Origin of the sequence: Acinetobacter sp. BMW17 (assembly GCF_001592855.1) — a bacterium.
GTDB classification, from domain to species: Bacteria; Pseudomonadota; Gammaproteobacteria; order Pseudomonadales; family Moraxellaceae; genus Acinetobacter; species Acinetobacter johnsonii.
Window position 1 is genome coordinate 1 of record NZ_LSOD01000045.1, and the last position, 57,270, is coordinate 57,270.

General features: G+C 39.8%; 44 protein-coding genes and 1 pseudogene. 21 read left to right on the top strand and 24 right to left on the bottom strand.

Annotated features, from left to right (window positions below; genetic code table 11):
• Nucleotides 1-109: 109 nt before the first annotated feature.
• The 4 genes and pseudogenes from AXW61_RS13910 to AXW61_RS17345 form a co-directional block, all read left to right on the top strand.
• A complete protein-coding gene (locus AXW61_RS13910) occupies nt 110-1,039 on the top strand; it encodes a ThiF family adenylyltransferase (protein ID WP_240487474.1) in 930 nt (309 codons plus the stop codon).
• Nucleotides 1,024-1,524, top strand: coding sequence for a Mov34/MPN/PAD-1 family protein (locus AXW61_RS13915; RefSeq protein ID WP_035270585.1), 501 nt, complete (start codon nt 1,024-1,026; stop codon nt 1,522-1,524). The genes AXW61_RS13910 and AXW61_RS13915 overlap by 16 nt, the downstream gene beginning before the upstream one ends.
• 2 nt (nt 1,525-1,526) lie before the next feature.
• A complete protein-coding gene (locus tag AXW61_RS13920; RefSeq protein WP_035270587.1) occupies nt 1,527-3,152 on the top strand; it encodes an SAVED domain-containing protein in 1,626 nt (541 codons plus the stop codon).
• Nucleotides 3,153-3,339: 187 nt separating this feature from the next.
• A pseudogene (locus tag AXW61_RS17345) lies at nt 3,340-3,576 on the top strand (IS982 family transposase); the annotation flags it as partial.
• Nucleotides 3,577-4,082: 506 nt separating this feature from the next.
• On the opposite strand, the gene AXW61_RS13925 reads toward AXW61_RS17345, so the two are convergent.
• Nucleotides 4,083-6,689, bottom strand: coding sequence for a DUF2357 domain-containing protein (locus tag AXW61_RS13925; RefSeq protein ID WP_240487475.1), 2,607 nt, complete (start codon nt 6,687-6,689; stop codon nt 4,083-4,085).
• 2 nt (nt 6,690-6,691) lie between these two features.
• Nucleotides 6,692-8,875 carry an AAA family ATPase gene (locus AXW61_RS13930; protein ID WP_062034775.1) on the bottom strand — a complete coding sequence of 728 codons (2,184 nt, stop codon included), beginning with the start codon at nt 8,873-8,875 and terminating at the stop codon, nt 6,692-6,694.
• A gap of 637 nt (nt 8,876-9,512) precedes the next feature.
• On the opposite strand from AXW61_RS13930, the gene AXW61_RS13935 reads away from it, so the two are divergent.
• On the top strand, nt 9,513-9,749 hold the full coding sequence (locus AXW61_RS13935; RefSeq protein ID WP_003651786.1) for a VF530 family protein: 237 nt from the start codon (nt 9,513-9,515) through the stop codon (nt 9,747-9,749).
• Between the two features lie 310 nt (nt 9,750-10,059).
• Here AXW61_RS13935 and AXW61_RS13940 read toward each other — a convergent pair whose 3' ends face one another.
• The 6 genes from AXW61_RS13940 to AXW61_RS13965 are packed head-to-tail and all read right to left on the bottom strand — an operon-like array spanning nt 10,060 to nt 16,883.
• Nucleotides 10,060-11,118, bottom strand: coding sequence for a 2,3-butanediol dehydrogenase (locus tag AXW61_RS13940; RefSeq protein WP_062034776.1), 1,059 nt, complete (start codon nt 11,116-11,118; stop codon nt 10,060-10,062).
• Between the two features lie 21 nt (nt 11,119-11,139).
• Nucleotides 11,140-11,925, bottom strand: a complete 786-nt coding sequence (locus AXW61_RS13945; protein ID WP_062034777.1) for an acetoin reductase — start codon at nt 11,923-11,925, stop codon at nt 11,140-11,142.
• An 11-nt stretch (nt 11,926-11,936) separates the two neighbouring features.
• Complete coding sequence (gene lpdA, locus AXW61_RS13950; RefSeq protein WP_062034778.1) at nt 11,937-13,337, bottom strand: dihydrolipoyl dehydrogenase; 1,401 nt, start codon at nt 13,335-13,337, stop codon at nt 11,937-11,939.
• An 11-nt stretch (nt 13,338-13,348) separates the two neighbouring features.
• Entirely contained in the window at nt 13,349-14,884 is a 1,536-nt protein-coding gene (locus tag AXW61_RS13955) for a 2-oxo acid dehydrogenase subunit E2 (protein WP_062034779.1), read from the bottom strand.
• Nucleotide 14,885: 1 nt separating this feature from the next.
• Nucleotides 14,886-15,905 (bottom strand): alpha-ketoacid dehydrogenase subunit beta, encoded by a 1,020-nt coding sequence (locus AXW61_RS13960; protein ID WP_004979604.1) that lies wholly within the window; start codon nt 15,903-15,905, stop codon nt 14,886-14,888.
• Nucleotides 15,906-15,920: 15 nt separating this feature from the next.
• The gene (locus AXW61_RS13965) at nt 15,921-16,883 is read right to left on the bottom strand and encodes a thiamine pyrophosphate-dependent dehydrogenase E1 component subunit alpha (RefSeq protein ID WP_004979607.1); all 963 of its coding nucleotides are present in this window, start codon (nt 16,881-16,883) and stop codon (nt 15,921-15,923) included.
• Nucleotides 16,884-17,224: 341 nt separating this feature from the next.
• Between AXW61_RS13965 and lipA the strand changes: the two genes are divergently transcribed.
• Entirely contained in the window at nt 17,225-18,199 is a 975-nt protein-coding gene (gene lipA, locus AXW61_RS13970) for a lipoyl synthase (protein WP_062034780.1), read from the top strand.
• A 233-nt stretch (nt 18,200-18,432) separates the two neighbouring features.
• On the top strand, nt 18,433-19,524 hold the full coding sequence (locus tag AXW61_RS13975; RefSeq protein ID WP_062034781.1) for a helix-turn-helix domain-containing protein: 1,092 nt from the start codon (nt 18,433-18,435) through the stop codon (nt 19,522-19,524).
• Between the two features lie 562 nt (nt 19,525-20,086).
• On the opposite strand, the gene AXW61_RS13980 is transcribed toward AXW61_RS13975, so the two are convergent.
• The gene (locus AXW61_RS13980; protein ID WP_062034782.1) at nt 20,087-21,025 is read right to left on the bottom strand and encodes a LysR family transcriptional regulator; all 939 of its coding nucleotides are present in this window, start codon (nt 21,023-21,025) and stop codon (nt 20,087-20,089) included.
• A 203-nt stretch (nt 21,026-21,228) separates the two neighbouring features.
• Here AXW61_RS13980 and AXW61_RS13985 point away from each other — a divergent pair, with 203 nt between their 5' ends.
• Nucleotides 21,229-24,708, top strand: a complete 3,480-nt coding sequence (locus tag AXW61_RS13985) for an indolepyruvate ferredoxin oxidoreductase family protein (protein ID WP_062034783.1) — start codon at nt 21,229-21,231, stop codon at nt 24,706-24,708.
• A gap of 178 nt (nt 24,709-24,886) precedes the next feature.
• On the opposite strand, the gene AXW61_RS13990 is transcribed toward AXW61_RS13985, so the two are convergent.
• Entirely contained in the window at nt 24,887-25,660 is a 774-nt protein-coding gene (locus AXW61_RS13990; protein ID WP_062034784.1) for a DUF4145 domain-containing protein, read from the bottom strand.
• 262 nt (nt 25,661-25,922) lie between these two features.
• On the opposite strand from AXW61_RS13990, the gene AXW61_RS13995 reads away from it, so the two are divergent.
• Nucleotides 25,923-26,621, top strand: coding sequence for a DUF1826 domain-containing protein (locus tag AXW61_RS13995; RefSeq protein ID WP_062034785.1), 699 nt, complete (start codon nt 25,923-25,925; stop codon nt 26,619-26,621).
• A gap of 119 nt (nt 26,622-26,740) precedes the next feature.
• Here the strand turns inward: AXW61_RS13995 and AXW61_RS14000 are convergent, their stop codons facing one another.
• The 3 genes from AXW61_RS14000 to AXW61_RS14010 form a co-directional block, all read right to left on the bottom strand.
• Nucleotides 26,741-27,799, bottom strand: a complete 1,059-nt coding sequence (locus AXW61_RS14000) for an asparaginase (protein ID WP_062034786.1) — start codon at nt 27,797-27,799, stop codon at nt 26,741-26,743.
• 331 nt (nt 27,800-28,130) lie between these two features.
• Complete coding sequence (locus AXW61_RS14005; RefSeq protein ID WP_062034787.1) at nt 28,131-28,838, bottom strand: SDR family oxidoreductase; 708 nt, start codon at nt 28,836-28,838, stop codon at nt 28,131-28,133.
• Nucleotides 28,839-29,113: 275 nt separating this feature from the next.
• The gene (locus tag AXW61_RS14010) at nt 29,114-31,270 is read right to left on the bottom strand and encodes a TonB-dependent siderophore receptor (RefSeq protein WP_062034788.1); all 2,157 of its coding nucleotides are present in this window, start codon (nt 31,268-31,270) and stop codon (nt 29,114-29,116) included.
• Nucleotides 31,271-31,677: 407 nt separating this feature from the next.
• Here AXW61_RS14010 and AXW61_RS14015 point away from each other — a divergent pair, with 407 nt between their 5' ends.
• Nucleotides 31,678-33,771 (top strand): TonB-dependent siderophore receptor, encoded by a 2,094-nt coding sequence (locus AXW61_RS14015; protein ID WP_062034789.1) that lies wholly within the window; start codon nt 31,678-31,680, stop codon nt 33,769-33,771.
• Nucleotides 33,772-33,886: 115 nt separating this feature from the next.
• On the opposite strand, the gene AXW61_RS17550 is transcribed toward AXW61_RS14015, so the two are convergent.
• From AXW61_RS17550 to AXW61_RS14045, 7 genes are all read right to left on the bottom strand, one after another.
• On the bottom strand, nt 33,887-34,000 hold the full coding sequence (locus AXW61_RS17550) for a hypothetical protein (protein WP_010326689.1): 114 nt from the start codon (nt 33,998-34,000) through the stop codon (nt 33,887-33,889).
• 205 nt (nt 34,001-34,205) lie between these two features.
• The gene (locus AXW61_RS14020; RefSeq protein WP_062034790.1) at nt 34,206-37,352 is read right to left on the bottom strand and encodes a CusA/CzcA family heavy metal efflux RND transporter; all 3,147 of its coding nucleotides are present in this window, start codon (nt 37,350-37,352) and stop codon (nt 34,206-34,208) included.
• On the bottom strand, nt 37,342-38,577 hold the full coding sequence (locus AXW61_RS14025) for an efflux RND transporter periplasmic adaptor subunit (RefSeq protein ID WP_062034791.1): 1,236 nt from the start codon (nt 38,575-38,577) through the stop codon (nt 37,342-37,344). Before AXW61_RS14025 ends, AXW61_RS14020 begins: the two co-directional genes overlap by 11 nt.
• A 1-nt stretch (nt 38,578) precedes the next feature.
• On the bottom strand, nt 38,579-39,901 hold the full coding sequence (locus AXW61_RS14030; protein ID WP_062034792.1) for a TolC family protein: 1,323 nt from the start codon (nt 39,899-39,901) through the stop codon (nt 38,579-38,581).
• A 47-nt stretch (nt 39,902-39,948) separates the two neighbouring features.
• Complete coding sequence (locus AXW61_RS14035; RefSeq protein ID WP_062034793.1) at nt 39,949-40,368, bottom strand: cation efflux protein, CzcI-like; 420 nt, start codon at nt 40,366-40,368, stop codon at nt 39,949-39,951.
• Between the two features lie 64 nt (nt 40,369-40,432).
• Complete coding sequence (locus tag AXW61_RS14040; RefSeq protein WP_062034794.1) at nt 40,433-41,341, bottom strand: cation diffusion facilitator family transporter; 909 nt, start codon at nt 41,339-41,341, stop codon at nt 40,433-40,435.
• A gap of 130 nt (nt 41,342-41,471) precedes the next feature.
• On the bottom strand, nt 41,472-42,308 hold the full coding sequence (locus AXW61_RS14045) for an SDR family NAD(P)-dependent oxidoreductase (protein ID WP_062034795.1): 837 nt from the start codon (nt 42,306-42,308) through the stop codon (nt 41,472-41,474).
• A 390-nt stretch (nt 42,309-42,698) separates the two neighbouring features.
• On the opposite strand from AXW61_RS14045, the gene AXW61_RS17635 reads away from it, so the two are divergent.
• The gene (locus AXW61_RS17635) at nt 42,699-42,860 is read left to right on the top strand and encodes a hypothetical protein (protein WP_004979714.1); all 162 of its coding nucleotides are present in this window, start codon (nt 42,699-42,701) and stop codon (nt 42,858-42,860) included.
• Between the two features lie 209 nt (nt 42,861-43,069).
• Here the strand turns inward: AXW61_RS17635 and AXW61_RS14050 are convergent, their stop codons facing one another.
• The 4 genes from AXW61_RS14050 to AXW61_RS14065 all read right to left on the bottom strand — a co-directional run bounded on the left by AXW61_RS14050 (nt 43,070) and on the right by AXW61_RS14065 (nt 48,316).
• Entirely contained in the window at nt 43,070-43,957 is an 888-nt protein-coding gene (locus AXW61_RS14050) for a DMT family transporter (RefSeq protein ID WP_062034796.1), read from the bottom strand.
• Nucleotides 43,958-44,234: 277 nt separating this feature from the next.
• Nucleotides 44,235-45,512: a DcaP family trimeric outer membrane transporter gene (locus AXW61_RS14055; protein ID WP_062034797.1), complete on the bottom strand. Its 1,278-nt coding sequence runs from the start codon at nt 45,510-45,512 to the stop codon at nt 44,235-44,237.
• Nucleotides 45,513-45,753: 241 nt separating this feature from the next.
• On the bottom strand, nt 45,754-47,121 hold the full coding sequence (locus AXW61_RS14060) for an MFS transporter (RefSeq protein ID WP_062034798.1): 1,368 nt from the start codon (nt 47,119-47,121) through the stop codon (nt 45,754-45,756).
• A gap of 280 nt (nt 47,122-47,401) precedes the next feature.
• A complete protein-coding gene (locus AXW61_RS14065) occupies nt 47,402-48,316 on the bottom strand; it encodes a LysR family transcriptional regulator (protein WP_004979722.1) in 915 nt (304 codons plus the stop codon).
• A 115-nt stretch (nt 48,317-48,431) separates the two neighbouring features.
• Between AXW61_RS14065 and AXW61_RS14070 the strand changes: the two genes are divergently transcribed.
• From AXW61_RS14070 to AXW61_RS14115, 10 genes are all read left to right on the top strand, one after another.
• Nucleotides 48,432-49,541 carry a muconate/chloromuconate family cycloisomerase gene (locus AXW61_RS14070; protein WP_010326681.1) on the top strand — a complete coding sequence of 370 codons (1,110 nt, stop codon included), beginning with the start codon at nt 48,432-48,434 and terminating at the stop codon, nt 49,539-49,541.
• A gap of 29 nt (nt 49,542-49,570) precedes the next feature.
• Nucleotides 49,571-49,861: a muconolactone Delta-isomerase gene (catC, locus tag AXW61_RS14075; RefSeq protein WP_005399484.1), complete on the top strand. Its 291-nt coding sequence runs from the start codon at nt 49,571-49,573 to the stop codon at nt 49,859-49,861.
• Nucleotides 49,862-50,006: 145 nt separating this feature from the next.
• Nucleotides 50,007-50,927, top strand: coding sequence for a catechol 1,2-dioxygenase (catA, locus tag AXW61_RS14080; RefSeq protein ID WP_062034799.1), 921 nt, complete (start codon nt 50,007-50,009; stop codon nt 50,925-50,927).
• A gap of 79 nt (nt 50,928-51,006) precedes the next feature.
• A complete protein-coding gene (gene benA, locus AXW61_RS14085) occupies nt 51,007-52,404 on the top strand; it encodes a benzoate 1,2-dioxygenase large subunit (RefSeq protein ID WP_062034800.1) in 1,398 nt (465 codons plus the stop codon).
• Complete coding sequence (gene benB / locus AXW61_RS14090; protein ID WP_010326678.1) at nt 52,401-52,910, top strand: benzoate 1,2-dioxygenase small subunit; 510 nt, start codon at nt 52,401-52,403, stop codon at nt 52,908-52,910. Before benA ends, benB begins: the two co-directional genes overlap by 4 nt.
• 88 nt (nt 52,911-52,998) lie before the next feature.
• Nucleotides 52,999-54,015, top strand: coding sequence for a benzoate 1,2-dioxygenase electron transfer component BenC (gene benC / locus AXW61_RS14095; protein WP_062034801.1), 1,017 nt, complete (start codon nt 52,999-53,001; stop codon nt 54,013-54,015).
• A 319-nt stretch (nt 54,016-54,334) separates the two neighbouring features.
• Nucleotides 54,335-55,120, top strand: coding sequence for a benzoate diol dehydrogenase BenD (gene benD, locus AXW61_RS14100; RefSeq protein WP_062034802.1), 786 nt, complete (start codon nt 54,335-54,337; stop codon nt 55,118-55,120).
• 54 nt (nt 55,121-55,174) lie between these two features.
• A complete protein-coding gene (gene benE / locus AXW61_RS14105; protein WP_062034803.1) occupies nt 55,175-56,407 on the top strand; it encodes a benzoate/H(+) symporter BenE in 1,233 nt (410 codons plus the stop codon).
• Nucleotides 56,408-56,434: 27 nt separating this feature from the next.
• Nucleotides 56,435-57,115, top strand: a complete 681-nt coding sequence (locus AXW61_RS14110) for a 3-oxoacid CoA-transferase subunit A (RefSeq protein WP_062034804.1) — start codon at nt 56,435-56,437, stop codon at nt 57,113-57,115.
• A 13-nt stretch (nt 57,116-57,128) separates the two neighbouring features.
• A partial coding sequence (locus AXW61_RS14115; protein WP_276204015.1) for a CoA-transferase occupies nt 57,129-57,270 on the top strand: 142 nt, incomplete at its 3' end.

Genomic DNA, 57,270 nt, shown 5'->3' on the forward strand with positions numbered 1-57,270 from the left:
GCCCCAGGTTGAAACTTAATACGAGATCAAAGGGGTCAATTTTACTTTGCCATTTGTAAGGTAAAAGGGGTCAATTTTAGAATGCCGTTGACACAATCATTATGCCCTAGTGGGAATTCCAAATGAACATGGATTTGCTTATGTGATTTTTTATTATGCCATTTGGTATTCTTTCAAAGAAAAAGTATCCTTCAAAGGCTTTAAAGTCTCTTTAACACAAAGAGCGTGGATAGATTATTTATTAAATAGAACGGGGCAAGAGAAAAAAACAAGACATATAGCGATTATCGGATGTGGGGCTTTAGGCTCAAAGATTGCAGAGATATTAGCTCAAACAGGCGTAAATAAATTTTCTTTCATAGATCCAGAGCTTTTAAAAACAGATAATATTTATCGTCATTCTTTAGGTTTGCAGTATGTTAATACCTATAAATCTACTTCTTTAGCTAATAAGTTTTTAATAGAAAGGCCCGGATTAACTATTTTTCCATTCGTAAGCCATGGTGAAAGCTGGATAAAATCAAAAATTACTGAAGATATTGATACTATCATCATAGCAATTGGCCATACTCCTACTGAGATTTCTCTCGTAAAAACTATTTATGAAATAAGTGCAAACATTCAAGTAATAATAGGCTGGTTAGAACCTTATGATTTAGGTGGACATTTTATTTCTTTCAATAATAAATATGTAGGATGTTTAAACTGCTTATATTTTGATGAAAAATCAAATAAAAGTCTTACCCCTATGTATAAATATGTACAATCTGGACAGCTAATTGCTAAAAATATTACAGGGTGTGCTGGTGCATTTACCCCCTTCTCTTCTTTAAATTGCATGAAGCTAGCAAGCTATATTTCTGAATATGTCCTGAATCAACAATTAGGATTTGTTTCTATTTCTGGCGACAATCAGAATGCAAATAAAAATGGAATAATTACTACCCCTTTTTATAATTCAGTAAATAATTCAAATGGAATTAATATATTGAATTTAAAAGAAATTTATAAAGAAGTATGCCCATGTTGCAATACATAACTCAATGGAGGATTAAATGTGACACACCTACAGGCCAAGTCTTTATTATTCAAGCAAATGTTTTAAAGAGTTTAAAGCAATTTATACAATTAGAATCAGATTCTCCAGAATCGGGTGGCATTCTAATTGGAAGAACAGACATAGAAACTAAAGCTAAAATCATTGAAAGCTTTACCTCTCCTATGGAAGGAGACTGTCAAACACGTATGTCTTTCTTTAGGTCAAAGTCCCACCAATATGCTTTAATACAAGCTTGGAACGAATCTAAAAAATTCTATAATTTTCAAGGCCTATGGCATACACATCCTGAAGATGTACCAACACCCTCTCCAACCGATTTAAGGGATATAGATACTGTTCTAAATGGCATTACCAATCTTAATGACCCAGTTTTATATTTAATAATCGGAAGAGTAAAAACTGGAATCTGGATTGGTAGAAAAAATTTTAAAATCAAACTGTTAGGTTATATTGAGTTAAATTGAAAATGCAACTAGACCCATCCCTAAGTTTACAGACTTCTTTATCAGCAATAGATGATTTATCAAATGCAAATAAATATATAGAAGAAATTTTAAAGCATATTTGTATAGATTCATTAGGTGTATTAGTTGATGAAGAACGTAAAAATATAATTTTTGTCTTATTGAAAAATAAAAGCCCTGAAAGTTTTTTCCGTATAATTCTCAATTATGATGATACTTTAACTTTTGTCCGAAGATTGCTTGCCAAAAAAATTTCCATTTATGCACGCTTTCTTCAAGGTCACATAATTGATGCCCACACTCTACATGATTTTGAAAAGTTAAAAGAAACATGGAATTTAACCTCCTCTCAAGAGAGCGAAGTTAAAGATGTAGATTTTGTTCCTAGAAAGATTCCTAAACAAAAACCAAACCCTGTAAACCAATTAGAATATTTCATAAAAAGAATTTTTGATTTTGAGCATCTTACAGGTAGGGGTAACGATTTATCTGAAAAAGATAAAAACCAGATTTATCTCTCAAGTCATGGCCGATGTATGTTTAAAGGATGTGGTGCAAAATTAAACATAGATGAAATAACTGGATTTGAAGGTACATATGGCGTTTTAGCTCATAATGTTGCAGCATCAGAAAATTCTACTCGCGGTATCCCCTTCTTCTCATATCAACTATCAGATGATCCAACGAATATTTTATTATTATGTGAAAAACATCATAGGTTAATTGATAAAGTTGCTGGCGCAGAATATACAGCTTCAAGACTCTCGCAAATGAGAAGTAATTTCATAGCACAATGCGAAGATTTATTAGATTCTTTAAGCTTTACTCCTATGCCAGTGTATTTATTTTTCTGGCCCGTGAATCGCAATATTCCTCAGTCTCCTTCACGACGTGATATTGCAAGCTGCCTTCTCCCATTAAAATCTATTTTGCATAAAGATAAGACACTAATTCATGAACCATTACCAGCTCATTTAAGAGCTTCAGCTGATGAGTTCTATAAAAAGTATTTTTTAGAAGAATTTGAAGTTCAAACAGAACAATTACTTAGGGAAACTAAATTTGATGATAAGAGAGTAGCTATTTTTGGCTTCGGCCCTATGCCATGCCTAATAGCATTAGGAAGTAAATTAGGAAATAAAGGGAAATTTATACCTATGCTTATGTATAGGGATGGAAGTTGTTGGATGTGGCCTGATCTTATATGTACAACCAAAGCGTATGAAATTAATAATTTCAGTGAAATAGAAGATTGTACTGAAATTACTATTAGATTGAATCTCACTGCTGATCCAGAAACCTCTAAAAATAAGGCTGTTGAATTAGGACATCCGGTAATTAATATTACTGCTAAACCAGAATATATGGGGAATGGAGCAATAAGAAATCCTGAACGAGGACTAAGTTTCATGCAAGATATTCATGCGTTATTTCATAGTCTAACAGATAAAGGAATTACCAAAATTCATGTCTTACCATGTGCATCCAATGCTGCTTGTATATGGTTTGGACAAGCATTTGATCTGCATCATCCTGAAATGGTTATTTATGATTACTTAAATAATTCAATGGTTCCAAGACTTCAAATTCGAAATAATGGAAGCAAGAATGAAATCGCTGTAATTTAAACAGTATATTTGATAGTACTTTCATACCATTAGATTTAAATATGACATTAGTAAATGGAGTTTAGCTCTAATGGGGCTTTGTTGCATAAATATCTAAGACTATGATTTTGTTTAATTTATTTTTGGATTAAAATTTAAACAAATCCTTAAAAATCAGTATCTTGAAGAATGTTTATACAACAAAGCCACTTATCATCGGAAGAATATGCAGGCTATTCAACTCTGTGCATCAGATGAATATCACCTAAGACAACGCAATAAAATAGAAACATTATTCAGCTTATTGAAGGGGCAATACAATTTAGTGACGAGTAAAGCACGTAGTCTTCATGGATTTCTGAGTGGAATTTACGCCTCACTATGTGCATATCAATTAACCCATCGAAATAAGCCAACAATTCAAATTAAGGAATCATCGGCTTAAGCAGGATTCGGGTTACTTAAATACTTGTTCTTATATTGCTCATATGGTTAGTGAGAATGAAATCAAGACAATTTATAAGAGCTTATTAGTACTACAATTATCAAAATGATTAAGTCCATCCCTAAAATTTATAGAACAACTATTTATTATCCTCACATCTAGCCCTGATCAATCGAAGAAATATCACGATTTAGTGCTGATACCCATTCGCTGGCTTTCTACAAAGTCTAATCGAACTATGTGAATTTTGAGGAAGCACTTCTACTCGTTATTTTGCAAAAATTGAAATTTTCCAATAGGTTCATGAACCTATTTTTCAATGAAAATTAAAATGTTTTATAAATTATTAAATTTTATAGATATATCTTGTGTTTTATTTATGAACTAGACTTTTGGTGAACATAAGTTAAATAAATAACACCTGTCATTTTATTCATTAATATTGATATAGAATAAGTTTGATCCTATATCGGGTCAAGTTTAATCAGAATATAATGCTGAAAATCTTACCATCCTCCCCATTCACCACATTCTGGACACTTCATATTAAATAGCTCTAATGCTCTTGCAGAGTGATAAGACCAATAAAGCCCATTCTTAATTAACCGACGATTATGTTTTTTACTTGAGCAATGATTATAAACTTGCATTTGTTCACAATCTACACATTGCATCCAAACTGATCGTGGTGTTCTTTTTCTCCAAGCACCATCTTTATCACGATAGCCTTCTGATTTTTGAATACTTACTATATGATTTGAACCACAACGAATACATATAGGTACAGCAAACGTTTTATCACTATTTGGATCAGTTTCACTATTTTCTAATTTATATTGAATAAACATTCCTAATAAGCGTTGTAGCTCATCGTTATAAAGATTTCGATCAATTGGATTTAAAAAAACAGCACCTTTATCGTATGAATCCATTTCACCTAAATAACTATATTTACCCCATTCTTGCGCAGTTACTCGTTGATCTATAAGATTGTCACATGGGTGAATTAGAAATACTGGATTCTGACCATCTTCACTATAGTTCTTTAATTCATATAATTCATTAATTTTAGACATCATACCGCCTTCTCTAATGAAGGTTTGCTTGTCATAAAACTTTGCATCCAATACAAATCTGTTAGATTTTTTATTGAGATTATGAAAGTCACGTTCTTCATACCAAACTAAATCGAGCATAAAATCTGGTTTTCGATTGTTCGGTAATTTTTTTTCATACCATATTGTTAGAGAACGCTTCGCTTGTTCATTTACTAAATATATCGCTATTCCTTCTCTATTTGTTTTTATTACATCAATAATTTTATATTTCCAATCATCTAGTGGGACAAATCGAAATACATCCTTAAGAACTAGAATAATTTGAATAAGAGTCCATCTTTCATAAAGTAATGGCATATTAATCAAACCAATTTCATCAATTTCTTCTAAGCTAATTAAAAGATTCTCATCTTGTAAATTCATAACATTACGAAGAACTTTATAATTATTATGCACTCCCTGATAATTTGGGTTTTGTACAAAAGTCATCGAATTAGGGAAATACGAGGAGGACTTAATTCCTAATATTTTCATTTGGTTAATTATAGATTTAAGTAATCGAAATTTGGGTTCGACCTTTTCAAAAACAAACGAACATAGCTCTTGATTTTGATTGTAAAAATTGATTCGGTTTCGTAAAGCAACTTTCTCTTTTTCTTGCTCTTCTAATTCATTTTTTGATAAAGGTTTTGACCAATCATTAGCAGCTAGGTTAATACCTATTTGCTTTTCCTCTTCATAAGACTTTAAAGCCTTATGTATCTCATGACAATCATATAGTTCTATTTTATGAATTTTAGATAATGTAAAGTTAATGGATTTGGGAGTTTCACGCCATAGAATATCTCCGTTTATTCTTACTTGCATTCCAAATTTAAAAATATTTATGAGATGTTTAAGCTCATTAGAGAATTTTAAAATTCCACTTTTATTATTAGGTTTTACCCAATTATTTCCATCCCATTTTAATACAAAAAAACCATCTATTTCGTTGGTATTCTGATCTTTAGTATATCCTTGAATTTCAAAGAAATGATCATAGTCGTAAGCTCTATCCTGTAAATCAAATTGACTATGTCTAATCTTTTCATCTATTTCTTGTTGCCAAAAATTTAACTGCGTTCTTTTTTTTATTTTTCTTAAATCTGAAACTACTAAATCCCGATCAACCTTTGTAAAGTTTTTGAGAGCATCATGTTGAGACTGTAATTTTTCAACCGTATGGTGGAAACGTTGCTTCTTATTATTAGCTAGTATCACAATTTGTTTAATGATCCGATAGCATCTTTCTAATGCAAAAAGAACATAGCGATTTTCAGAGACATTATAGGAAGGCTCTGTTGCACGACTCGTTAAAAACTTTTGATTAGACTTAGTTGATAACTCCATAAAAGTTCGATTGACAGGCTTCACTTCTTTTCGTGGTTTCAACGTCTGAATTTCACGAAGTTCTACTTTAGGATTTCTTAAAACTTTTTGAGCATGATCAACAAGATGTGAAATACAGTCTATAGCATCTTCGCCAATCCCTATGGTTTGACCACCTTTGGCTTTTGCCTGTACTGCACTACTCTCATCTAAAATGAGTTCCCAAAGGTCATCTTTGAATGTTCTTAAATATTGATCTAACTGCTCTACTGTAAAGTCAGATCCGTTAATTGCTATTTCACAAAGTTTTCCTTGTAAGATAAAACGAACAGTTCCAACTATATTAGGGGCGATACTAGCCCATTGTTTGTGTTCTTTTATCCAGTGATCTTTGACGATCCACCAAGTTAAGTTTGTTTCAGGATCAATAATAGATGTAAGATGATTTTTTTCTCCATTTGGCATTTCAATATATGGAGTATCTGACTTTTGATTAATAAAGTGAATACCTAAGAGACCTTTTTTCACGCCCTCAACTTTTGGATAAATAGTTGTTTCAGCCCGAAATAGGTCATGCTCTTCATCATATTCGATATCTAAAGATATTAAAGACTCTGTGACTTTAGTAAGTGTTTTTTGGTCATACCAATTAAGTTCTAAATATTTAATTTCAAAAAATGGATTCATCATTATGACCAGAAATTAACAATTCCATCATTTGCTTTCGCATCTTTTACAACATTTTCGAGAGCGTTAATTGCTGAAAATATGTCGCCGTACTGTTCATAGTTTGGTAATAGTTGCTTGATTCGCTCTACGAATACACGTTCTATAAGTTCAAGCTTTGTCTGCTCGTTAACATGTTTATTCCCATCAAAAGTTAGTTTTGGCAAAACTTTATGTAATAAAAAGTTATTAATTGCTAACTCATCATCAGTATTTACATCTTTAAATAAATTAAGATAGTTCAATCCCTGACGAATTGTTCTCATCCCAAACTCAACACCTAACTTATGAAAAAATTCTTTATTAAGTTCAATAAAAAGCTTACAGAAAGGATTATCACGATCGAATTTAGGATAATTTGCACGATATCCTAAAGCATCAATATCAAAAAGAAGAGGTTTAGAAACATCATCAAATGCATATTCTGCAACTTCTTCTAGAATTTCATCCCAATTAGATAATAGAGGTGATTCAAACCGCATAATATGCGCTCTGTCTAAAATTTTTGGAGATAGATAATGTGTGGTTTCATCAATATTTATTGCACCAATAATATGTACATTTGCTGGCATTTTTATGCTTGATGGCATTGTCATTACAGCAGAAAGCATGCGACGGATTTCGCTGTGATATTTTATGAGTGAATCTTTATCACTAAACCCAAACGCTAATCTTAGTTGCCCATTCAGTTGTTCATCTTTTAATAATTCAATGAAATTTACGACACCATCTTGGCTGTATTTATCTTTAGTTGATTGAATAATATCAACAACCGCTTTCAACTCTGATAGTACGTGTGATGATTCATCCTCTGCATAAAGAGAAATTTCAGGATCCTCATCACGTGTTTCAAGCAGTGATAAAAAATCAGCAAAATAGTATTCAACACGCGCAAGATTCATTTCGTCTAAGCAAATGAAATATGGAATTTCTGGATTTTGTTGTGCCTCTATTAATGCCTCTAAAAACGGTGTCGCTAAATATTTTTTTTCAAGAGGATTGTAATAACCAAGTAGGTCTTCAGAACTTGTCCAGTTTGGCTTCACTGGAACAATAATAGATTTTCCACCCACTGCCTTTGCAAAAGATTTAACTAAATTAGTTTTACCTGATCCCGAGTCTCCAGCCAAAATAATAAGGTCTTTTGTTCTAAGAAGAGTTAGGTAGTTTTCAATGATATGGCGAGGATACAAAATATCTTTTCCCACCAAATACGCTTGAATGTAAGACACAGCTTTTTGATAATCTCCATTTAGTATTTCACTAAATGAAACTCCATCAATATGCTGCGACTGAGATTTAGACTCAAGTAAAAAGAGGTCTAGATCATCTTCGTCAACAAACTCAAACGTCTTAAGAAAAAGTGCTTTGTCTGCCACATAACTTTTTAGTCGTTGAATTTTATTGTTCATCTCATCCTCGATCTGTTCGAATCTTTTAGTTAGCATCTGTATTTCTTGATGCTTAACGTCCTTATCTTGAGTTAATTTTTCGGTAATTTCCTCAAGGTCTTTTTGTCTAGCATTTAATGTATCGACAAGTCTTTTGACGACTTCACTTTTTTCTTCAGTTTTCTCTAAAACTTTTTCTTGTTGAATTAGTTTTTTCTCTAATTCAATTTCTCTTTGTCTAATCTCATCATGCATATCTCCTATTGCTTTTTCATAATAGAAATCATAAATTGATTTAGAAATAAATTGGTTGCGCTCTGAATTCAAACTTGGGTTAATCAAAATATCCTGAGGCATTTCTTTAGGGAGAGAATGCAGACTTTCACCTGTTCCTCTTTTAACACTCAACCTAAAAGGATTTTTATGCCTTATTCTTTCAGATTCTGGGGAAAGCTCTACCTCAAAACGAACGAACCGACTCTTACTTTTTGAGCCTAAACGCAAAGCATCTTGCGAAGACACAAAAATCCTACAGACGCTTCGCTCAAGTCCCCTTAATGGGTAATAAAGCCGTTCACCTGTTTTGGTTGAATAAGGATAATCAATAAATCCGTGTTTTGACTCCCCTAAAGCTGGCAACTCCCCACAAACTTCAAATTTTCCATCATCAATACCCCAAAATTTAGCCAATATAGCTAAAAGCTCTTGATCAGAAGAATCTTTCAGCTCATCCTCTGTATAAATTATTTCATTCATAAATTAAAAAAATCTACTTGTAGAGTTAAGATGAAAATCTAATTATTAGATTGGTCAATCAGTGAATCGGATAATTTTATTTTACTATATAAATTAGCTGTTTATATCATATTTATTCAAATTTTATTCTTAAATTAGACACCTGACGTATAAAAATCACTAAGAAGGAACAAAATTATTTAAATTTTCGTGGTAAGTTCATGAACTGATAAAATAGTGAATATAAAATCAACTATTATAACTATCTAATTTTATGATTAATTTTTATATTTAAAATTATGAAGTCAATTTTAGGTGAACATAAGTTAAATAAATAACACCTGCTAATTTGTTCATTATTTCTGATATAGATTAAATCAGGTTTTATTATCTGTCAAATTAGTAATGCACTTTTATGTTTGCTTCAGTTAAATAGGTTTTCTTTAAGGTCTTATTCTATAAAAAGAAAGGTCTACATTTTAAGACACCAAATCAAATGGCAGAAGATTTTTACAAGTCGGCTGCCTAGAATCTCACAAGTGAATGTCTCCTGCTATTTCAGCACACATCAATGTTAATTATGTTTAAATTTCAACCCTCCCATTTTTCAACTAGCTCAGGTTATAATAATGGCCTCCAAAAATATGGTTTATTTATTATGAATGCCTCCAATGACCCTCTACACGGCAAAAAACTTGCTGACATTTTGGATGAGTTATTGGATTACTATGGTGGCTTTGAAGGCTTAAGTCGTAAAATTGAAATTAGATGTTTTTGTATAGATCCAAGTGTTAAGTCATCATTACGGTTTTTACGTACCACACCATGGGCACGTGAAAAAGTTGAAAGCTTATATTTGTATGTCTTACGTCAAAAAGCCAAACAAAAATCGTAGCTATCAAAACTCAGCATAATATTTTATACCAAACAGTAAACTAAAATTATTGAATAGCCAATGATTTTGTAGACACCTTTTAATTAGTGGTGGACTGCCATCACTCTCCTGGCAAAATTTAGTCTATATCCCTATGGTTTATTTAAAAACTTATTTTCTATCTTTACTAGGCTGTATGATCAAAATCATACTGGCACTCAACACTGTAAATTTGAGAATGAATCTGTACGTACAGACTCATTCCCTATCGATAAAGATATTAGAAATAGCTACATAGAGTTTATTTCTAGCTTATTCAAATTAGGCTTTACTATGGATGAACAATAATTTTTACAGCAGACTCATTATTATGAATCAGCGTTTCAAAGCCTTTAGAAACAAGATCATCTAATGCAATACGTTGGGTAATAAAAGGTTCTAGATTAATCTTACCTTGCTCGACTAAACGGATGGTTTCCTGATGGTCATTGACATAAGCAATCGTTCCACGAATATCTAGCTCTTTCATGACCACACTATGTACATTAATTGTGGCAGGATGGCTCCAAATCGAAACGATAACGACTACACCAGTTGGTTTCATTGCTGCAACGAGTGTATCCATGACTTTATTGACACTACTACATTCAAAAGCGACATCTACACCGCGGTCTTCTGTAATTTTCATTACCTCAGCAACTACATCAACCTTAGATGGGTCTAGTACATAATCAGCAACACCCGCTTCTATCGCTTTTTCTTTACGTTTTGCACTCAGTTCAGTAATGATGACCGTGAGACCTTTAGCCTTTAAAATAGCAGATAAAAGTAAGCCTATTGGGCCTGCTCCACCAACCAGTGCGATATCGCCAGCTTTTGCGCCGCTTCTTACATAGGCATGATGACCGACAGATAAAGGTTCTATCAATGCTGCTTGGTCTAAAGGAATATCATTTGAAATAGGATGTACCCAACGCCGCTGAACTGCAATTTTTTCAGAAAGACCACCACCGCGTCCGCCTAAACCAATAAAGTTCATATTTTTTGATAAATGATACTTATCATTGGGGCCAGTCGGGACATCATCCGCAATAATGTAGGGTTCAACTACGACATGTTGCCCAATTTGGATATCATCTACACCCTCTCCAACTGCATAAACCACGCCTGAAAATTCATGTCCCATTGTTATAGGTGCAGATTCTCCCGAAATTGGGTGTGGGTGACCACAAGGTGGAATAAAAATAGGACCTTCCATGAATTCATGTAAATCTGTACCGCAAATACCACACCACGCAACTTGAATTCCAACTGTGCCTGGAAGTACTTTCGGTTCAGGGATATCTTCAATTCGAATATCCCCTCGGTCATAAAAACGAGCTGCTTTCATTTTGTATTCCTTATATTGATGTTAACGGTAAACCATTCCACCATCTGTCAAAATAGACTGACCTGTAATGTAGTTTGCATCCTCACTGGCTAAAAATGCAACTAATGCAGCCACGTCATCTGGTGTTTCAGAACGTCCTAAAGCAATACTATCTACATATTTTTTATACGTTTGACCAATTTGTGCACCTGTAATTTCAGAGAACCGCTGATCTATTTCGACCCACATGTCTGTACCCACAACACCCGGACAATAACTATTTACAGTAATTTTAGCACTGGCATATTCTTTAGCCGCAGCTTGCGTCAATGCACGAACTGCAAATTTAGTTGCCGAATAAACACCGAGCAAAGCAAAACCTTCATGACCTGCTATTGAGCATGCATTAATAATTTTTCCAGCCTGTTGGCGTTGTTTAAATTTATTTGCTGCGGCTTGAATCCCCCAAAGTACACCACCGACATTGATGTTCATAATTTGGGTAAATTCACTCGGCGTTACTTCTGCCAAAGCTTTGACTTGTGCAATACCTGCATTATTAATCATGATATCAAAACCATTAAGTGTCGATTCTGCATGATTAATAGCGTCACTGATTTGTATTGGATCTGAAATATCCGCAATAAATGTGGTGGCTTTTACGCCAAAGGCTTCAACCTCTTGTTGAACAGTATTTAACTTTTCTTGGTGAAGATCGACCAATCCAATATGAACACCTTCTTGTGCTAAACGTAAGGCAATACCACGTCCAATGCCTTGTGCCGCACCCGTAATTAAAGCAACTTTGTTGTTTAAACCTCTAGGCATGTTGCGACTCCTTAAATATGGATTGCACGTTGCATCGCCGACAAGACCGACTCATGCATCGCCTCAGACAAAGTAGGATGAGGGAAAATGACCTGCGCTAAGCTTTCATCTGTAGCTTCTAGGTATTTCGCGATGGCAAAACCTTGAATGTGTTCGGTGACTTCATGTCCAACCATGTGAGCACCCAACAATTCACCCGTTTCCTGACTAAAAATGGTTTTAATAAATCCTGCGCTATCGCCCAAAGCCAATGCTTTACCATTCGCTTGCAAAGGAAACTTACCCACATTGATATTCAAGCCCGAAGCTTTCGCTTTCTGTTCTGTCAAACCAATACTGGCCACTTGCGGATGGGTAAAAATACAGCCCGGAATTTGTGTACGATCTAAAGCATGTACATGATCTAAACCTGCAATTTTCTCCACACAAAGAATAGCCTCGTGACTGGCCTTGTGTGCCAAACACGGTGCGCCTGCAACATCGCCAATTGCATATACGCCCACAATATTAGTTTTGCACCATGAGTCGACTTTAATAAAACCATTCTCTAATTCGACACCTAAAGCTTCTAGGCCAAGATTTTCAGCATTTGGTTTCACGCCAATAGCTGAAAGCACCTTTTCAACAGTAATGATTTGTACACCTGTGGCAGTTTCAATATGACAATGTACTTGAGCCTGATCAGTTTCTATTTTTTTTACAGTCGCTTCGGTTAAAACCTGGATACCCTGATGTTCAAATTGCTTTTGTACATACTTCGCAACTTCAATGTCTTCGCTAGGAAGAATCTGCTTTGCAATATCAACCAAGATGACTTGGCAGCCTAAGTCTTGGTATAGGCTTGCAAACTCACTGCCTATAGCACCCGAACCAATGACCAGTAAAGATTTTGGTAATTGTTCTGGAACTAAAGCCTCTTTATAACTCCAGACCTGACGACCATCTACAGGAATATGAGGCAAATTGGCTGCACGTGCACCTGTTGCGACAATAATATGTGGTGCAGAAATCTGCTGTTTTTGACCATTCGTATCTGTAAGCTCTAATTGCTCTTTGGCAATAAACTGGGCTGCTGCGTTAAAAACAGTGATTTGATTTTTTTTCAATAATTGACCGATACCTTGCACGAGTTGCTCAGAAACCTGTCTGCTATGATGGACCAGTTTTTGAATGTCAAAATCAATCGCGTTAAGCGTAAAACCAAACTGTTCTGCATGTTTGAACTGCTGCGCAAGCGCAGCCCCGCTCAATAATGCCTTGGTTGGAATGCATCCCCAATTAAGACACACTCCGCCTAAGTGTTGTTTTTCAACGATTGCAGTTTTTAATCCCAGTTGCGCTGCGCGAATCGCAGCGACATACCCTCCAGGACCAGCACCAATAACCACAAGATCAAATTGTGTATCTGACATGGCTGTTCCTCCTACACCAAAATTAATGCAGGATTTTCGACAAACTGCTTAAATGCCGAAAGGAATTGAGCACCCAACGCACCATCAATCACACGATGATCACAAGACAATGTTGCTGTCACCATTTGACGAACAACAATCTCATCATTTTCGACAACAGCACGTTTCTCTGCTGCACCTAAGGCCAAAATCGCACCTTGAGGTGGGTTAATAATGGCATCAAACTGCTGAATACCGAGCATTCCCAAATTGGAAATACTGAAACTGCCGCCTTGAAACTCATCAGGTGCTAATTTTCCAGTTTTGGCACGTGTCGCCAAATCACGCATATCATTGGAAATTTGCGCCAAAGATTTACGGTTCGCTGCTTTGATAATTGGCGTGATCAGTCCGTTTTCGATGGCCACAGCAACCGAAATATCAGCCTGTTCAAATTGTAAAATCTGCTGATTTTCTTCATCAAACTGAACATTGACCTGTGGAACTTTGATTAGTGCGGCGGCAGCAGCTTTAATCAGCATATCGTTAATGGACAGTTTGACTTGCGGTACGGTACTGTTAATTTGCTGACGCAAAGCCTGAACTGACTCAACATTTAAGTCTATTGTTAAGCGAAAATGTGGTGCATTGCGTTTTGCCACTTGTAGCCGTGCAGCAATTGCTTTACGCATACCATTCATAGCCACGGTGGTGAATTTTGCCGACGCTGTTGGATGCGCATGCTCAGCATGTTGAGCTTGTACAGGGTTTTCACGTTGATATACAGCTTCAACATCCTCCTTACAGACTCGTCCACGTGAACCAGATGCACGACAATCATGCAAATTAATGCCCCATTGTCTTGCCAAACGGCGGGCAACAGGTGTCGCTAGAACATCACTATCATCTGCTTTAGATTTCACGGCTTTGGTACTGGCTTGATGACGCACATCTGGCCAAGAACCACCAGCAGCTTGAACTGCGGTCTGAATATCTTGAACACTAATACGACCTTCACGTCCAGAACCCGTAATCTGAGACAAGTTTACATTATGCTTTTCAGCCAATTTCAAGGCATGTGGCGTTGCAAAAATATCATCGCTTTGTTGGTAGCCTTGTAACGCAGCAGGAATAGAATATCCGCCCTGAGTCACCGCTTTTGATCCATTACCAACACTGTTCTGTTTAGGAACAGCTTGCACTTTGGTTTCAACTTGAGCTACAGCTACTTTTTCAGGAACCGCTGCTACCGCTTTATTTTCTGTTACAGCAGGTGTTCCACCTAAGGACTGTGCAAATGCTTCAACTTCTGTATCTGAAACTTGAGCGTCTGCACAAATTGCAATAACTCCACCTACAACCAGAGTGTCACCATCTTTAGCAATAATTTTGCGTAGCAAGCCATCAAAAGGTGCTTCAAGAACATTGACGATTTTTGTGGTTTCAATTTCACAAATTTCCTGTCCTTTACTAAATTGCGTACCTTCCTCAATCAGCCATTGGGCAATCGTACCCTCTTCCATGGACAAACCCCATTTTGGGATTTCTAAAGTTTTAATTTCGCTCATCCTAAGCCTCCAACGTCTTACGTACAGCCTGTTCGATGCGTTCTACACTGGGTAGCCATTCTTTTTCTAATACTGGTGAAAATGGTACGGGTGAATGTGGTGGAGTGACTAACTCGATTGGTGCTTTAAGATAATGAAAGCCTTTCTGTGCAATGAGTGCAGCCACATCATGTCCGAAACCGCAACGCGCCGCAGATTCATCTACAATCACTACGCGACCTGTTGACGCCACTGATTCTAAAATGCCATCTTCGTCTAATGGAGAAATGGTTCGAGGGTCAACCACTTCAACCGAAATGCCTTCTTTTGCGAGCTTATCCGCAACTTCATTGGCACGATGCACCATCAAGCTTAAGGCAATAATGGTAATATCAGTGCCTTCACGGGTGTAATTTGCGACACCAAAAGGAATAGTGTAGGCTTCATCTGGCACTTCGCCCTTAATGTCATACAACAATTTGTGCTCACAAAATACTACTGGGTCATCATCTCGAATGGCTTGAATCAACAACCCTTTCACATCATAGGCACTTGAAGGCACCACCACTTTTAAACCAGGCACTGAGGCAAACACGTTATATGGCGACTGAGAATGCTGCGCTGCTGCGGAAAAACCTGCACCGATCATGCCTCGTACAACGAGTGGCGCTTTGGCTTTGCCACCAAACATATAGCGGAATTTAGCCGCTTGGTTATACAGCATGTCATAACACACGCCGTAAAAATCCATGAACATTAAATCTGCCACAGGTCTTAAACCCGTTGCAGCAGCACCTGCCGCCATACCAATAATCGCCGATTCTGTAATCGGGGTGTCAATGACTCGCTCAGAACCAAATTCAGTCCATAAGCCTTTGGTTACACCAAGTACACCGCCAAAACCTTCCAGTTTATTGTCATCGGTATTTTTGCCACCATGCCCACCACGAACATCTTCACCGACCACAATGACACTCGGATCTCGGCGCATTTCTAATTCAATTGCTTCTTTAATCGCGTTTCGATAACTTTTATTTGGCATTTTTCTACTATTCCTTTAGTAAGAGACGTAAACATCAGTAAGTAACTGAGAGACTTCTGGGTACTTAGCTGCGCGTGCTTTTGCAACGGCATCGTCTACATTGGCTTTAGACTGGGCATCAATCGCATCCAGTTTGGCTTCGTCAATTTTATCCTTGACTTTTTCACGGAATATTTTCAATGGGTCTTTATGTTCTTTGACATAATCCAGTTCTTCTTTGGAACGAATAAGCCCCGGATCACCTTCAAAATGTCCATAAAAACGGTTGGTTACCGTTTCAATCACACTCGGACCTTCACCACAGCGGGCACGTTCAATGGCTTTTTGTGCAACTTCATACACAGCAAAAAAGTCTGTTCCATCTACTTTTTCAGCAGGTAAGCCAAAACCTGCCGCTCGACCTGCAATGTCTTTACTGCCTACGGCATAGTCATGTGCAGTACCTTCACCAAAACCGTTATTTTCAAAAACAAAAATGACAGGGAGCTTTAACACGACAGCCATATTAATGGCTTCAAAAGTTAAGCCCTGATTTGACCCGCCATCACCGGTAAATGATAGACCAATCCCACCATTTTTCAGTGTTTTAGCACTTAAAGCTGCCCCAATAGCCAAAGGTGGACCACCACCCACAATACCGTTTGCACCGAGCATGCCTTTATCTAAGTCCGCAATGTGCATTGAGCCGCCTTTACCACGACACAAACCATCATCTTTGCCAAAAATTTCTAACATCATGGCGTGAATGTCACAGCCCTTAGCAATACAATGTCCATGACCACGATGCGTTGATGTAATGAAGTCCTTGTCTGTTAAATTTTCACAGATCCCTACGGCAATAGCTTCCTCACCGCTATATAAATGGATGAAACCGGGAATATCACCTGTATTATTTTCATCGTGAAGTCGATCCTCAAATTCACGAATGTCGCGCATTCTTTTGTATGCTGCTAGCAATTGCTCTTCCGTTAATTGCATATCTTTGTTCCTTATTAACTACGCTTAAAAGAAAATCCAAAAATTAATGGTTGGATTTTTAAACCGTATATTTATATAAATATATTTTTATTTAATTTCATATTAGACTAAAAAAATATAATGCGTTAAGAGATGGGAAAAATATTAAAAACAGAAGGTTATGAACTTAAAAATTTTTTAAAATTTTACAATGGTTCAATCACATATGAAAACAAACCTTTAACCAACCTTTATTTTATATGATAAGTTTTTTGCACTGTTTTAATATTATTAAAGCACCTAAAAGAGCTTATTTAATATCGGGATCTATATTAATTATTTTAAACGATGGAGTGTTTGTAATGGATTTAAATAACACAGTATTAACTGGAAAAAAGCTACGTGGCGCTGAAAAAATGGCGCGTATTCCAATTAAAGTTGTTCCAACAGAAACGACACCGAAAAAGCCAGAATGGATTCGGACTAAAATTAGTCAACCTGAGGAAGTTCAAATCATTAAGGATTTATTACGACAACAGAAACTACATACGGTTTGTGAAGAAGCGGCCTGCCCCAATTTGCCACAATGCTTTAGCGGAGGGACTGCAACGTTTATGATCATGGGAGATATTTGTACTCGCCGCTGTCCATTCTGTGATGTCGCACATGGTCGTCCTAATATCCTAGATCCTAATGAGCCAAAGCATCTGGCTGAAACAGTCAAGAATCTAAACTTAAAGTATGTCGTGATTACTTCTGTTGATCGAGACGACTTAAAAGATGGTGGCGCACAGCATTTTGCAGATTGCATTCGAGAAATTCGTCAAACCAGTCCAGAAACTCTGATAGAAATTTTGGTTCCTGATTTTCGTGGTCGTGCAGATATTGCCCTGAAGATTCTGAGCCAAAACCCACCCGATGTTTTTAATCATAATATTGAAACCGTTCCACGTCTGTATAAAGCCATGCGACCAGGCGCTGACTATAAGCACTCATTGGATTTACTCAAAAAATTTAAACACTACTGTTCTGAAATTCCAACGAAATGTGGTTTGATGGTCGGTTTAGGAGAAGTCGAGGCTGAGGTTATTGTGTTATTAAATGATTTGAAAGATTATCAAGTGGACTATGTCACAATCGGTCAATACTTACAGCCATCTAAATCTCATGCGCCAATTCATCGTTTTGTTACGTTGCAAGAGTTTAAGCATTATCAAACACATGGAGAGCGCTTAGCGTTTAAAAATATTTGGAGTGCGCCATTAGTACGATCAAGTTATTTTGCAGACCGTCAGTATCATGGTAAAGCTGTGCCTAGCCCTTACATGAGCGAATGAATTTTCATCCTATTTACGTTTATTAACATTTCAGATGGAAATAGCCATTTTCAGCTCATAAGAACACTTTTAAAGTAACTCAAGGACTGGTAAAGCCAAAAGATATGATTTAACCAAGCAAAGATAAAAGCATTTAAAATTGAAGCAAGAAGAAATGACGTAAATGACTATAAATTTGGAAACTCATTTCTAAAATTTAAAAATATTACAGTCTGATCATAAAGGAATATGATATGAACCTGTTCAATACCGCATCTGCAAAAAATCTGCAAACAACCCATTTAATTAATCAACATACTGTTCATGCCGCTCCTGTTTTAGCCTTACCTCCAGAAGATAAAACTTCTTTATTTCGCCGCTCTATCCAACATAATTATGCCGACTTACTCAAAATAGCTGATGATTCAGATATGGCGATTGGTCTCACAGATCATCAAGGTACTCTCTTATGGACATGGAGTAGTTCTGTAATGCTTTCTTCTGCCGAACAGGTGCATTTTATTGAGGGTGGGCATTGGTCTACACAGGCTGTTGGGACCAATGCGATAGGTATGACTTTAAACAGCCAAATATCAAGTTGTGTCTATTCTCATGAAAACCAAATGGACAGTGTTCGAGATTGGGTTTGTTATGCCGCGCCGATCTGGGATCCAGCATCAGGTCAATTTCATGGCATTATTAACCTTTCCACAAAATATAAAAAACATACGCCTTTAGGGCTGCTTGCAGTTGAACGCTGTGCAGATTTAATACAACGCGCCATAAAACTTGAACAGCAAAATTTTTTATACATTAAGGCACTAGGCTCGCCTTGGGTTCAATTTAATGGGCATACATTGAACTTGACTCACCGTCAAATTGAAATACTATGCATTTTAGCTTTGTATCCCCATGGCATTTGTTTAGAAGAGTTACACTATGCCCTTTATGGTGAGCGTAATGTCAGCCTAAAAACCCTAAAGGCTGAGCTTTCACAACTTCGTAGCTTATTACCCCATTCAATTGAGGCTCGCATTTATAGGCTTAGCTGTGAAGTTCAATGTGATTTTTTACGTGCTGAACAATCATTAAATGCAAATCTTATATCCAGTACATTCTCGCTATATAAAGGTAGCTTTTTATCTAAATCAGAAAGCCCATTACTCAGCACATGGAGACATTGTTTTGATGCCCGTTTAAGCCAGTTGATCTATCAAATAAAGGATATCGATCAATTATTACGAATTATTGGGCAAACACATGATCGAATTGATGCAATACAACGCTTATTAGAACTCTTACCACAAGATAGCGCCCACCGTAATTATTTTTCAAACCTAATTTAAATATTATTTTTGGCTTCAACTCTAAAGTTTTATTGTGTAGAAGATTGAAAAGGAAGTATGACTTTCATACTTCCTTTAATAAAATTTAAAATTGAGAACTAACTACAGTGAAGTCTAGTAATTCACTTACCTAGCTTTGACACCCAGTTTGTCGCTGGATGGTGTACCCATGCCATTACTACAGCTTTAATAGTTAAAGCCACCAAATCTTCTAAGTCTAAGTTATGTAAGTGTGACTTACCATAAGCGCACGTCTATGCCGTGATGGTGACGATAAATATTTAAGAATGCTGACAAGCTTCATCCACCGTTGGTGATATAGAGGATCGGCATCCCCTTTCTTAAAGGGGTTTCAATGAGGTGTGAATAGCCCCCACTCTCCTAGACAAATTTAGTCTATTCTTAAGACCTTTTTAGTAGGAAAATATGTATTCATAGCTAGGTTCATGAACCAAATATTTTACATGAATCTTTACCGGCATCTTATCTATGGACTGTAGTTCGTGGTAAATCTACTTTATATTTAATGTTTTGCTTAAAGATTTGAATCGCGAATTTAGAATTATAAAAAATAGTCTGTATCACTCTGAATTTTAGGTGAAATATGCTGCTCAACCCAGGTTAACCATGCCCTTGTTTTCGCATCAATAAAATGACGCGATGGCAGTAAGGTATAAACACCTATATCCGGTGATCTCCAATCTGCTAAAACACGGCGCAATCGCCCAGTACGTATAGCCTCAATCACAGCAAAAGTTGGAAGTAATGCGATACCCATATCTTGTTGCACCATGTCTAATAATAGTTCTGGTGTGTCTGCAATCAACTGCCCTGTAATATCGATTTGATACGAACAACTATTTTCACTGACTAGATGCCATTGCGGTGTAATAGATGGATTCACCAATCTTAAACATGCATGTTTTTGTAGGTCATCTAATGATTTTGGTTCGCCATATTTTTCTAAATAGGCTGGCGATGCGCAGAGTAATGAAAATATTGTTCCAATTCGGCGAGCAACAAATCTTGAGTCGGCCAAAGATTCAGTGAGATATAAACTGACATCAATTCCTTTGGCTAAAAGGTCTGGTACATTCTGCGAAGTACGGTATTCAACCGTAAGCTCTGGATAGGTTTGACAGAACTCGGCCAGCATCGGAGACACATAATGATGACCAAAACTAGCCATACTCAAAACACGTAACCTGCCCTGCGGTTTGCTTGCCATTCCCATGGCTTGAGCTTCTGCTTCTTCCACCATTGCAAGCACTTGACGGCATTGCTCTGCATAAGCTGCACCAATATCGGTCAATGCATGCTGTCTGGTCGATCGTTGTAGTAATTTTGTACCTAAACGCCCTTCTAACTCGCTTATGAGTCGAGACACTTGCGCTGTTGTCAGTTCCATCTGCTCTGCAGCAGCCGTAAAGCTTCCACTATCAATGACTTTTAGGAAAGCATGCATTGCATGGAGTAATCCACCATCAAGATTTTTGCGCATAACGTAAATATGTTTTTCTTAATTACGCATTGTTGCACCAGTCTGGATCACCCACAATGACATTAATGTACATACATTGAACAGTTTCATTGTCTTAAGTTGAACTGATTAATCTTTTTCCGAGTATGTCATTTACTCCAAATATTCAACGGGATGTTGAGAAAAGAAAGTAGTTCGATCTACAAAATTCAAAGGAGATATAAATGAATATAGCGACAAAATTTACTCCAAATAAAATTCCAACCAAGGATGTATCACTTGAAGATAAATATCTCAGTGATGACGGTACTGCTTATATGACAGGTATTCAGGCCATGGTGCGTTTACCACTCGCACAAACACGGCGGGATACTATAAACGGTTATCATACTGCTGGTTTTATTTCAGGTTATCGTGGTTCCCCTGTCGGAAATTATGATAATTTTCTCTGGCAAGTTGAAGGCATACTCAAGGACCATCATGTTGTTTTTCAACCTGGCGTAAATGAAGATCTCGCTGCTACTGCAATTTGGGGTACCCAACAAGCCAATCTCGCAGGTCAAGGTAAATATGATGGCGTGACCGCATGGTGGTATGGCAAAGGCCCGGGGGTAGATCGTTCTGGAGATGTTCTCCGTCATGCCAATCTTGCAGGAACAGCAGAACGAGGTGGTGTGGTTGCCTTCTTTGGCGATGATCATTCTTGTAAATCTTCGAGTATCCCTCACCAATCAGAACACGTGATGATCGGTTGTGGCATTCCAATTTTTTACCCGACTTCAATACAGCAAATTCTTGATTTAGGTGCTCATGCGGTTACCATGTCACGCTTTGCGGGTGTATGGACATCAATGAAGTTGGTCAGTGAAATCGTCGAAACCTCTGCTTCTGTTCATGTGGATTTAGATCGAGTTACTCCTGTTTTACCCCAAAATATTCAAATGCCTGAAGATGGTGTCAATATACGTTGGCCTGATCACGGCATTCAACAAGAAGAACGTCTTTATAAATATCGCTTACCCGCTGTATTGGCTTATGCACGTGAAAATCAACTAAATCAGGTGACATGGCATTGTCCTGATGCGCGTATTGGCATTGCAGCAAGTGGTAAAGGTTATTTAGATACGATTGAAGCGTTACGTATTCTCGGAATTGAAGGTGAAACGGCCCAACAGCTCGGATTGAGAGTGTATCAAGTTGCTTTAATTTGGCCTTTAGAACCGCAAGGTCTGCGTGAATTTGCCGAAGGTTTAGAAGAACTGATTGTTGTAGAAGAAAAACGCCCTATTCTTGAAGCACAAATTAAAGATGAACTCTATGTGCTTCCAGATGGCAAACGCCCGCGTATCATCGGTAAAGCGAGTGATGGAAAAGGTGAATGGAGTACATCGATTGATGAAGCGCCTTTGATTGGTCATTATGAGTTCCAACCTGAACCGATTGCAAAAATGTTGGCTGCTCGATTCTTAAAATTAGATCTTCCAGAAAGCTTAAAAACGCAAATTCAAAATAGACTTGAGCTGTTACAAAAAGCAGAGCACGAGTCACGGCGTGTTTTAGATATTGCAGAACGTAAACCTTTCTTTTGTAGCGGCTGCCCTCACAACTCATCAACTAAGTTACCCGAAGGCAGTCGTGCACTGGGCGGGATCGGTTGTCATTATATTGCCGTGTTACAAGATCATGATACAGAAACGTTCACGCAAATGGGTGGCGAAGGCGTAAGTTGGGCGGGTGCTTCTCATTTCACCAATGAAAAGCATATTTTTGCCAATCTAGGAGATGGAACCTATTTCCATTCAGGCTATCTGGCTATCCGCCAAGCAATCGCTGCAAAACTCAATATGACCTACAAAATTCTCTATAACGACGCAGTCGCAATGACGGGAGGACAGCATGTCGATGGTCATCTCAGCGTGGCACAATTAACACGACAGCTTGATGCTGAAGGTATCACAAAACAAGTCATCGTCACGGATGAACCTGAGCTGATTCATGCCGAAGAAGGTATTGCTGCTCATGTCGAGATTTACCACAGAAATGAGCTAGATGATGTACAACGCAAATTACGTGAAATTTCTGGGGTTACGGCGTTAATTTATGTTCAAACCTGTGCCAGTGAAAAACGTCGTCGTCGTAAACGCAATGCTTATCCTGATGTTGCTGAACGCGTTTTTATCAATAGTGAGATTTGTGAAGGTTGCGGTGACTGTTCTAAACAATCGAACTGTTTATCAATTGAACCTGTTGAAACAGCGTTAGGAACCAAACGTCAAATTAATCAAAGCAGTTGTAACAAAGACTTTTCTTGTGTCGAAGGTTTCTGTCCAAGTTTTGTCACAGTCCATACTCGTGATATGAAACGCCCAGAAGTATTTAAAAGTATAGAAGCTGGCTGGCCAGAAAAGCCAATCCTTCCTGAACTTGATCAAAAGCCCATCCGTATATTGGTCGGCGGTGTTGGTGGTACAGGTGTAGTTACAGCGGGTGCTTTATTGGGAATGGCTGCTCATTTGGAAGGTAAAGCTACACGTATCATGGATATGGCTGGATTGGCTCAAAAAGGGGGTGCGGTTTATTCCTACATACAACTCGCGACAGAGGATGAGCAAATCTCCGCAACCAAAATCCCTGCGGGTCAATGTGATGTTTTAATTGGTGCAGATGCGATTGTTGCAGGCAGTAATGCGGCACTTTCTCGTCTAAAATCTGATGCTGTTATCATCGTCAATGAAGATGGTTCCCCTACTTCTGATTTTCTTCAATCTCGTGATTGGTATGCGCCAATTACAGATTTGATTCACCGACTTCGTGGTCGAACGACTCAAGGAAAACTCACATCTTTACCTGTAACACGTATTGCCACACAGGTTTTAGGTGATGCAATCTTTGCAAATCAAATCTTACTTGGCATGGCTTGGCAAGCAGGTCAGATTCCGTTGAAACGAGAAAGTATTGAGAAAGCCATCCATTTGAATGGTACGGCTACTGAAAAAAACCTTGAAGCTTTCCGCATCGGTTGCCATCTGATGAGTGATCCTGACTTAGCCAAACGCATTATTGCAACCATACCTACAATGCGTAAACCAACCACGTTAGCTGAACTCGTTGACGATCGTTCTGCGCGTCTGGTCGAGTATTGGAATCAAGATTATGCAACTCAATATCGAACACTTGTCGAACAAGCTGCCAAAGTATTACCCGAAGAACTCGCTGGAACCATTGCGACACAGCTCTATCGAGTCATGGCGTATAAAGATGAATATGAAGTTGCACGTTTACTCAGAGGAAAAAGCTTTAAACAATCGATTGAAACCCAGTTTGGTCAAGGTTTACGTTTAACCTATCACTTAGCACCACCAGCTTTGGGTGCTCATGGTGTCATACGCAAACGTGCTTTTAGATATTGGATGCGTATTCCGATGATGATTCTTGCTCGCCTACAGTGGCTTAGAGAGACTTTCCTTGATCCATTTGCTTTACAGCAAGAACGTCAAAAAGAACATGCTTGGCGTGATCGTTATATCGCATTTGTTAAAGCCATTAGTGCTGCACCTGAAAGTTATGACTTATCAGTTGCTGAAAAAATCGCACAATTACCAGCAGATGTACGAGGTTTTGGTCATGTCAAAATGCAAGCGATGGATGCAGCGATACAACGTTGGGATGAGCTTTCATTGAGTCTTCGTAAAGAACATGAATAAAGGAAAGAGCTTTATATAAATAAGTAGCTGATACAGGATCTTAGGTTGTATCAGCTACTTATCATTTGGCGATGTTTCAAAATGCATGTTGATCATTTTAACACCGCAGAATTTTGACTAAAGAGTCTTAGATTTGAGCCTAGAGTCCATCATTAGATAATGTGAGCTCTTTTGCAAATTATTTTTTGATAGGTCCTTTTTTCTTTCTAATAGCTTTTGCTAGTTTATTTATATCAGCTTTAGAATGATATAATTCACTCAATAAATGACTCATTAACTCATAGGCATCAAAGACATCATCCTGTAATATTTCAGAATTAGCATGACTTCCTGCATTACCAAGCCATTTAATGGCATATAGAATATTTTCAAGCTCACCTAAAACTACATTTTTATCCTTTGCTTTCGCAATTCTAGAATCTAAAGTTAACCTGTTATTTTTCCCATTTTTTCTAGAATATCTAGGAACACCATATTCTGTTAGAAGATTTTCAATGGCGGCTCTAACTTTATTTGCTGCTGAGCCTGGGGATTGAAGTGTCAAGGAAAAAGCTTCAATTAATAATGATTTAACGTTATCAGGGCATTTTTCTGGAATATTGAAAAAATGTATTGTAGGGATAAATATTTTTGGAAGATAGTACGAATAGTATTGTTGTTCCATTTCGCCATGTTCATTAGGTTCTGGCTCCCAATCCACGGATCCAATACCAGAACATATAACTGATTCAGCACAATCTGAATTATTGCAAATAAGTACAGTAGTAAAAACAGAAGTTAACCATTCCGGTTCCCAATAGTCATCATCTGCCTTCATTTTTTTTGACGATGCAGTATCTTCTGCAAAAAATTTATCCTTATTTAATTTTAAACTTAGATTAGTGCAACTAGGGCAAGGAAAAGTAACGTTATCTGTCTGTTTAAAATATCTTTTATAAAGCTGTCTATCCATATTAATTTAATTTCAAAATTCATTCTGAAGTCGCATAACTTCATTTTATGTTAAATAGAATATCTGAGACTGTGTAGCCTACACGACACTGCGTTGCCACAGCTCAGCAACGTTAATCTCTACGATCATAATTCACGTTGCTGAGTATTCCAAGTAACATAATATTAGTTTTGAAAAATCTATCTTTGTCGTGAATTATTCAGCATTTCTATGATCAAACTAAACGTATAATATTGAACATGCTTTAATACTTACATCTGCTATGAAAAATCCATTTTCTGACAACGCCCAAATTAGTGTAGTTTCTTCTTTCTCTGAACTTGTAAACTCCAAATTTCAAGGAAAAATGAATGCACTTTGCTGGCATAGAGATTTGGTTGGCGATTTTAAAGAAATTGTGGCTAAACTTGAGTTAAAAGAAAATATTACAGAAGTTTCTATTAAAGATCTTTTAGCTCTACAACTTTCAGAAAAAGGGAATCTCGCAAGGGAAATCATTTTAAAAGATATACAGCTTTTAACTGATTGTGGCGCATCCCCTACGCTTAATTTACTTAAAAGTTATGAGCGTGATGACGAGCTTGATTTTATTTCAACAGATGTATATTCGTTTCATATAGATCGTTCACCCATAGAAACAGATACTTTCTTATGTACCTACCACGGCGCTGCAAGTGATATCGTGCCCAATGATCAGGTCGAGCAAAAAATTTTGATTCCAGAACTCAGAGAAAAGCTTAAAAAACTACATGATGGGCCAGAAGCTGAATTTGAAACTTTCCTAGAAGAGTATTTCTTTGATCTACATTATAAGCCTAAACCCATTGCAAAACCTGTGAATTTAGGCTTGGGACATCTTTGGCGACTTGCAGTAGATCATCCAACACAACAGGTCTTACCTTGTGTGCATAGAGCACCTGTTGAAAAGGATGGTGAATATAGATTGCTATTGATTTGTTAAATATTTATTCAATATAGAGTCGATGAATTTAATCTATTTAATAGACGCTAAAAAAGCACCTTAAATTTTTAAGGTGCTTAGCTGAAAAGCATTACTATGCGAGTTCACAGTTATTGGGTTTAGTAATCCCAAAAAATGCGTTGGATTTCCTTTGCATCTTTTGTTTTTGTTAAAGCAAGTGCAGCAAGTAATTTAGCTTTTTGCGGGTTAAGATCATGTGCGACGACCCAACCATATTTGTCATCTGGTTGTTCTGCATTTCTAAGAATAAAACCTTGAGGTACGCGAGATGAACGAATAATTTGCACACCTTCTTTTTGTAAGTCAGTTAATGTTGGGACAATATAATTGGCTACCGATCCATTCCCTGTACCTGCATGAATAATAGCTTTTGCCCCTGCTTTAGCATAAGCCGTGTATGCATCCGGCAACATATTGCCTGAACCATAAACAATTTGTACCAGCGGTAAGCTATCACCTTTAATATTTTCAATATTAAATTCTGAGCTCTTATTATGACGTTTTGCTGTATTTCTGAACCAGTAAGGTTTTCCTTCGACTAAGGTCCCGAGTGCACCCCATTGGCTCATAAATGCATTGGTATGGATATTAATTGTTTTTGAAACATCTCGTGCTGCAAAAATGTCGTCATTCATGAGCACAAAAGTTCCTTTACCTTTTGCACTATCGTCGGCAGCAAGTGCAACCGCACTATAAAGGTTCAACGGGCCATCAGCAGAAAGTGCAGTACTTGGACGCATTGACCCGACCAATACAATCGGCTTGTCTGAATGAATCACTAAATTTAAAAAGAAAGCTGTTTCTTCTAGGGTGTCTGTTCCATGTGTAATCACGACACCATTCACATCAGGCTTTTTCAGTAAGTCATTGACTTGACGTGCAAGGGATAATAATTCTTTATCCGTAATACTTTCTGATGCAACTTGCATTGCCTGCACACCAGTCACATTGGCAAGGTTTTGAATCTGAGGAACCGCATTTAATAATGCATCTACAGGAACTTTTGCCGCAGTATAGGTTGCACTGTTGGTAGAGCTTGCACCTGCACCTGCAATCGTTCCGCCAGTAGCGACAACAACAACATTATTTTTGGCAAATGCTGCACATGGGAGTAATAGGCTTAAACTGAGTGTTAAAGCTGAAATCGTTTTTTTCATAGGTCATCCTTTTTTGAGTCATTTTATTCTTAGCATTTTTCATACCATAGTAAAATTACTGGAAAAAGATAGGATTGTATAGATCTAGAAATTGTGTTTTGTGTCGATCACATTTCTTAAATACGATTAATCATGGTTCATCTCTTGTAGTTTTGAGATGAGTCCTATTTACCCAATACAGAACAGTTGCAAGAAAATATTCAAAATACGGTACGACTATTTTTAAATGGTTATCGCACTTTTTAGCAAGTTGTTATTTTATTTAGGATGAAAGTAATATGCAGTCCCTCAAAGAATGAGAAACTGCATCGCATTATTTAAGCTGTGGTTATCACCACGTTATTTCATAACCTTGAAAGTCGACAAACTGTTGTTCATTTTTACCAATAAAATCTTCAACCACACGTACAATGCCCGTTGTGCTTTCTTTTACACTGATGGGTGCATGGCTTCCGCCCATTTCAGTTTGCACCCAGCCTGGATGTAAGTTCAGCACGCCTATTTGGGCAGGAATTGCCTCATTTATCGCAAAGCCACGTGTGATACTGTTGAGAGCAGCCTTGCTTGCACGATACAGCTCCATACTTCCATCATCGTTTAAAGCAACGCTTCCCATGCGAGAACTCATAAATGCAATGACACTCTTTTCTTTCATCAAAGGAAGAAGTTTTCTCGCAATCGTCACGGGTGCAATACTATTTACCCAAAACAGATTGGCAATCTCATTGGGCGTGCACTGCTCAACGCGTTGATGTTCTGGCCCAAGAATACCCGCAGAAACCAACAGTAGATCGATGGATCTTTCATGATATTTACTAAGTAAACGGTCAGCTTTTTGTACATGATTTAAATCTAATTCGGTTAATTCAAGTCGGTCAGGATACTCAGAAAGCAGTTGATTCAATCCTGTAGAGACTTGGTCTATGTCTCGGATGGTCGCGATAACATGCCAGTGCTGATTGAGCAGCTCACGAACTAGACCTAGGCCAATCCCTCTAGAAGCTCCAACCACGATTGCCCGTTTATTCTTATCAAACATAAAATGTTCCTATATCACGATAATTCAAGGTGTTAAAAACGCTTGAGCTCAAACCTTCAAAGTTTGCTTTGGGATATTGATTCACAAGCTTATAAATTCGCTTTGATCATAGTGCAGTAAGAATTTTTTATACAAACCTATTTCTGTAGACTTATTTAACCTTCATCATTCATTCAATGAATAAGCCCACATCTAACATCAATCGTACCAGTAATAGGTTTTCCGACGACCCAACATTGGAGAATTTAGAAAACCTAAAACCTAGCGATTTCTGTCTAGAAGTTCACAGTCCATGAAAATTGTGCTGTACGTGGTGTGCCCAGAAATAAATAATCATCCCCGAAAAAGCTTCCTGCATCTCGCCAATATTTTTTATTGAACAAATTATCAACATTCAGACGAAGCATATTGTCATAACCATAAGCACGGAAGTTATAGGCTGCACCTGCATCGAATACGGTATAGCCTGAAACTTTAACCGTACCCGTTTTGTTAGCGTATTTACTGCTGCTATATTGCATACCTGCGAGTAAACGTAAACCTTCTACTTGAGGCATTTGATAAGACACATGATTGGCAAAACGAACCGTCGGTACATTTTGAGTTTGATGCCCTTCATAAGCATCTACCTGTATATCTTCCAAACGTGAACGGGTCAGTGCCAAACTTGATGTCATATCCAGATTTTCAGCAACACGACCTTGCAAGCCCAATTCCAAACCTAGATTATGCTGTTCACCATCGCTGACATAGTAATTGTCTAAGTTGGTATATTGATAATCTTGTGTTAAGTCAAACAATGCGGCAGTAAACAGTAGCTCTTGCCATTGCTGTTTAAGACCTAACTCATATTGAGTTGAGCGTCTTGGTGCTAAAGTTTCAAAGGCATTTCCTACGATGCCTTTATCCGGATTACCATAGGCAGACCACGGCGCTTGACTGCCATCGCTTATCCCTTTGGCATAAGAAGCATACAGATGAGTGTTCTGCCAAGGCTGATACATCAATGCAAGCTGTGGCAAGAAGCGATTGAAGTCGGTGTCACGAATACTATTGCCATCCGCAGCATAGGCACTTTCATTTAAATGTAAAAGCTTACCGCCTAGCAAAACTGACCAAGCATCATTAAATTCGATTTGATCCGACACATTAAGGGCTGTTTGTTGACTATCCAATGATTTGTAATGATTACCTAAGGCTTTATCCGTAGGCGTATAGCTAATAGGATCATTATAAATATTTCCTGAACCTATCCATTCATTGATTGCATCATACTGAGTGTGGCTTTTGTAGGCATGTGACAACTCTAAACTCAGGTTATGTTGCCATGCTCCAGTGTTGAATTTTCCGTTTAAGCCCGTTTTAAATTGATTGGTTAGATAACTGTCATCTGGGCTGCGGAAATCATAAATATCGTAGTTACCATCAGTGTCAAAGGTGTAGGCAAAGGCTGAGTAATCATCTACGATCACACGACTTTGCGAAGCAGATAGATTGCTGCTCCAGTTATCATTGATTTGATAGCTATATTTCAGACTCGTATTTAGACTTTCATTGGTGATTGGCTTGCTCCAGTTTTGATAGCCCAGCAAACGATCCCATTCCACTCCTGTCGGTACAGTTTGACCACCAAGTAGCTGATAACCGGGTACCGAACGCTGTTTTTGACGCTGTGATTCAAGATCAAATTCAAGTTTTGAACGATCTGAAATTTTCCAGTCTAAAGCCAAGGAACCAAACCAACGTTTTCCATCGGCATGTTCAACATAGGGGTGAATATCTTCATAAGCTGCATTCACGCGATAACCAAACTGTTGATTGTCCCCAAACCATCCCCCAAGGTCAGTTGCCACACGACTACCGCCATGACTGTCTGCTTCAAGGGTTAAAGATTGGACATCTTGGGGGCGTTTGCTCACATAGTTCACCACACCGCCCGGGGTTGACATCCCACTTTGAATCGCACTCATGCCTTTTAGGATTTCAACTTGCTCTTTATTTTCAAGCGCTATATTTTGCTCACCGCGTAGCAAATTGCCGTTCAGTAAATAACTTGATCCGGCATTTAAGCTAAATCCACGCATCACAAAGTTTGCATAGTAACCAATGGGTGCATAACCATCCCCAACGGACGCATCGTTCTTTACCACATCGCTCAGTGTTTTCGCATGTTGATCTGCGATCAATTCAGCAGTAACGGTGTGAATAGATGCTGGGATTGCTGCAAGGTTTTGCTGGCCAAACCCAGACAAATTAACTTTGGGTTGATAATAAGCCAATTGTTCAGCTTGAGCAGTGGTTGTAATGGTTGCGAGTTGCTCCACATCACTCTCTTCTGCCGCATGTACCCATACCGAGTTCAGCCCTAGACATGAAAATGAACCAACCGCCAATAATGCTTTTTGTAAACGAGAAAATGGATACGTTTTCACTGTCGTTGCTAACCCCAAAAGATAAATTTACAGCCTGAATTTTGCGGCATGAGTATTCACAATTTTCTTAGAATGAACAAGCACATTCTTCAACTTATCTCAGCTTTTTTTTAATTATCTGGCGATAGTTTTGAGTGTGAAGATTTAGAAATTGAGTTTATAGTTTAACCACCTGCTTTTAAATTATAACGTTGATCTATGTTCCATATCTTCAGTCGTATTTGATACAGCATATGGTATTGGGACTTTAGCTGACTTGAAACAGTGTATGGTGGATTGTAACCTAAAAGCTTAGGTTGATTTATTTAAATGTTTTAAACCATTTTTTGAATTTAGAGCGATTTTTTAACTACAAACCCATTAAAATGTTATAACATAACAATACAAAATCTAAACTACTCTCCTTCATGATGAATAAATTCTCTCTTTTTTCCTCAAGCATATATTTAAGTCTGCTGAGTTCTTTCACTTGGGCCGAAACTTCAACAGAAGTACTCCAGACCATCCAATTACAAGCCGAAACTGAGGGTGAAAACCTTCAACAAAGCACAGCAATGACTAAGTTTTCACATGACATTTTAGACGTGCCATTTAGTCGAAGTGTGTTATCCAAAGCGTTAATTCAACAACAAGATGTGCAACGTATTGACGATGCACTCACGCAAGTGAGCGGGGTCTATAATCAAACCAATTATGGTGGCGGCTTTTGGGATAACTATTCATTTAGAGGCTTTAGTACAGACCCCAATATTGGGGCACAAATCATCAGAAATGGCCTGAGTGTTAACCGTGGACTCAGTGCTCCGCGAGATATGGTGAATATTGAATCTCTCGACTTTTTAAAAGGCCCAATGGCTGCGCTCTATGGCCGTGGGGAAGCTGGCGGTCTACTGAATATCAACACTAAAAAGCCTGAATGGGAAAGTTCTTCAGAAGTGAATTTACGTGCCAATAGTTTAGAAAAATACCGTGCTAGTTTTGAACATACTGCCCCAATCAGTGATGCTGTGGCTTATCGTATTGCGGTCGCACATGAAGATAATCAAAGTTTTCGTGATCATGTGCAGAGTGAGCGTTGGTTTTTCTCCCCTCAACTCACATGGAAAATTTCAGATTCAACCCAGTTAGATTTTGACAGTGAATTTACTCGACAAGATGGAACCTTCGACCGTGGTGTAAGTAGTTATCAAAAACAATTTGTGATGGATCCTAAAACATTTACAGGCGAACCTGATGATGGTGATCATATTCAAAAAGATCATTTCTATCAGCTTCGACTTGCACATCAGTTTAATGATGACTGGAAAATGAATAATGCCCTCAGTGTGAAAGATACTCAGCTCAAAGGCTTTTCCAGTGAACCTCGTCGTATTCAAAGTGATGGACAGACATTAGAGCGCCAGCGTCGCTACCGTGACAATAAAAGTGATGACATTCTTTTTCAAACTGAAGTTCTTGGGACGATCCAACAAGACTGGGCCCGTCATGAAGTACTTTTGAGCACTGAACTTGGGCAGATGAAGTACCGTCAATTACAACTGCGTCGAAACCACAGCAGTAGCGTGCCAAATAGCATTGATATCTATACTCCTATTTATGGACAATACTTACCCGAGCTGCCACTTTTCATTAACACCGAAGAACAGCAACGCTATTTTGCACTGAATCTACAAGATCAAATTTTCCTGAATGATCAATGGAGTGTGCTGTTTGGAGCGCGCTTTGATCACGTCACCCAAGACTTTCAAAATAAACTTGCAGGTACATCCAATAAAAAGGATTTACAACAAACCAGTCCACGCTTGGGTTTAAACTACCGACTGAATGATCGTTGGTCATGGTACGCCAACTATGGAGAATCGTTTGCACTCAACAGTGGCATGGACCGAAACGGTGATGTGTTTAACCCTGAAAAAGGCAAAAGCTATGAAATTGGTGGGAAATATCGGATTAACCCACAGAGTTTGCTGAGCTTAGCCCTCTTCAAAATGGATAAAGAGAATGTTTTAACCACAGATCCAGCAGATAGTAACTATCAAATTACCGCTGGAGAAGTCTCAAGTAAGGGGCTAGAGCTCGATTTAGAAACACAGCTCAATGATCAATTCGCTATACGTGCCAATTATAGCTACACAGACGCTCAAGTGGAAAAAGACCAAAGTCTTGCTAAAGGTTCACGACTCAGCAATGTGCCGAAGCACAGCGGCTCAATCAGTAGCAACTATGAATGGACCCTTGCTAATGCAGACAAAGTTGGGCTCGGTGCAACTGCAATCTATGTGGGCAAACGTAGTGGACACAGTACAGATAACGGATTCAACTTACCTGAGTACATGTTGTTGAATCTAAATGCTTATTATGCGCCAACAGATCAGCTACGTTATCAGTTCAATGTACACAATCTCTTAGACGAAACGTACTATGTTGCAAGCTATAGCGATATGTGGATTCAACCCGGCGACCCTTTAAATGCATCTGTCTCGGTGCAATGGAAGTTTTAAGGTTATAAACACCAGACTTGTCTCGTTAGGAGTCGAGTCTGGTGTTAGCAAAGTAAGATTCTGATTAGTTTTTGAAGTATTAGCTGCTTTAGTTTTCTTTAGCGTTACTATGTACTTACTTCAAAAAATATTCCCAAATGATAAATCCAAGAAAAAATCCAAGAAACGAATATAAAGTAATGATAAAGAATACAAACCAAGCTCTATTTTTCTTCAGTAAAAAGTTCATTTCCAATACCTCAACGCTCTATCTATATTCATTATTCTAAGGTTTCCTATACGAAAGGACAGATACAGTTCTTTGTGAATAAAATATAACAGACTATAACAGTTTTGCCATTTTAACTCCCAAAAGCGATCAGATTGACATCAAGTAGCATACAAAAAGCATGGGGAGGCTATTTTGCCTCCCCATGCTTCAATTGATTAAAGGGTTAAATTTTCGTTTCTTTCTTTGCATTCATCCAACGATACAACACTGGCAATAGCACCAAGGTCAATAACGTCGAAGAGATAATTCCACCAATCACTACAGTCGCCAGTGGTCGTTGAACCTCTGCCCCTGTGCCCGTGGCAAGCGCCATGGGAACAAAACCTAAGGACGCCACACAAGCGGTCATTAAAACAGGCCTTAAGCGCAATATTGCTCCTTGCCAAACGGCTTCATGCAGCTGATATTGCTCTCTTAACTCTTTAATGAAGGTCAGCATGACCAAACCATTTAAGACGGCAACGCCGGACAAGGCAATGAAACCAATGCCCGCCGACATCGACAAGGGAATGTCTCTTAACCACAAGAAAAGCACACCACCAGTTAGGGCAAATGGAACACCCGTGAACACCAGCAAGCTTTCTTTGATGTTATGGAAAACAGCCATCAGCAAAATAAAGATCGTCAATAATGCCAGTGGAATCACAATCTGCATTCGAGCCTGTGCCGAGGCCAAATTTTCAAACTGACCACCATATTCAATCCAGTAGCCACTTGGAAGTGGGTATTGTTTAAGCTGACTTTGTACTTCTGTGACAAAAGAACCCAAATCGCGCCCTTCCACATTCGCCGTGACAATCACACGACGTTTGCCATTTTCACGGCTGACCTGGTTGATACCATCCATCATTTTTACAGTGGCAATATCGGTGAGTAAAATGCTGCCACCATTTGGAAGCTGTATTGGCAGTTGCGCAATCCCATTGACACTACGATCTTGCTCACTGAGTCGAATCACAAAGTCAAAACGGCGGTCGCCCTGTAAAATTTCACCGACATTTTGTCCGCCAATGCTTGCTGACACATAGTCTTGTATGGTTTTGACACTTAGGCCGTATTGAGCCGCCAAGCTTTTATCAATTTCCACATTGAGCAAAGGTAAACCCGACGTTTGTTCAACTTTAACGGCGGTACTGCCTGAAACCTGTTGAATCAATTTACTGATTTTTTCAGCTTCCGCATTTAACACTTGCATGTCATCGCCAAAGATTTTGACACCGACATCACTACGTACACCCGATATTAACTCATTGAAACGCAGTTCAATTGGCTGAGAAAACTCACTGTTGTTACCAGGCAATGTCGCTAAATACGCCTGCATACGGCTACGCAGTTCATCCAATGTTTCTTTCGAGTTTGGCCACGCATCACGGGGTTTTAACATGATATAACCATCTGAAATATTCGGTGGCATCACATCGGTCGCCACTTCAGCCGTGCCTGTTCGCGCAAAAATAGCGTGTATTTCAGGGAATTTTTTCAGAAGTAGCTTTTCCGTATTTTCCTGAATACGAAGTGATTCTTCTAAGCCTGTGCTTGGAGAGCGCAGTTGCTGTACAGCAAAGTCACCTTCACTCAGTTGCGGTGCAAACTCACTGCCGATACGGGTTGCAAGTAATACTGTCAACATCAACAAGCACAGTGCAAAGGTTAAAACCACTGCTTTATAGTGATAGGCACAGTCCAATACCTGCTGATAACGATTTTTTAGCCACAGCATCCAACGGCTTTCAGTTTCTTTGATGTCACCTTTTACAAAAAGTGCGACAGCCGCAGGTACAAAGCTGATCGACAAAATAATGGCTGCAACGAGTGCAAGCACAACAGTCAACGCCATTGGGTGGAACATTTTTGCTTCTACACCAGTCAGTGCAAAAATCGGTAAATACACCACTAAAATAATCAATTGACCAAAAATGAGTGGGCGACGGGCTTGGCGCGCTGCCAAAAACACTTCTTTAAAACGTTCCGACTGAGTTAACGGTCGTTTGAGCAGTTGTTGCGCATGGGCTAAACGGCGAATACAGTTTTCAACAATCACCACTGCACCATCGACAATAATCCCGAAATCCAATGCCCCTAAACTCATCAGGTTGGCACTGATGTTCTGCTGTGCCATACCCGTTAAAGTAAACAGCATAGACAGTGGAATCACACAGGCTGTAATTAACGCCGCACGAATATTACCTAAGAATAAAAACAGGATCACAATCACCAAGATTGCGCCTTCGACCAAGTTCTTTTGCACCGTTTTAATGGCTTTTTCCACCAAAGTCGTGCGGTCATAAACCGTTTCTATTGTGACACCTTGCGGTAAACTGCTTTGCACCTCCTGAATTTTGGCATCTACAGCTTTAGACACCGTTCGACTATTTTCCCCCATCATCATCATAGCGATGCCGAGTACAGTTTCTTCGCCGTTATAGGTTGCTCCTCCAGTTCGGAGGTCATGGTCAATGGAAACCTGCGCAATATCCGCGACACGAATGGGGTTCCCATTTGGGCTGGCAACCGTTGTATTTTCAATGTCTGCAAGACTGTTGAGTGTCCCCGGAACACGCACTGTGAGTTGCTGACCATTTTCCTCAATATAACCCGCTCCACGGTTTTCATTATTTTCCTGTAAAGCGGTTTGCAGTTGGATTAATGAAATATTTAACTGTTGCATACGGTTTAAGTCGGGAGCAACCACATAGTTTTTGTTAAACCCGCCAATACTGTTGACCTCGGCCACCCCCGCAACACGTTGTAATTGTGGACGAACGATCCAGTCTTGAATCTCCCGTAAGTCCATCGCACTATAAGCTGTACCATCGGCTTTTTTGGCATTCGGTTCTGCTTTAATGACCCATTGATAAATTTCCCCTAAACCTGTCGAAACTGGTGACATGGTTGGAGAAACATCACTGGGTAAATCCGCTTTGGCTTCTTGTACCCGCTGATTAATCTGCTGGCGTGCCCAATAGATGTCTGTACCATCCTTAAATACGATGGTGACTTGGGACAAACCATAGCGTGAAATAGAACGAGTCAACTGTAAATCGGGAATACCCGCCATTGCATTTTCAATTGGATAGGTAATCCGCTGCTCAACCTCTAGTGCGGTAAAACCGTTGGCTTGGGTATTAATTTGTACTTGCGTGTTGGTAATATCGGGCACTGCATCGATCGGCAGCTTTTGATAGCTGTATACCCCAACCGCAATCCACGTGCATACAAAGAGCATGACCCAAATTGCATTTTGAATAGAGAACTGAATAATTCGTTCAAACAAACCCTCAGGCTTGGGTAAATCATGATTAGTGTGCATGATCAGCCTCGCCTTTTTCGAGTTCAGACTTAAGGACAAAGCTGCCTTGACTGACATAGCGTTGTCCTGCTGTTAGGCCTGAAATCACTTCTACCCATTGAGCGTCATTTGAAGCTTGCCCAAGTTGAACGGGCTGCGCTTTCAAATGCACTTGTCCTTTTTGTTCAGCGTCGACCACAAATACCGAAGTTTGACCTTCTATGTTTTGAATAGCACTTTTATGGACGCGAAGTGCTGTTTTGGAACTGGTATTGTCTAAAAAGATATTCACCAAAACATTTGGACGTAGTTCAGCCGCTTGGCTTTTTAATTTAGCACGTACCACCAAACGTCCTGTTTGTGCATCGGCTTGAGAAGTTAAGCTTTGAATGACGGCTTCATATTTTTGCTCAGAAGCATTTGGCTTAAATGTCAGACTCTGATTGGCTTGTAACTGACCTGAGTACTGAGCAGGCAGATTAAACTCAAGCCATAACTCTTTAAATTGTTCAATCACAAAAAGTTGATCAGCCAATTGTACGTTTTCACCCACTACGATATCTTTTTGGCTAATCACACCAGAAATGGGTGCTTTAATGGCAAAACGACCATTTACCCCACCTGCTGCACCCAATGCATTTAAACGGCTTTGCACCGATTGCACAGTAATCTGCGCTTGTCGGTAAGCATTTTCTGCTCGTTGGTAATCTTGCTTGGCAGAAATGCCCTGTGACCATAACTGCTGTTCACGTTGATAATCTTGACGTGCCAAATCCAAACTGGCTTGTGCCATCCGCAAATTGGCTTGTTGATCAATCAGCTCGGGTACAGACAGTACAGCTAAGGTTTGTCCTTTTTGTACGTTTTGACCAAGCTCAACATTCACCTGTTCCACATGCCCACCAAAGTTTGGCGAAATATGAACTTGCTGATCGGTATTAACCACAAGCTTTCCGGGTAGAACGGTGACTTGAGACACCACACCTTGTTGAGCTGAAGCGATTTGAATGCCTTGCTCTGTCAGTTGCTGTGCCGTCAGTTGAATTTCACCTTCCTCGGCATGTCCTTTTTCTGCCTCGGGTTCATCAGCATGTTCAGATTCTTCATGTTCTGCATGCGCATGTTCATCAGTGGTTTTATCTTTCGAGCTAAACCAAATTCCAACAGCGATGAGAAATGTAATGAGGAGCAAAAGCCCAATCATCAATGGCTGTGATATTTTTCCAAATTGGTTTTTTAGTTGCATATTATTGTGCTCCGCCAAGGATGAGGTCTTGTATTTGTGCGATTGAATTTTTACTGATTTGACTATAAGCATCTGAACTACTGATTTGTTCATAGCTGGTACCGAGGCTGAGTGCTTCTGCGCTCAATGCAGTCTGCCAAGCTTGACGTAATAACTGCAACTGCCCAAGGCGTATGCTTTGCAGTTGTAAGTTGGCTTGTTGAATGTCAGTAATCGACAGTTTTCCCGCTTTAAAACCTTGCAGCGTGCGAACTTGCACTTGTTCTGCCAAAGTGGTTTGTTGACTGATCGCACTGAACTGCTGTTTTAGTCCTTTGAGCTCATGCATGGCATTGGCGATATCTAAAATCTGCTGTTTTAACTCGCGCTGTTGCTGCTGATTCAACAGGCTTTGCTGGCGCTGGGCCATCGGAATGCTGTATTGCTGACGGTTAAAAATATTCAGTGGAATATCCACGCCGACAGCTAATGTGGTATCGCTACTTTCATTCGGTGCTTGACTCCGTTTCATGCCGACATTTAAGGTCGGATTGGGACGCGCCTGCACTTTTAAACTTTCAATGTTTAAATTGGATTGTTGAATGTTCAGTGCATACAGCTTTTCCAACCAACCTTCAGCAATATAGCGCTGTACTGTGGCATCGCTTTGATCTGGCCATGGCATTGAGGTCGCATTGAGTTGAATATCGGCTTTGGTTTCGCCCCAAAGGTTTGAGAGTTGACGCTGTGCTACTTGTTCTGACAGTACCGCTTGTTGGTATAAGCGCTGCATATCCAAACTTTCGATTTGCGCACGTTCATAGTCAACCAAAGCAATACTGCCCGCCTGATAGCGTTTTTTGGCACTGTCTAAATTGTTTTGACTCACTTTGAGTTGTGCGGCGTACAGCGATTTTTCAACTTGTGCCAAAGCCAACTGAGACCATGCAAATTTCACCACCAATTGACTTTGTGCTGTCCACAGTTGTTGCTGTAACTGTCCTTGTTGCTGCGCTGTTTCTGCGAGTTTTTGATTGAGCTTACGCTGTCCAAAAACATCTAAGGGCTGACTGATGGCAATACTGAGCTCACGATCAGTATTTGAACCAAAACCATCTTGATTGATATTTAAGCTAGGGTTTTGCCATAGACCACTATTTTTGATGTTCAGCTCTGTAATCCTTTGTCGCTGTTGCCCAATGTCACTTTGGTTTTGATAGCGCTCTACTTTTGCTAAAGCTTCATCCAAAGTCTTGATCGGTTCGGCAAAACTCCATTGCATCGCAGCTGTTGTTATGCCTACAGCAAGGGCTTGGCGCATAAACGCCTTAAATTGATTTGACATACTTTTTCCCACTAATTTTTAGAAGAAGTGGTGGGAAATGTTTTAGGCTACCCCACCATTAGCGGGGAATGTTCAGGAGGAGGATGTTGCCCCAATAAATCAGGGGCTTGATAGGCATTGTGCCAAAAAAACTGCGGACGCTCACGAAGTTCAAGCGCGAGTGGCAGTTGATAGTTTTTTTCTTTCGGAATAATCAAATGTGCCATTGAGGGCAAATGATCTTGATGGTCTTCACCCAATTCAAACTGATCATTTGCCGTTTGAGTATGGTCATCAACACTGCTTTGCTGGTGTGCCTTATCATCAGACACACACAAGGTGGTTTGATGGTGGCCAAAATGAAAACTTTGTTGAGTCACGACTTGAGCTTTTTGTTCTTCATGGACGCAAAAAGCTGCCGCCACGTTCCAAAGACTTTGGAACATGAATAAAGCAACTAAGACGCTAATCCACGTGGTAGAACGCATAATGTCGTACTGAAATAAAGTGATGCTATTGTAAAGCCTAGACTAAGTCTAAGGTCAAGTCTTTTTAATGACTATGTTCATGTTGGTGTGGATGGCATTCATCTTCTTCAATCTGCAAAGTCACTTGCGTAATCCCATGCTCATGCCCCAATAACTCCACAGCTTGGTGGTATAAAGCTCTCTGATCTACATCGGGTGCAATCAAATGCGCTGTTAAATGCACATTTTTAGAGGTAATGGCCCAAACTTTAAGCTGGTGAATGCCTTGCACTCCATCTAAAGCCAGCAAGTCATTGCGTAAAGATTCGATATCAATTTCACTTGGCACACCTTCGAGCAAAATATTGATACTTTGTTTCAGTAGGACCCAAGTTCGAGGTAAGACCCAAAAGCCGATCAACACCGCAATAACAGTATCTACCCACATCCAACCTGTGAAATAAATCACCAGTGCGCCAATGATCACACCCACAGAGCCTAAGGCATCACTGAGCACCTCAAGATAAGCCCCTTTCACATTTAAGCTGTCTTGGCTGCTCGACACCAAAATTTTCATTGAAATCAGATTGATGATTAAACCCAAAGCCGCAACAATCAGCATGCCCAAGCTTTGAATTTCAGGTGGCTGACTAAAACGCTGATAGGCTTCATATAAAATGTAAATCGCCACCACAAACAACATCATGGCATTAAACAAAGCTGCCAAAATTTCAAACCGTTGATAGCCAAAAGTACGTTTATCATCGGCAGGCTTTTGCCCAATTTTGATGGCTGCTAAAGCAATCGCTAAAGCAGCGGCATCGGTAAACATATGTGCTGCATCGGACAGTAAGGCCAAGCTTTGCGTGATAAATCCTGCAACCACTTCTACAATTAAGAAGGTAAACGTCAAGGCAAGTGCAATGGTTAATTTCTTGGCATTTTTTGCAGTCACTTCAACATGACTGTGATCATGGTTATGAGAACCACTCATGTAGGACTCCTTATCATTTTATTTAACGAAATGCTTCACCATTGAAATCGAAGCTTTTTTTAATTTAAAAATTACTCGATTCAGTATACTCGGTTAAAACGATAAAATCATCTTTCATGTGAATACGTCTTTATTTGCGGCGTTTTTTTCCTGTCAAAAAGTTCATGGCCTGCGTATAGCCTGTTGGTGTAATACGCTGTACCAGATCGATAATTTTGGCATCTGTTCCAATTAAGACACGGCGCTCGTCATTTTTTACAGCCTTTAAAATGGCCTGTGCCGCGACATTTGGCGGGGTTTTAAGCATTTTATTGAAAGAACGGCTGGCACGCTCTGGATTCATACCCAGCGCACGAATACTGTCACTCATTCGTGCACTATTGGCAATATTGGTACGTATACCACCGGGATGAACACAAGTTGCACTAACGCCACAGTCTTGCAAATCTAACTCTTGACGTAGTGCCTCGGTAAAACCACGGACAGCAAACTTTGTCGCATTATAGGCACTTTGGGTAGGCTGAGCAGTGAGTCCAAATAAACTTGAAATATTCACAATATGCCCAGAACCACTTTGTTTTAAATAGGGTAAAAAAGCTTTGGTTCCATACACCACACCCCAAAAATTGATGTTGAAAATCCACTCGGCATCTTCATAGCTCAAGCCTTCAACAGTACTCGCTAACGCGACCCCTGCATTATTAAAAACTAAATTGACCTGACCGAAGTCCTGCTGACACTGCTTTGCCCAATCCTCTACTGCCTTACGATCTGAAACATCTAGTTTTGTAAGCGTGACTGAAACAGGATAATCTTTGACGTGGTTTAAGGTTTCCGCTAAACCTTGTTCATTGACATCACTGAGTGCCAAATGTGTACCTTGCCTTGCCAGTTGAATCGCTAACTGCTGCCCAATGCCTGAACCTGCACCTGTGATCGCAGCCACTTTATTTTCAAAATTTCTCATAATGCTCTCTAAATATCGTTCTAAACTTAAACGCCATGCTGAAGGGTCAAGTACTTTGTTCTACGCAGACAAGCTGCTATTTTAGTTAATGTACAAAAATTTCAGTCATGAATGAAATGATCATTTCTAATGATTCAGTATGTATAAAATTCATGAGTGGTATTTTAAATATAAGATTATTTTTATTTTCTTTGTATTTTTAAGTGCTAGGACTCTAAAAACTGAAGCAAGTTACTGATATTTGCATACTGTCCCCCACAGGCTTTAGACTATAACAGCCCTGAGAAATTCAGCTTCATCTGTTATATTTTTTTAATCTTGTTTTGTATCTGTTTCATCATTCTGTTGCTTTGCATAATGTACTCATCACCTCAGTTGAGTGCCCTAACCATGAAAGATCTAGACTCAAAAAAACCAGCAAAATATGCAGATAGTTCAATTTCAGATAAAGCTTTTAAAAACATGATTATCTGGTTTGCGATTTACTGTGGGCTTTTTTGTATAGGTGTGATTTTCTTTGTCGGTGCAGATCAAAACTATCTTCTTCAGTAAAAAGCTGAAACTTGTTGCACTAATATCAACATCTAAATTTTGGCCACAGAATTAAATCTCACGAGAAAAACACACTTTGGAGATTAAACCTAGACATGGGTTTAGTCTCTATTTTTTAAGTTGAACCCCGATAAAACGGCACTAACAGTATATTTTGAATGGTTAATGCCATTACAAATGAGTGACAGGGGCTGTGTAAAGATCAAACTTTAAGCCCAAATCACTAAAAATGCAGCAATCACCACCAATACAATACCGAGATGTTCAGCACGTGCCAGCTTTTCTTTAAAGAAGTAGGCTGAAATCAACATACTAAAAATAATCTCAACCTGCCCCAAGGTTTTTACAATAGGCACGGACTGCATACTCATGGCACTAAACCAACCCAGTGACGCCAAAAAACTACATAAACTGACACGAAATGTAAGTCCAATACGCTGCCACATGGCCCATAACGTTGCACGGCGAAATATACCCAAATACATTAAAAGTAAAAAGCACTGTGTCCCGATTACCATTAAGAGCACCCAAGCTGCACGGTGAATAAATGGTAAATTATCTAGTTCTAAACTTGCCTCACGTACCAAGAGCGAGGTAATGGCAAAACATAAACCACTACCGATACCTATACACAAGGTTTGCACCGAAAAATCAGAAAAGTCCCGCCCTTTGGACATTAAAAAAACTGCGAAGCCTCCCACGGCAACCCCAAACCAGCCTAAAAGGCTTAAATGATCAGATAAAAAGACTACAGCAATAATCGCAGCAAGTACTGCTTCACTTTTAGCAAGACCCACTCCAATTGCATAATTTTTTTGCTTAAAAAGCTGAACCATCAAGGCTGTTGCTGCAATTTGGCTCAACGCCGCAATAAGCACATAGATAGCAAAACGGAGATTGAAATGGACGGAATCTGTCACAGGTTGGAAATGGTAAAGACAACTGATGTAAATCAGTGCTAAAGGTAAAGCAAAAATGAACCGCGCTAGAGTTACTCCATAAACATCTACAGTAGTACTGAGTTGCTTTTGAAAAGCGTTGCGCCAAGCCTGCATAAAAGCGGCCATAAGCGTAAAAAGAATCCATGTTATTGTCATCAAGTACTCTATATACAGTTACTTACCTCACCTAATGTAACCCGTTGATGGCAGCACATGTGCTTTATTTTCATGACTTATTCTTATGTGATAAATAACTTAAGTTCTGACGAAACTTCTACTATTGCGTGACTTTCGCAACATTTCCTCAAAACTGGGTATTGAGGAAATTAAACAGCAAGACATAAAAAACCGAAGGGCTTATCCTTCGGTTTCTGTGTGAAATTTCACTTCATTCTATACATATCAAAGTGAAAACGGGTTATCACTTCAAGTATTAGAAGTTATAAATCGCAACCAAGTTCACACGGTTGTCTTCACCTTTTTTACTACCATTTGCCGCAGGTGCAAACGCTTCGCGCTCACCGTAGACATACTCTACGCCAAGGCTAACAGGTTGAACTGGGCTATAGAATAAATTACCCCATGCTTGCCATAAGTTTTTATTGATTTTGGTATCATCAGCTACAGCATCAAGGTAGTCCTGATTTTTATCAAAAGTCATATAACCATAAGCTAAAGTACCGCGTAATTTGTCATTAAACTTTTGTGTTAAACCGACAGTAATTGAGTCAAACTCACTTTGTTCAATACTTGTGCCTGTTGCAACTACGCCAGGGTTTGTAAAGGATACAAAGCTGCTATCGCCTTTTACATGGTAGTAATCCGCTTTCACAGAAGTCACAGGGGTGATGTCAAATTTGGCACCAACACCTACGCCATACGCCCACTCTTCTTGATTTTGAATGCGTTTTTCATGCGCCATTGCACGTCCACTGACTGAAAGGGCATCATTAAACTTATGATTCAGTCGTCCTGTAAATGCAGGCATACGTTGGCTTATGCTGGCATCTTTCGGGTCTTCCACTGCCGCGACTAAGTTAGTATTTGGCGTGAATTTATGGGTATAACGCACTTGAGGTGTACGTTTAATTGAAGCACCCACATAAGCCAAAGCATCAATCGTTTCAGGGATATAGTCTGGAGTCGCAAAGTTTGACCACGTTTGACCAATTAACCAGTTACCATAGTTTAAATACGCATGACGAATACGTAAATTATCAAGGTTTGCACCGCCTAAAAAGTCGACCTCAATTTTGGCATTTAAGTTCTGATCGGCGACTGGCGCTTTAAAGTCCAAACCTAATCGCGTTGCTGAAAGGGTTGATCTTAAACGATCGCTATTTTCAGCATTTCCTTCTAAAGGTACACTATTGATTTGGTTATAAGGCATGTCTTTGCTACCGCCTTCAGCTTGATACGATGCGTCCATTCGAACATTACCGTATAAGTTGAACTCTGCCCCACCTTTGGTCAAACCTAAACCCGTTTTTTCAACCGTTTTTGGCGTCGTCAACACTTGACGTTCAACAGCGCTCAATTGAACAGCTTGCTGCTGTTGTTGCTGCGTATTCTGTTGAAGCATTTGTTTTAACGCATTAATTTCATTTCTAAGTTGCTCAATCTCTGTCGTTGTATTGGTTTGTGCGTGTAATGCCGCACTACTTAACATGGATAAAGTGACAACTAAAACGTTCTTCTTAAATTGTTTCATTCTAACACGGGTCCTGTGTATTTAAGTCTGTCCTGACTTTTACTCTTTAATATTTAGCTCTCTTTTTCATCGCTGTTTTCTAACGCAATGCATTTCTTTTAATACTTTAAAATGAAACTTTTTATCGCATTAAAAATCGCGTTAAAAAACAACTTATAAAAAGCAAATTGATTTTAACAGTTCATACAGTTTTTGAAATGAGCCTACTACTAATGCACTAGACTCATGGGTTCAGTATTATTTAATTGGCTGTGGATTTAACTGCATCAAACATTTGTTTTGATTTGGTTTTTTCACCATCTACAGATACTTTTAAGTTGACCATAAACACTGCCAAAGCCGCAATCACACCAGGTATCGCAATCACGAGAAAATTCATTTGATGTGGCAACTCAAAAGTTAACAATGCACCTGTTAATACTGGTCCAACAATTGCGCCAATGCGTCCTATGCCTGAAGCCCAGCCCATACCTGTAGAGCGCACCGCAGTTGGATAGAACTGTGCAACAAAGGTATACAGTAGAATTTGTGAGCCAATAGTTGCTGCGCCCGCAATTGCAATTAAACCGTACAGCACCATTTGTGGACTGTTGAAACCAAGTAGAATTAGTGCAATAGCACCCACGGTGAACATGGTTGTTAAAACTGGTTTTAAGTGGAAACGATCTGCGAGCGCACCACCGCCAATCGCTCCCACCATACCGCCAATATTTAAAGCAAATAAGAAAATCATACTCGCACCAAGCGAATAACCTGCTTGAATCATTAGTTTTGGTAGCCAGCTTCCAAGCGCATAGACCATGAGTAAGCACATAAAGAATGCCACCCAAAACATCATGGTGCTAAAGGTACGACCTTGTTGGAACAATGCCTTTAATGGAGCGTCATCACCAGCAACAGGTTCGTTGAGCTTAAATGTCGTTTCTAGCTGAATCGCTTGCTCAGGTGCAATTTTTTGCACAATTTCACGGACTTTTTCAGTTTCACCCTTTTTAGTCAGGAACATTAAAGACTCAGGTAAAAACTTCCAAAGAATCGGTAAAGCCAGAAATGGAATGATGGCAATATAGAACATGATTTTCCAACCATAGTCTGTTACCAACCATGCACCCAGTAAGGCTGACGTCATGCCACCAATAGCATAACCACTGAACATAACCGCAACGAGTGTGCTACGAATACGCTTCGGAGCATATTCAGTCATGAGTGCGACCACGTTTGGCATCACCCCACCAATGCCAAGGCCCGCAAGAAAACGTAAAATCCCAAACTCAATAGGATTGCTTGCAAATGCGCCTAGAAAAGTGAAGCCACTAAAAATAGCCACACAAATCATAATGGTCTTTTTACGGCCCAATTTGTCAGACAACGTACCAAAGCTCATTGCACCGAACATCATGCCAAACAATGCTGTACTCGCAAGTAATCCTGCTTGTACTGCACTGAGTCCCCACTCTTGCATCAGAAGTGGCAGTGCCACGCCATAGATGACTAAATCATAACCGTCAAAAATAATAATCAGTAGACACCAAATGAGTACACTCCAATGAAAGGGCGTAAATTTGGCTTCATCGACCACCGTGTTGATGTTAACTGGATTTGTATTCACTTTAAGCCTCCTGCTTGCGAATGTTTGTTGCTGTGCACATTGCAGCAAAAGTAGCTTTCTTGTCCAAAACCGAATAACTCTATATTTATACCTTTAAGGTCGGTTAAGGTTTTTATTGTTTTAAATAAATAGCTTATATAAGCCATAATTGCAGTGAGAGACAGAAAATAAGCAAAACCAAGCGAAAATGACTATAAAAAAAGCCATCCCCAAGGATGGCTGAAATGGCTCGTTTTAAAATGTAGACGTTAAAAGTATCGTGGAATTTAAATCCCCAAGTTTAGATAAATGCACGGTCATATTTGATCGCTTCAAGGTCATAGACCTGATAAATACAATCAAATAATGAACGAATGTCCTCGCTTTCATCCATGGAACGAATCGCCAGAAAAATGGGGCTAGTCGCTGCATCATCTAAGATTGGAATATAGTTCAAATGCGGCAGTTGAATGGTTCGCGCACTTTCTGGAACCACACAGATTCCTTCTCCAGCTGCAACTAACCCCAGTGCCAACTGTATTTCACGAACTTCTTTTAAATGTTTGGGTTCCAGTCCATATTCTGAAAACAGCCCTTGGACTTGGGTAGAAAAGTTTGGCTTGGGGTGACTTGGATAAAGAAATAAGTTTTGATCAACCAAATCAGCCAAATACACGCCTTGTTTTTGCGCCGTCAAAGGATGACTAGAATGTGCCGCCAACATCAACGGCTCTTCACGCAGTAAAACCCGACGCACAGCAGGATCTGAAATACGTAAACGTCCAAAACCAACATCAATCCGTCCTTCTTTTAAGGCTTGAATTTGGTCTTTGGTACTCATTTCGATCAATTCGATTTTTAAATGTGGCTGCTGTTGGCGAAATAAATACACAATTTTAGGCAATAAACCATATAACAACGATCCCACAAAGCCCATGGTCACCGTTTTTTCAACCAAGCCTACACGCTGTGTCATGGCTTTGACTTCTTCGGCATTAGACAAAAGTTTAACAGCGTGTTGATAGAAGAATTGTCCTGCTTCCGTGGTCTTGAGTGGACGGCTGCCACGTTCAAATAATTGCACGCCCAATTCAGCCTCCAGGTTTTGTATCTGGCGGCTTAAAGGAGGCTGTGCAATGAATAATTTTTCAGCAGCTTTGGTAAAACTCTGCTCTTCTACAACAGCTACGTAGTAGCGGAGGTGTCTCAATTCCATGACTATTTATACCTTTAAGATATATTAAAATGCTAATTTGATCTTCGACAGTTCATATTTATTCTTTTAAGGTATATCAAATCAGGTACACAACGCAAGGCTGCGCAGAGTTAAGATGTATAAATCTATAGAAACCTTACTCGTCGAAATCCCCACTATTCGCCCACACAAAATGGCGGTAGCGACTATGCAAACGCAAACGCTTGTCTTGGTGAAAATCAGCACTGAAGATGGCTTTGTCGGTTGGGGTGAAGCGACAACAATTGGCGGACTGGGCTACGGTGAAGAAAGTCCAGAAAGCATTAAGACCAATATTGAAACTTATTTTGCACCTTTATTGAAGTCCCTTAAAGCTCAAAACATCGCACAAACTATGCGTGCTTTGAAAAAGAATATTAATGGTAACCGTTTTGCCAAATGTGCAATTCAAACGGCTCTACTCGACATCCAAGCGCAACGTTTAGATTTACCCCTTTCTGAAGTATTGGGTGGCCGCTTACGTGACAGCTTACCTGTACTTTGGGTATTGGCATCTGGTGACACTGAAAAAGATATTGCTGAAGGCCGAAAAATGATTGAGGCAAAACGCCACAATATTTTCAAACTTAAAATTGGTTCACGCCGTGTAGAAGAAGATGTCGAACATGTTCTTGCGATTAAACAAGCACTGGGTTCAGACATTTCCATCCGTGTCGATGTGAACCGTGCATGGTCTGAGCTAGATGCGATTAAAGGCATTCAACTTCTACAAAATGGTGGTGTTGACCTGATTGAACAACCCTGTGCGATTGACAACATTGATGCGATGCAGCGTTTAACACGACGTTTTGATCTTGCCATCATGGCGGATGAATCGCTCATGGGACCAAGCTCAGCCTACCGTTTAGCCAAAACCAATGCGGCCTCTGTTTTTGCAGTCAAAGTGGCTCAGTCTGGTGGACTAATTGAAGGTCATGAAGTCGCGAAGATTGCCAACTTAGCAGGCATTGATTTGTATGGCGGAACCATGCTTGAAGGTGCAGTCGGCACGATTGCTTCGGCACATTTGTTCTCGACCTTTGAAAATTTAGCTTATGGCACAGAGCTATTCGGCCCACTACTGTTAACCCAAGATATTTTAAAAACCCCACTTCAATACACTGACTTCGCTTTGCACTTACCCCAAGGCAAAGGACTCGGTATTGAACTGGATGAAAACAAGATTGATCAGCTGCGCCGCGCTTAAGCGACGTCTTAACCGTTTAGGAGTTATACATGCTTTTTCACGTACGTATGGATGTAAACATTCCACTGGATATGCCTGCTGAAACTGCCAGTGAAATTAAAGCAGTCGAAAAAGCATATTCGCAAGAGCTACAAGCTCAAGGCAAATGGCGACATATTTGGCGTATTACAGGTCAGTACTCAAACATCAGCATTTTTGATGTAGACAGCAATGAAGAGCTACACAACATTTTGCAAGGTTTACCCCTGTACCCGTATATGAACATTGAAGTGATGCCTTTAAACCGACATCCATCGTCTATTCGAGAAGATGATCGTTAATTGAAAAAAGATTTTATGCAATTTAATCACTGGAACGTAATGAATGATCCAGTGAAAGAAATTAACAAGGAACGTGGCAGCTAAGCTTTTCAACCTATTCATAAAGCTAGCCACCACACAGCAAACATACTTAAGGAGCAATAGTATGAATCGTCAACAGATTGATGCATTAGTCAAAACAATGAATGTGGATACAGCAACAGGTTCTGTAGACGCACGTACTCAACAAATTGTGGTTCGCCTATTGGGTGACTTATTCCAAGCGATTGAAGACTTAGATTTGAGCCAAACTGAAGTTTGGAAAGGTCTTGAATACTTTACGGATGCGGGTCAAGCCAACGAACTTGGTTTACTTGCGGCTGGTCTTGGTCTTGAGCACTACCTCGACTTACGTGCAGATGAAGCCGATGCCAAAGCAGGCATTACAGGCGGAACGCCACGTACCATCGAGGGTCCTTTATACGTAGCTGGCGCACCTGAATCGGTTGGTTTTGCGCGTATGGACGATGGTTCTGAAGAAGGCAAAATTCCGACTTTGATTATTGAAGGGACAGTGACTGACAGTGATGGTCAGATTATTGAAGGTGCAAAAGTTGAAGTGTGGCATGCCAATAGCTTAGGCAACTACTCTTTCTTCGATAAGTCACAATCAGACTTCAATCTACGTCGTTCAATCATTAGCGACCAAGATGGTAAATACGTTGCTCTCACCACGATGCCTGTTGGTTATGGATGCCCACCAGAAGGGACAACTCAATTTGTATTGAACAAGTTAGGTCGTCACGGTAACCGTCCTTCGCACGTGCATTACTTCGTTTCTGCGCCAGGCTATCGTAAGTTAACCACCCAATTCAACATTGAGGGTGACCAATACCTGTGGGATGACTTTGCATTTGCAACACGTGAAGGCTTAGTCGCGACCGCTGTCGACATTACCGATGAAGCTGAAATTGCACGCCGTGGTTTAACAGGTCCATTCAAACACATTCAATTCAATGTTGAACTGGTGAAAGACCAAGCGGCTGCACCATCAACTGAAGTCGAGCGTCGTCGCGCTAGCGCTTAATTACCCTTGGAACCGAAAATAGCCACTGCAAAGTCGCATTTCGGGGACTTCCTCACTTTTGGAAAGTCGGAGAACGGACATGCCACGTATCCCAGTTATTAATACTAGCCATCTCGATCGTATCGACGAATTACTTGTCGACAACTTTGAAACAGGCGAATTCAAACTTCATCGTTCAGTTTTTACTGATCAAGCCCTTTTTGACCTAGAAATGAAGTATATCTTCGAGGGTAACTGGGTTTACTTGGCACACGAAAGCCAAATTCCAAATAACAATGACTATTACACAACGTATATTGGCCGTCAGCCGATTCTGATTGCACGTAACCGTAATGGTGAACTCAATGCCATGATCAATGCTTGTTCACACCGTGGTGCACAGCTTTGTCGTAATAAACGTGGCAATAAAGCAACCTATACATGCCCTTTCCACGGCTGGACATTTAATAACTCTGGCAAACTTTTAAAAGTAAAAGACCCAGCAGACGCAGGTTATTCAGACTGTTTTAACCATGAAGGTTCACATGATCTGAAAAAAGTTGCACGTTTTGGCAACTATAAAGGTTTCTTGTTCGGCAGCTTAAATCCAGATGTTCCCTCTTTAGAAGAGTACTTAGGCGAAACCAGCAAAATCATTGACATGATTGTGGATCAGTCCGAGCAAGGTCTTGAAGTTTTACGTGGCGCGTCTACCTACACTTATGAAGGCAACTGGAAACTCACTGCTGAAAATGGTGCAGATGGTTATCATGTTTCTGCGGTGCACTGGAACTATGCAGCGACCACTCAACAGCGTAAAGAAAAACAAGCGGGTGACAACATCCGTGCCATGAGCGCAGGCGCTTGGGGTAAACAAGGCGGTGGTTCATACGGTTTTGACAATGGTCACATGCTGCTTTGGACACAATGGGCGAACCCAGAAGACCGCCCAAACTTCCCGAAAGCCGACGAATACTCTGAAAAATTTGGCGAAGCAATGTCGAAGTGGATGATTGAGCGTTCGCGTAACCTTTGTCTTTATCCAAACGTCTATTTGATGGATCAATTCGGTTCGCAAATTCGTGTACTGCGCCCGATTTCAGTCAATAAAACTGAAGTCACGATTTACTGTATCGCACCTGTAGGTGAAAACGCGGAAGCACGTACGCGTCGTATTCGCCAGTACGAAGACTTCTTTAATGCCTCAGGCATGGCAACACCAGATGATTTAGAAGAATTCCGTGCATGCCAAGCAGGCTACGCAGGCATTGAGCTGGAATGGAATGATATGTGCCGCGGTTCAAAACATTGGATTCATGGTCCAGATGATGCTGCCAATGAAATTGGTCTAAAACCAAAACTTTCAGGTGTCAAAACTGAAGATGAAGGTCTCTACCTTGCTCAGCACCAACACTGGTTAGACATGATGAAAATTGCAATTGCCAATGAAAAAACACTGGCTGTTGAAACTGCAAATGAACAAGGAGAAGTGGCATGAATGCTCCTACAACACTCAACACTGTGAGTATCGAACAAGTGAGTCAGTTTCTGTATCAAGAAGCGCGCTTTTTAGATGATGAACAATGGGACGATTGGCTTGCATGTTATGCCCCTTCAGCATCATTTTGGATGCCTGCATGGGATGATGACGATACCCTGACTACGGATCCGCAGTCTGAAATTTCACTGATTTACTACCCAGACCGCCAAGGTTTAGAAGACCGTGTGTTCCGCATTAAAACTGAACGCTCTTCTGCAACCATGCCAGACACGCGTACTTGTCACAATGTGAACAATATCGAAGTGATTGAGCGTGATGGCGACAAAGTTACCGTCCGTTTTAACTGGAATACGCTGAGCTTTCGCTACAAAACCAGTTATAGCTACTTTGGTATGTCGCGTTATGAAATCGATTTTTCAGGTGAAAAACCACAAATTTTAAGTAAATACGTGGTTCTGAAAAACGACTATATCAACCAAGTGATTGATGTTTATCACCTCTAAATTAGCCACACATCCTTAGTATGCTTTCAGCCAAATGGAGTTTTGGCTGAGAGTTCCAAGTTTCAACGTTTTTAAAGGATATTCAGCCATGTCAAACCACAATGTTGCACTTCAATTTGAAGATGGCGTAACGCGTTTTATTACAGTGACTCAAGGTGAGTCTTTATCAGATGCCGCTTACCGCCAAAAAATTAACATTCCGATAGACTGCCGTGATGGTGCATGTGGGACTTGCCGCGCTTTTTGCGAATCTGGTAGTTATGACATGCCTGAAGAGACGTATATTGAAGATGCATTAACTCCAGAAGAAGCGGAACAAGGCTATATTTTGGCGTGTCAGTGCCGTCCAACTTCGGATGCCGTATTCCAAATTCAAGCTTCATCTGAAGTCTGCAAAACCGAAATTCACCAGTACCAAGGCACTTTAGTCGCTGTCGAAAACTTATCAGAATCGACCATTACTTTTGATATTCAGCTTGATGAAGGTCAACCTGACATTCACTTCCTTGCTGGTCAATATGTCAACGTCGGCATTCCAGAAACAGCAGAAACTCGTTCCTATTCATTTAGCTCGAAACCGGGCAACCGTTTAACTGGCTTTGTGGTACGTAATGTGCCGAATGGTAAAATGAGTAGCTTTTTAAGTGGTGCTGCCAAAGCGGGCGACAAAATGACTTTTACTGGCCCATTTGGTAGCTTCTACCTGCGTAATGTGGTTCGTCCTGTCGTCATGCTTGCGGGAGGTACAGGTATTGCCCCTTTTATGTCTATGCTGCAGATTTTAGAAGAAAAAGGCGCTGAACACCCTGTTCGTTTGGTGTTTGGTGTTACCAATGACTTCGACTTAGTTGCTTTAGAACAGCTCAATGCCCTCCAAGCTAAACTTCCATGGTTTGAATACCGTACCGTGGTTGCAAGTCCAGACTCTATACATGAGCGTAAAGGTTATGTGACTGGGCACATTGACAATGAATGGCTCAATGGCGGTGATGTTGATGTCTACCTTTGTGGTCCTGTTCCTATGGTTGATGCTGTTCGTGGTTGGTTAGATAGCGAAGGCGTAAAGCCTGCAAACTTCCTGTTTGAAAAATTCTCTGCAAACTAATACGCCACCCAATATTTAAGTTATAGAAAAGATGATACGCGAAAATGTCATTCGCAATTGTTCGAGGCCAGACTGCTTGGTAAAAATGCTTTTTCTGCGAGGAAGATATCAAGTAATCGGTTTCTGACGAGTTTTGCGATGAGGTGCACTGCACCGCAAGGTGGTTTCTTGCGAAGCGCTGCTTCTCATTTTCCCAAAAGAAAAGTAAGTCCAACCGAAGGTTAATCCGGTAAGTGATATTCAAATGTTAGGACACCGGCGTGCCAAATTTATAAATTTAGAAATTCATCTTTATATTGGATGATGAGCGAGTTAAAAAATGGCGTTGAATCAAAGATTTTTAAACAAAGTCGTGATTGTGACTGGTGCCGCTCAAGGCATTGGTCGCGGTGTTGCCCTCCAAGTGGCTAATGAAGGTGCGCAAGTTGTTTTAGCCGACTTATCTGACTATGTTGATGAAACATTAGCAGAAATTGAAGAAAAACAAGGTGATGCAATAACAGTCAAAGCAAACCTTGAAACCTTCGCAGGTGCTCAAAGTGTCGTAGACAAAGCGCTTGAAGTCTATGGCCGTGTCGATGTGCTCATCAATAACGTCGGCGGTGCAATTTGGATGAAACCTTTTGAAGAGTTTTCTGAAGAAGAAATCATCAAAGAAGTAAATCGTTCATTATTTCCAACGCTGTGGTGTTGTCGTGCTTTTTTACCTGAAATGATTAAAAATCAGAAAGGTACGATTGTAAATGTGTCTTCTATAGCGACTCGTGGTATCAACCGTGTGCCTTATTCGGCATCCAAAGGTGGGGTTAATGCCCTTACTGCATCACTTGCTTTTGAGCATGCCAAAGATGGGATCCGAGTAAATGCTGTTGCTACGGGTGGAACCGAAGCACCGCCGCGTAAAGTGCCGCGTAATGTAAATCCACTATCTGAAAATGAAAAAGCGTGGATGCAACAAGTGGTCGATCAAACCATTGATCGTAGTTTTATGAACCGTTATGGCACGATTCAGGAACAAGTGAATGCGATTGTATTCCTTGCTTCAGATGATTCGTCATATATGACAGGTACAGTTGTTCCTGTCGGCGGTGGCGATCAAGGCTAATTGATCGTTACATTACTTTTATATACAGGATCATGTCTGCATGGAGGCAAATGAATGGCTACCCTGTTTAAAACTTTGAAAGAAGATTGGTCTATTTCAGCTACTGTCGCAGGATTTTTGGCCGTGCTGATTTCCTATTCTGGGCCACTCATTATCTTCTTTCAGGCTGCGCAACAAGCTCAGGTTTCCCCGACCATGATGATTTCATGGATTTGGGGTATTTCTATTGGGGCAGCCGTGGCAGGAATCTTTCTTTCCATTAAGTTCAAAGTCCCTGTGATTACAGCATGGTCTGCACCAGGTACGGCTTTATTGGTCACCCTGTTCCCGAGTATTAGTCTGAATGAAGCTGTAGCCGCTTATATCACCTCAGCCGTGGTGATTTTTCTGATCGGGATCAGTGGTTACTTCGATAAATTATTGAAATGGATTCCGCAGTCGGTAGCCGCGGGGATGATGGCAGGTATTCTATTTCAGTTTGGTTTAGGTCTATTTAGTGCCACTAACAGTATGCCGATTATTGTATTTAGCATGTTGTTTGTCTTTTTAGTCGCAAAACGAATTTCACCGCGCTATAGCATGCTTTGGGTACTGCTTTCAGGTGTGGCCTTGAGCTTTGGGCTTGGTGAAATGAATGCGGTGAGTTTAGATTTCCAACTTGCTATTCCTCAATTCATCAGTCCTGAATGGACTTGGCACTCCACCTTAAACCTTGCCCTGCCTTTGATTTTAGTCAGCCTGACAGGACAGTTTTTACCGGGCATGGCCATCATGAAACTGAGTGGTTATGACATGCCTGCCAAGCCAATTATTACCACCACCAGTATTGCGTCTTTAGCTGTTGCATGTGTTGGCGGTATCACCATTGTTTTGGCGTCAATTACGGCTGCACTGTGTATGGGCAAAGATGCGCATGAGTTAAAAGAAAAGCGCTATATCGCAGGCGTTGCTAACGGCATTTTCTATATTTTAGGTGGTTTGTTTGCAGGCAGTATCGTTCTGCTCTTCATCTTGCTGCCGAAAGAGCTTGTTGCAGCTTTGGCTGGCTTGGCCTTATTGGGTGCAATTTCAACCAATATTGCTGTCGCCATGAAAGATGAATCTCAACGAGATTCCGCACTCATTACCTTTTTAGCTACAGCGTCAGGTATGCATTTTTTAGGTCTAAGTTCCGTTTTTTGGGGCATCGTTATTGGTTTAACTGCGCATCTAATTTTAACCAAACGCAGCCCTGACGTTTCAGCTTTAGTTTCAACTCCAAGCTCCAACTCAAGTTCTAAAAGTTAATAGGTACGTTGTGCCTAGGACAATATTATGATTGATAAAAGTTCAGCTTCTTTAACAGAAGCACTTTCGCAAATAAAGGATGGCTCAACCATCATGATTGGTGGTTTTGGTACAGCAGGACAACCTGCTGAACTGATCGATGGCTTAATTCAACTCGGCATTAAAGACCTCACCATCGTCAGTAACAACGCAGGTAATGGCGACTATGGCCTGGCGAAATTACTCAAAGCGGGTGCCGTGAAAAAAGTCATCTGTTCGTTCCCACGTCAGTCCGACTCTTGGGTCTTCGATGAACTCTATCGTGCAGGAAAAATTGAGTTAGAACTGGTGCCGCAAGGCAATCTAGCCTGTCGTATTCAAGCCGCAGGTATGGGGTTGGGCGCAGTGTTCACCCCAACTGGCTACGGCACATTATTAGCCGAAGGCAAAGAAACCCGTCACATTGACGGTAAAGATTATGTACTGGAATATCCAATCAAAGCCGACTTTGCTCTGATTAAAGCCCAACAAGGCGACCGTTGGGGTAACTTGGTCTACCGCAAATCAGCACGTAACTTCGGCCCGATTATGGCCATGGCTGCAGGTGTAACCATTGCACAAGTCTCTGAAGTGGTGGACTTGGGTGCTTTAGACCCTGAACACATCATTACCGCAGGTATTTTTGTTCAACACGTGGTGCAGGTTCAACCTGAACCTGTTGCTGTGTAATCGGTAGAACATCATGAGCTATCAAAAACTCAGCCGCAATCAGATTGCGGAACGTGTCGCACAAGATATTCCAGATGGCGCTTATGTGAATCTTGGGATTGGATTACCGACCAAGATTGCCAGTTACCTGCCTAGTGACAAAGACGTCTTCTTAC

Coding starts and splice junctions, on each gene's coding strand:
- AXW61_RS13915 (WP_035270585.1), top strand. CDS start 1,024: ATGTTGCAATACATAACTCAATGGAGGATTAAATGTGACACACCTACA.
- AXW61_RS13920 (WP_035270587.1), top strand. CDS start 1,527: ATGCAACTAGACCCATCCCTAAGTTTACAGACTTCTTTATCAGCAATA.
- AXW61_RS13925 (WP_240487475.1), bottom strand. CDS start 6,689: ATGAATCCATTTTTTGAAATTAAATATTTAGAACTTAATTGGTATGAC.
- AXW61_RS13930 (WP_062034775.1), bottom strand. CDS start 8,875: ATGAATGAAATAATTTATACAGAGGATGAGCTGAAAGATTCTTCTGAT.
- AXW61_RS13935 (WP_003651786.1), top strand. CDS start 9,513: ATGAATGCCTCCAATGACCCTCTACACGGCAAAAAACTTGCTGACATT.
- AXW61_RS13940 (WP_062034776.1), bottom strand. CDS start 11,118: ATGAAAGCAGCTCGTTTTTATGACCGAGGGGATATTCGAATTGAAGAT.
- AXW61_RS13945 (WP_062034777.1), bottom strand. CDS start 11,925: ATGCCTAGAGGTTTAAACAACAAAGTTGCTTTAATTACGGGTGCGGCA.
- lpdA (WP_062034778.1), bottom strand. CDS start 13,337: ATGTCAGATACACAATTTGATCTTGTGGTTATTGGTGCTGGTCCTGGA.
- AXW61_RS13955 (WP_062034779.1), bottom strand. CDS start 14,884: ATGAGCGAAATTAAAACTTTAGAAATCCCAAAATGGGGTTTGTCCATG.
- AXW61_RS13960 (WP_004979604.1), bottom strand. CDS start 15,905: ATGCCAAATAAAAGTTATCGAAACGCGATTAAAGAAGCAATTGAATTA.
- AXW61_RS13965 (WP_004979607.1), bottom strand. CDS start 16,883: ATGCAATTAACGGAAGAGCAATTGCTAGCAGCATACAAAAGAATGCGC.
- lipA (WP_062034780.1), top strand. CDS start 17,225: ATGGATTTAAATAACACAGTATTAACTGGAAAAAAGCTACGTGGCGCT.
- AXW61_RS13975 (WP_062034781.1), top strand. CDS start 18,433: ATGAACCTGTTCAATACCGCATCTGCAAAAAATCTGCAAACAACCCAT.
- AXW61_RS13980 (WP_062034782.1), bottom strand. CDS start 21,025: ATGCGCAAAAATCTTGATGGTGGATTACTCCATGCAATGCATGCTTTC.
- AXW61_RS13985 (WP_062034783.1), top strand. CDS start 21,229: ATGAATATAGCGACAAAATTTACTCCAAATAAAATTCCAACCAAGGAT.
- AXW61_RS13990 (WP_062034784.1), bottom strand. CDS start 25,660: ATGGATAGACAGCTTTATAAAAGATATTTTAAACAGACAGATAACGTT.
- AXW61_RS13995 (WP_062034785.1), top strand. CDS start 25,923: ATGAAAAATCCATTTTCTGACAACGCCCAAATTAGTGTAGTTTCTTCT.
- AXW61_RS14000 (WP_062034786.1), bottom strand. CDS start 27,799: ATGAAAAAAACGATTTCAGCTTTAACACTCAGTTTAAGCCTATTACTC.
- AXW61_RS14005 (WP_062034787.1), bottom strand. CDS start 28,838: ATGTTTGATAAGAATAAACGGGCAATCGTGGTTGGAGCTTCTAGAGGG.
- AXW61_RS14015 (WP_062034789.1), top strand. CDS start 31,678: ATGATGAATAAATTCTCTCTTTTTTCCTCAAGCATATATTTAAGTCTG.
- AXW61_RS17550 (WP_010326689.1), bottom strand. CDS start 34,000: ATGAACTTTTTACTGAAGAAAAATAGAGCTTGGTTTGTATTCTTTATC.
- AXW61_RS14020 (WP_062034790.1), bottom strand. CDS start 37,352: ATGCACACTAATCATGATTTACCCAAGCCTGAGGGTTTGTTTGAACGA.
- AXW61_RS14025 (WP_062034791.1), bottom strand. CDS start 38,577: ATGCAACTAAAAAACCAATTTGGAAAAATATCACAGCCATTGATGATT.
- AXW61_RS14030 (WP_062034792.1), bottom strand. CDS start 39,901: ATGTCAAATCAATTTAAGGCGTTTATGCGCCAAGCCCTTGCTGTAGGC.
- AXW61_RS14035 (WP_062034793.1), bottom strand. CDS start 40,368: ATGCGTTCTACCACGTGGATTAGCGTCTTAGTTGCTTTATTCATGTTC.
- AXW61_RS14040 (WP_062034794.1), bottom strand. CDS start 41,341: ATGAGTGGTTCTCATAACCATGATCACAGTCATGTTGAAGTGACTGCA.
- AXW61_RS14045 (WP_062034795.1), bottom strand. CDS start 42,308: ATGAGAAATTTTGAAAATAAAGTGGCTGCGATCACAGGTGCAGGTTCA.
- AXW61_RS17635 (WP_004979714.1), top strand. CDS start 42,699: ATGAAAGATCTAGACTCAAAAAAACCAGCAAAATATGCAGATAGTTCA.
- AXW61_RS14050 (WP_062034796.1), bottom strand. CDS start 43,957: ATGACAATAACATGGATTCTTTTTACGCTTATGGCCGCTTTTATGCAG.
- AXW61_RS14055 (WP_062034797.1), bottom strand. CDS start 45,512: ATGAAACAATTTAAGAAGAACGTTTTAGTTGTCACTTTATCCATGTTA.
- AXW61_RS14065 (WP_004979722.1), bottom strand. CDS start 48,316: ATGGAATTGAGACACCTCCGCTACTACGTAGCTGTTGTAGAAGAGCAG.
- AXW61_RS14070 (WP_010326681.1), top strand. CDS start 48,432: ATGTATAAATCTATAGAAACCTTACTCGTCGAAATCCCCACTATTCGC.
- catC (WP_005399484.1), top strand. CDS start 49,571: ATGCTTTTTCACGTACGTATGGATGTAAACATTCCACTGGATATGCCT.
- catA (WP_062034799.1), top strand. CDS start 50,007: ATGAATCGTCAACAGATTGATGCATTAGTCAAAACAATGAATGTGGAT.
- benA (WP_062034800.1), top strand. CDS start 51,007: ATGCCACGTATCCCAGTTATTAATACTAGCCATCTCGATCGTATCGAC.
- benB (WP_010326678.1), top strand. CDS start 52,401: ATGAATGCTCCTACAACACTCAACACTGTGAGTATCGAACAAGTGAGT.
- benC (WP_062034801.1), top strand. CDS start 52,999: ATGTCAAACCACAATGTTGCACTTCAATTTGAAGATGGCGTAACGCGT.
- benD (WP_062034802.1), top strand. CDS start 54,335: ATGGCGTTGAATCAAAGATTTTTAAACAAAGTCGTGATTGTGACTGGT.
- benE (WP_062034803.1), top strand. CDS start 55,175: ATGGCTACCCTGTTTAAAACTTTGAAAGAAGATTGGTCTATTTCAGCT.
- AXW61_RS14110 (WP_062034804.1), top strand. CDS start 56,435: ATGATTGATAAAAGTTCAGCTTCTTTAACAGAAGCACTTTCGCAAATA.